Source organism: Ruegeria sp. CDSB113 (genome assembly GCF_059611045.1).
On record NZ_JBXWOU010000019.1, the window covers coordinates 1 to 56,108 of the forward strand.

The following is a 56,108-nucleotide window of genomic DNA, read 5'->3' on the forward strand; positions in this document are numbered from 1 at the left end:
CGAACCCTGGTACTGAGGAGCGCCCGAATGGCTCGGGCGTGGGTTCAGTGATGCGTGGTTCACAGCAACAGTCCAGCGCTTTCTGGGGCGAGCTCTGGAGGGGTGTGTTTTGCAGGGCGATGCTGCCGTACCCCCGATTATTCGTCAACAATCTTAATCGGTTACTTTTTGTTTGGGGGTTGCGTCTCGTAGTGATGGCGCCTACATTCAACCCAATCGCCCGGACTATCAGGGCGGGAAACTGCTCCCGCAGGCAGCACTCATTGGAAACACAGGTTTCCGCAGAGAGCATTCAAAGGAGCAACGTCTCGGATCGATAGGTCCGGGGAGTTGCGATTTGTGCTCTCTCCGATTTTCCAACGCGATCCCTCCATCTCGGCGTCCATATGGCGCCAAGCAAAAGGGGGCGAATATGCCTGCCAAGAAACCACAGAGCGACGCCACGGCGTCCAATGCGCCGATCTGGATGGCGGAAAAAGTTATCCAATCCCAGATCAGCCAGATCAAGCCCTACGCCAACAACAACCGCGTGCACGCGGCCAAGAATATTGACAAGCTGAAAGCTTCGGTGGCCCAGTTTGGGTTCGTCACCCCGATCCTGTTGGATGCTAGCGGTACTATTATTGCGGGCCATGGCCGCTATGAAGCCGCCAAGGCCCTGGGGTTGATGTCCGTTCCGACTGTTGTCGCGGGTCACCTGTGAGATGCAGAAGTTCGTGCTTTGCGCATCGCGGATAACAAGCTGGCGGAACTGTCGGACTGGAACGAAGCGGCGCTGCAGATCGAATTTGCCGAGCTGACGGACCTCAGCCTTGATGGTGAACTGGACTTTGATCTGGATATCACCGGGTTCGAGGCACCGGAGATCGACATCCTCATCGATAGTACGGGCGAGGCCACGGAGACGGAAGCGGAGACTGTAGAGGCCCCGGACCCTACGGCACCCGTAATCACGCAGCCGGGCGATCTTTGGGTTCTTGGAGATCATCGCATCTTCTGCGGGGATGCCTTGCAAGCGCATAGCTACGACACATTGCTGGATGGCGAGAGCCCGCAGATGGTCTTCACCGATCCTCCTTACAACGTACCGGTCAATGGGCATGTCCGCAGTGGCGCCAGTGGCGATCACCGCGAGTTTGCCATGGCGTCCGGAGAAATGTCGGACAGCGAGTTCCGTGGCTTTCTCTCGGACGTGATCAACCGGCTGATTGTATATCTGCCGGACGGAGGTATCGTGATGATCTGTATGGACTGGCGTCACATTGAAGAGTTGATTGCGGCCGGCAAGGCAGGTGGATTGGACCTCATCAATCTCTGCGTCTGGAACAAGACGAACGGAGGCATGGGCAGTCTTTACCGATCTAAGCACGAGCTGGTTTGCATCTTTAAGAAGCCCGGTGCGCCGCATATCAACAATGTCGAACTGGGCAAACACGGGCGCAATCGAGCCAATGTTTGGGATTATGCCGGTGTGAACAGCTTTGGGGCAGGGCGCGAGGCGGATCTCGCGGATCATCCCACGGTGAAGCCGACAGCTTTGGTGGCAGATGCCATCATGGATGTGAGCCATCGCGGCGCTGTCGTGTTGGACGCCTTTGGCGGGTCCGGCGCGACCTTGCTGGCAGCTGAGAAAATCGGGCGCCGGGCGCGGCTCATTGAGCTCGACCCGGCCTATGTCGATGTCGCCATCCGCCGCTGGCAGGAGATGACTGGTGAGAACGCCGTGCACGCGGTGACCGGCCAGACGTTCGATGCGCATTCTGCGGCAACCAATGCCACCTCAGAGCTGGAGGCGGATCATGTCTGACGATACGAAAGAGTTTGAGGTGGGCTACGGCAAGCCGCCCAAAGCGACCCAATTCAAGAAAGGCCAATCCGGCAATCCGAAAGGACGACCGAAAGCCTCGAAGAATGTTGGGTCGATGCTTGAGGAAGTCTTCTTTCGGAAAATCCCGATCACCGAGAATGGATCACGCCGCGAGGTCACTATGCTGGAAGCAATCCTGCGCCAGCTGGTGAATGGGGCAGTTAAGGGCGAGATGCGTTCGATTGACCGGGTTCTCAAACTGTTGCCTGCGGTTCAGGAGGCACGTGCTGCAGAGTTGGCGGGTGGCGAAGGTGCATCAGCGGCCGACTCCGGTTCAGATCTGGCCGCCCTGGAAGTGCTGGCGGATATGTTTGGCAGCGATCCGGATCAGCTTTTTGCAAGCATCCAGGGAGGCATCGACGATGAATGCCCTGAATTCTGATGATCGCAAAAGACTGGCAGAGGCTGCGATGCGTGAAAACCTCTACGCATTCCTTGCGGGCAGTTTTGGTATCTTGTGTCCGGGTGAGAGGCTTGCCCGAGCCCCTTACCTGGAGGCCATGTGTTACGCCCTTCAGCGTGTGGCCTCTGGTGAGTGCCAACGGTTGATGATCTCGATAGCCCCTCGGCATCTGAAATCGATCTGTGGATCTGTTTTGTTGCCAGCCTTTGAGCTTGGACGCGATCCGGCAAAGAAAGTGGTTGTTGTCAGTTACGGCAAAGATCTGGCGCGCGAACATGCCGAACAGTTTCGACGGCTGGTAACCAGTCGGTTCTATCAGCGCCTGTTTCCAAAGATGAAGGTCGATCCCAAACACAACCGGTTCGAACATATGAAAACCACTAAAGGAGGCGGGCGCAAATCGGTCTCTCTTGGCGGAGGTATCACTGGCTTCGGTGCAAACCTCATTATCATCGACGATCTGGGTAAACCCTCCGAAATGCGCCACGATACGTACCGGCAGGAGTTGCGTGACTTCTTCGACCAGACCCTATTCTCACGGCTGAACGACAAGCGCACGGACCGTATTGTCTCGATCCAGCAGCGATTGCACCCGGATGACTTCTCCGCCTACCTTTTGGAAAAGGACACGTTTGACCATCTATGTTTGCCGTCGATCGCGGAGATCCCTGAAGAGATCTCGCTCTACAACAATAGTGTGCTGAAGCGTCGGCCAGGGGACTTGTTGAACCCAGAGCGGGAACCGCAGGAGGTTCTTGATCGGATCAAGGCCGACATAGGCAATTTTGCTTTCCAGGCGCAGTATCAACAGAACCCCACAGACGGTGAAAACGAATTTCTCTCAATGTCCGATTTGCATCTGGTGGAAACCTTGCCGGACGAAAGCGTGTTTGTCCGGCGGGTCCAGAGCTGGGATACAGCGGCGAAGGATAGTCCGCGTTCGGACTTTACGGTGGGGCTGACCTTTGGTTGGCATGCGTATGAAGAAAGATGGTACTTACTCGACGTCTTTCGGGCTCGAACGAACTATACGGAGGTGCGGAACGCTGTTCTTCGATTGCGCAAGCAATGGCGCGCTGACAGAGTCCTGATCGAGTCCTCGGCGATGGGCATCCACTTGCTTGATGAGTTGAAACGCACCGCAGCAGGCGTCTTCATGCCCGTCAATGTGGTCAGCAGCAAGCTGGATCGCTTCATCCCACAGACCGACTGGATTAGATCCGGCAAGTTGGTCATCCCCACGGACAAGCCCTGGTTTGATGAGTTCCGCAGGGAACTGCTGGCGTTTCCGGATGCTCTCAAAGATGATCAGGTGGATGCTCTGACCCAGTTCGCCGAATACATGCGTCGAAGCCAAGGCACATACCTCGATACTGATCCTTACACCGGTCGCCGCCAAGGCAACTATCGACCCGAACGACCAAGAAGGGAAGACCGCATGCGGTTCTGACGCCACGCGAGAGCGCTTTCCAGCGACCTGGGGTTGGGTATCACGGCTTCGAACTCATACGTCAGCGATGAAGCGCAAGGCTGACGTTGGTGCTAATTGCAGCGAAGGTCTGCTCTGAGCCCAATTTGTGATTTCGGTTTTATCGCTGCGCGCGCTCGCAGCGTCGAGAATGCCGCGTGTGCGAGAAATCCGGTACCGCTGCGCAGCGGAAGGACCGGTCATTCATACGGGCCGCAGCGAGTATCAGGCTTCGAATTCATGGGTCGCACAACAAAGTGAGCTCTTGTCTCCAGGATCCCAATGGCAGCGTAGTGCAGGGAGCGAGATTGCAGTGGACCTCATCAGGTGCAACCAACTGACTTCCCAGTTGAAGCCGTTGTAACTTTATCTTTCCTCAACGTGATCTGAAATGCCTTGCCATATGATCTATCAACGCGCGAACCCGTGCGGTCAGATGACGGTTAGGTGGGTAGAGCGCGTAGAGACCAAAATTTTCTGTTTCGTATTCCGCAAAGAGTTGTTCTAGCGATCCGTTTTCCAAACATGACGCCACAGCGTAGTGAGGGCAACGTGCAATGCCGAGGCCCGCAATCGCCATATTAGCGATCGCTGCCGGCGCATTGGCATGGAAGGCGCCAGCGACTTTCACAACAAAATCTCGGGTGCCAGTTCGGAACCTCCATGCCGTTGCGTTGACCGGGTTGTCATCTACCAGGCATTTGTGGGTGGCGAGCGCCATGGGGTCACCCGGCCGTCCTCGCGCGCTCAGATAATCCGGAGATGCGCAAACGATGAGTGGCATATCCGCAAGTTTTTTCGCAATGAGGGTCGAATCCCTTAACACACCCACTCTGGCGGCAAGGTCGAACCCTTCCTCAACCAAAGCCACTCTGGAATCCGACAGCTTGAGCTCGATATCAACATTGGGATGTGCCTGCATGAACGGGGCCAGGGCTTGCGTCAGGTTGGTGCTCCCGAACCCAGTTGGTGCAGTAATGCGGATCGGACCCGACAATGCGGACTGCCTTTCCTGCACCAAATCATCCAACTCATCGATTTGTTCGACAATTGGTTGGCATCGCTTAAGGTAGGCAACCCCAACGTCAGTGAGAGAAACACTTCTCGTTGTTCGGTTGAAAAGCTGGGTCGAAAGTCGACTTTCCAACTGCGCCACATATTTGCTGACAAGCCTGGTCGAGAATCCGAGACGCTTCCCTGCCGCCGTGAACGAGCCTTCTTGAGCCACTGCCAGGAAAGCACGCATCGTGTCAACTGTGTCCATTGTAACGCTCCTTTGGTGCTTCGAAGATGTTAATTATGCTCAATACGTTCATAGTTATGGAATGAAATGTGTGATTATCACCAATAGAGTACCATGCCATGTTTTGTCCAGTGATCGCTGGTGAACCCCTCAGCTTTCAATCAGGAAAACTCCTCCGAAAGGAAAAAACATGCCCAACGCCATCCGCATTCATCGCCATCCGCTATCCGGCCACGCCCATCGGATCGAACTTTTTGCCAAGCTTGGCGGCATCAATCATGAACTGGTTGATGTCGATCTTTTAGCCGGCGAGCACAAAAAAGAGCCCTTTTTGTCACTCAATCCGGCCGGTCAGGTGCCGGTCGTCGAGGACGGAGATACCGTCGTTTCAGACTCCAATGCCATTCTGGTGTACCTCGCACGTAAATATGCGCCGGACTGGCTGCCGACCGATCCTGTCCGAGAAGCCGAAGTTCAGAAGTTCTTGTCATTGGCCGCCGGGGATATTGCCCACGGGCCAGCAACCGCTCGGCTTGTCACCGTCTTTGGCGCCCAACTGGATGCCGAGCGGCCCAAGGCAGTGGCCAGATCTGCATTCGAACGTCTCGAATCTCATCTGGATGGGCGAAACTGGTTGGTTGGTTCCACCCCGACAATCGCCGACGTCGCTATTTACAGCTACACGGCGCATGCGCCCGAGGGGAACGTCTCACTTGACGATTTCCCCAATATCCGGGGCCTGCTGGGTCGTGTCGAGGCACTACCGGGCTTTGTGCCTATGCAAAGCACCAAGGTTGGCCTGGCCGCCTGATGAAACTTGGCGCCCAGGGCAGATGCCCGGGCGCCATTTTGCCAAGGAGAAATCCCATGTCCAGCACTGAACTTCGTGATCGGGACGCCTCCCCGTTTCACCGCGGCGAACACTTGGCGCAAGCGCGGCTGGGCGTCCGCGACATCGAAGAGTGGGCACGGCAAGTTGTCCGCGACTACTTACCGGAACAGCACCGCGACTTTCATACCGCCCTTCCATTCCTGGTGGTCGCAGCCCGGGACGGACAGAACAGGCCTTGGGTTACACTGTTGGAAGGGACCGAAGGTGCTGTTACCTCGCCTGACAACAAAACGCTCTCTATCGACGCGTTGCCCGGTCAAGGTGACGCATTGCACAATGCCATCCAGCCAGAAAGCGATATCGGCATTCTCGGCATCGAACTGGCAACCCGACGCCGTAACCGCGTCAATGGCCGTGCGGCCAATGTCACATCCGCAGGGTTTAACTTTCGCGTCGAGCAGACCTTTGGCAATTGTCCGCAATATATTCGGGAAAGAAAATGGCATCGGTTGAATGGCTCCGATCCTGGCCTTTCAACCAGAGGCCAGCGCCTCACCAAAGGGCAGATACAGTGGATTTCCTCCGCAGACACCTTCTTTATCGCAAGTGGTTATCGCGGAGAGGGTGCGAGCCCGACATACGGGATGGATGCGTCGCATCGTGGCGGCGACCGTGGCTTCGTCAAAGTTCTGGATGACGGGCGGTTGCTGTTCCCGGATTACGCCGGCAACAATCACTTCAACACAATTGGCAACATTCTCCTCGATCCGAGGGCGGGCTTGCTATTTGTTGATTTCGAAAGCGGCAGCTTTCTTCAGTTAACCGGCAAAGCCTCCATCGATTGGGACAGCGACGAGATTGCAAAGTTTCCCGGCGCTCGGCGGCTGATTACGTTGGAGATTGATGAAGTTGTTGAGACGCGCTCCGCGGTCAGCCTCAGATGGAGTTCGGATGCGGACTCGGTTCGCTCGCTCCGTCTTGTCGAGAAAACGCCCGAAAGCGCTGATGTCACCTCATTCGTCTTTGAAGCACGTGACGGAGGGGCCCTGGCTGGTTTTGAACCTGGCCAGCATCTTCCGATCGAGCTAGACATTCAGGGGAAAAGCGAGCCTGTCAGTCGGACATACTCACTCTCCAATGAGCCCAATGAGCATCGCTATCGAATTTCCGTGAAACGTGAACCGAAAGGCATCGCTTCGCAGTTTCTTCATGATCACCTCGAACCCGGTGCAATTATTAACAGCCGTCGGCCATCCGGGGATTTCGTAATGACCTGCAACAAGTGCCCATTGGTGCTGGTCAGCGCCGGTATCGGTGTCACACCGATGATGAGCATTCTGCAAGCAATCGCTGAAGAACCCGGCAACCGCCCGGTCTGGTTTGTTCACGGTGCGAGAGACGGGAAACACCATCCATTGGCTCAAGAGGTTCTGGAATTTGCGTCCGCACGGTCAGGTATCCGCGTGCATGTCGCCTATAGTCAACCCACTGGGGATGACCAGTTGGCCAATGCGTTTGACAGCCTTGGCCGCGTAGACGGCGCGTTGCTGGCGCAACTGGTTGATAACATCGACGCCCATTACTTCATCTGCGGGCCGGTGAAATTCATGGGTGATCTTCAGGCCGATCTGGAAGGCCGGGGCATATCCCAGGAGCACATTCATACCGAAACCTTCGGTCCCGCCGGGTAGTCTATGCCGACCCGCCTCGACACAGACCATGGTTCCAATTCTAGGAGTGAAGACATGCGTGATTCATATGATGTTGTAATTATTGGTGGCGGCAATGCCGGGTTTGGCGTGTCAGCCATTGCTCACGAAGCCGGAAAATCAATTGCATTTGTAGAAGCGCGTGAGTTTGGTGGGACCTGTCCCAACCGTGGCTGCACGCCCAAGAAAGTGTTGGTCGCAGCAGCTCACACGATGCATGAAATTGAGCAAGCTTCGGTGCACGGGATCGAAGTGAGCAAGCCGAAGCTCGATTGGGCCAAACTGATCGAACGGGAAAAAGACCTTATCAGCTTTATACCAGATGCCATGCTCGGTCTGGCGGAAAAGCGGGGCGACGTCTTTCGTGGCCATGCAACTTTCGTGGGGCCCAACAGTGTTGAAGTTAATGGTCAGGTCGTCCACGGCAAAAACATCGTCATTGCAACCGGATCAAGGCCAAGACCACTGCCTATTCCCGGCGCCGAGCACATGATCACGTCGGACGATGTCTTGTCGGACCCGGCATTGCCGAAAGAGGTTGTGTTCATCGGTGGCGGTGTCATCGCGATGGAGTTCAGTCACGTCTATGCACGGGCAGGTGTCCGGGTAACAATACTAGAAGCGCTGCCGCAGCTTCTGCCACGCCTTGACGGGGATGCGGTCAGCGCGCTGCGAGCGGAAACCGAACGTCTTGGCGTGGTCGTCAAAACCGGGGTTTCGGTAACAAACATCGAGAAATCAGGCAAGAAACTCAGGGTGCGGTTCGCGCATGAAGGCCGCGACCTAAGCGTCGTGGCCGAACGTGTTGTCAACGGAGCCGGCCGCATCGCCAATATCGAAGGCCTTAACCTTGCGACCGCCGGTATCGAGCATGACGGGCGAAGTATTTTGGTCGACGACACGTTGCGCTCCACCTCCAACCCGTCGGTGTGGGTCGCCGGCGACGCGTTGGAGCAATCCGCCCAATTGTCCCCGATAGCAACCTACGAAGGTCAGATTGTAGGCCAAAACATTGTGAACGGGTCAACCGAACAGCCAGACTACAGTGTTATCCCCAGTGCCGTTTACACTGTCCCCGCTCTCAGCTCAGTCGGTCTGAGCGAGGCCGAGGCAAAGAAGCAGGGCTTCGACGTCTCTGTCATCATCTCGGACATGTCTGGTTGGATTTCTACCAAAACTTATGCCGAAACTGCAGCCTGGTCGAAGGTTCTGGTCGACAAGAACAGCGACGAGATCGTGGGGGCCCATATCCTGGGTCATCACGGCGACGAGATAATTCATCTCTTCGCCATGGCCATGCGTCACGGCATTTCCGCCAGTGACCTGAAGACCTCGCTCTATGCCTTCCCGACCTTTGCAGCTGACATCAAGTCCTTGATTTAGCAGCGTCGTCGTCGAAACAACCATTGAAGAAGGAGTATACCCATGGGCCACAAAGTCTGTCTGATCACAGGTGTCGGCGATGGCACCGGTTCATCGGTCGCCCGCCGGTTTGAACGGGATGGATATCGCGTCGCCTTGTTGGCCCGCAACCGTGAGCGTTTGGCGGAACTTGAAAAGGAACTCCCGGGTTCGAGGGCTTTCGCATTCGATTTGGAGGACATTGAGCATCTGATCGATGTTTGCCGTCAGGTGAGGGAAGAAATGGGAGCGCCGGAAGTGATTGTTCACAACGCCGTTCGGGCCACTTTCAAACCTTTTATGGAGGCAGATCCGGACGAACTGGAGCGCAATTTTCGCGTCAACACCACTAGCTTGTTATACATGGCGCGCGAACTGACACCGGCAATGGTCGAGCGGGGCAGCGGTGCAATCATCGTCACGGGCAACACAGCAGCACTCCGTGGTGTTCCCAATTACGCGCTCTTTGCCCCTACAAAGGCCGCGCAACGGATTTTTGCGCAGTCCCTTGCCCGCGAATTGGGGCCAAAGGGCATCCATGTGGCTTATGTCGTGATAGATGCGGCGATCGACACTCCATGGACCCGCGTGCCTTTCAATCCAGATATGCCCGAAGAGTTTTTCAGCAAGCCCAACGCCATCGCTGACGAAGTTTTCCATATCGCCCATCAAGACAGGTCTACCTGGTCGTTTGACGTAGAACTGCGACCCTATGGAGAAAAATGGTGAGCATTCTTTGGAATGTCGGATGACCTGTGAAGCCACAGGAGTTGACTAATTCGCTTTTGGAAGACGCCTCCGTGGTCTCGAGTACGCGCGCCATCGTAAAAATACCTAATCAACAGAGGCACAGTATGACTTGCGAAAAATTACAGCCTTACTTGACGGATGCCAATCTTCTCTTGGAAGCGTGTCGTCGCGCCAACCGGTACCTAACTGAAATCGCTGACATGGATGCCTTTCCGAAAGACTCGGCGCGCAATTCACTGTCTCGTTTTGAGGAAAACCTGCCAGAAAACGGGTTTGATGCTTTGGAAACTCTAAGACTTCTGGATGACGTGGGATCACCAGGCACTGTGGCATCCAATGGTCCGCATTATTTTGGATTCGTTATTGGGGCGACTATCCCGGTCGCTGCAGCTGCTCAGCGAATGATGCTCGCATGGGATCAATGCGCCTCGACTTATACCAATTCCCCATCGGCGGATGTTATCGAAAAAGTTGCCGCACGCTGGATACTGGACATTCTTGACCTCCCTCGCGACAGCGGAGTTGCCTTTGGCACATCCGCAACTTCCTCAACCCTTGTTTGTCTGGCGACTGCGCGTCGGGAGTTACTGTTGCGGAAGAACTGGAACCAGGACGTTCTCGGCCTTTGTGGAGCACCCGAAATTCGCGCCGTCATATCGGAAAAGATGCATGTGACAGTGCGCAAAGCGTTGCGTATTCTCGGCTTTGGCGAACAAAATATACTTGTGGCGCCGGTTGATGAAAAAGGAAGCATCATTCCATCAAAGCTTCCCAAATTGGATGAAACGACCATCCTGTGCTTGCAGGCTGGAGAAGTGAATACCGGCAGTTTTGATCCATTTCTGCCATTGGTGGCGGCGGCAAAAGCCGCCAAAGCCTGGGTACATATCGATGGTGCCTTCGGTCTTTGGGCGCGTGCTGCTCCGACAAAACACTATCTGACGGACGGGGTGGAAATGGCCGATAGCTGGACAACCGATGGACACAAATGGTTGAACACACCGTATGATGGAGCTGTGGGTATTTGTCGTGACCGTCATGCAATGGCCGCCGCCATGAATAGCGATGCAGACTATTCTTTGGCATCCGCAGATAGCCAGAAGAATCTCGGCATTGAATTCTCTAGAAGCGCCCGTGGCATTCCTTTTTGGGCCGTTTTGCGATCTCTGGGACGCACAGGGGTTGCGGCTATGATTGAACGGCACTGCGCATTGGCAGAATATGTAGCGGATGCGTTGGTTAAGGCCGGATATAATGTCTTAGTACCGCCCGTGCTAAACCAAGTTTTGTTCACCTTCGGAACTGGTGCAGAAACCGCGCAAATACAGTCTCTTGTCGCGGCCAATGCTAAGGTTTGGTTTGGTATGACTGTCTGGAACCAGGCACCAGCAATGCGGATAAGTATATCGTCCTGGCAAACTGATACTCACAATGTTGATCTGCTGATTTCTGAACTCACGGCTGCGGCAAAGATCGTCCAATCAGCGACCAATGATAAACCGCAAAAATGTGCGGATTAAGAACGACGATGTCTGCGGATAGCGCCACTGACGTGGCGCAGCCAATTTTTCGCATCATATTTCAGAAAGCCCAAGGGGAGACATATGTTTAAAACCAATAGTCATGTGTGGCCTCGAGCAACATATTCATTCATGCCGAAGCCTCTTTCATCTGGGCGTTGAAAAAAACTGTGACGCCGAGACAGCTGACAAAAAACACCAGCCCGACCAGCATGATCAGCGTCCCTGCCGGGCCGGACAGGCCAAATGCACCCTAACCTGTTGATAACACCATGGCTGTTGCGTCATCGCGATGTCGCAGAATCTTGTTCGATGGTGACCGCCGCAGCAATGGGCTCCCCGCCAAACACCAGATCCGAGTGATCGTTGGTGTTTAAACCGACTGATATTTCGTGCCGCCCGGGCGACAAGTCCGCCAGATGGTAGGCCGTTCCGTAGAGCCGGGTCACTTTTTCGCCGTCCACGTACAGATGTGCGTGCCCTTTATTGGGTGTATTGGGCTGATTAACGCTTTCTGCTGAGAACGCGAAATTTTCAATCGCCACAAAGACATTCCACCCGGCAATCGCGTCCTTCGCGACGCGGATTGAAACCTCTGGCACATTCTCGGGATCAACTTCGAATGTGCCATGCGCTTCTATGTGGTCATGGGTCAGATGGGTTGAATGATCTTCCGGTGTTGGCGACGCCACGAGCGGCGCCAACAGAATTCCCAGAAAGATACATATGATTGTCCAGTAGAGCCCATAGATCGGCCTGACTTGAATTGTGTCGAGAAACTTCATCGTAGTCGCCCTTCAAGTATCGAGCATTTTCAGACGTGCAAATGACCGGTCACGCCATCTTCGTTGCCGCAGATCTCTAACGCCCTACCTTCAATCGCTGCCCGTATCCCAACAGAAGCAAGACAAGAGCCGTTGCGATGATCGGCAGGTGACCGATCAGCTCGGCCAATGCCTCGTCCTGCTTGTTCTGGATCAGGAAAACGATGTTGGACGTCAGCATCAAACCCGCCAGGGCAAGTGTGGCCAATCGCGTCACAACGCCGAGCACCAGGATGAGTCCGAAGACCACTTCCATGACTCCGGCAGACAGGACGAACAAGCGATCCTCGAACCAATCAAAACCGAGTTTGGGCATGAAGTTCCACTGATAATCCGCAATGAAGGCTTGACCGAGCGCCGCGCCATAGAGCTTTTCCGAGATACCAAGCGTAATCAAAGAAAGGCCGGTGAAGATCCGAAGCATATCCACTGAATAGGGCTTCAGTCGCGTCCGCGCACCCTCGGACGGGAAGTAGTTGAACAACAGGAATAGCGCGATTCCGACGACGTTCGCATACTCGAATGATCGGATCAGACCGAATTGGATCAGCATGCCGGCATACAAGATCAGCATCAGAATCGCGGCGTGGTGAAGGAAATGATTGCTGAGCAGCAGCACTCCGATCCCGGCCTGAAGAAACAGCAGAACCGTGCCGAGCCCGCCATAAGCCTGCAGGTGCGGCGCGACAAGCGCACCGTCATAGGCCGTCAGCAGAAAGGACATGCCCGTCAGAACGCGCATCAACTCCATTACATCGTGCCTGATCTTGGTACTTGCGATTGGCAGGTCTGGCAGTTTCCTGTCCAGAACGATCGCAATTCCCACCATGGCGGCCGCAATGGCTATCCATATCAGAACAGCCGGTTCTGACAGGGAATAGGGTTGGTACGTGGTGGCCCCGGGACTGTCGGCGGTCACGAACCAGTGCACATGAGCCTGCACCAAAGCTGGTGAAATCAAGACGATGCCAAGCAAGCCCCAAAAGAGAAGAGGCTTGGCCGTGACGCCGCTCTTTAGCAGGGATCCCTTCGCGTCTTGTTCTCTATTCAGTGCGGCGTAGGCATCAGTAAGTCGGTTGGCTTCAATCTTGGACATTTCTCTACCCCTTGATTGATCACGTTGCCCGTTGGTCATCCGGTTCCCGCAAACTTAGGCCGTTGGGGCTACATGTTTCTGGGGGCGGCGACGCGCAGACTTCAAATTGGATTGTAGAACGATGGTGGCGGTCACAACCAGAACGACCCCGGGCCACGTGGCAATAGGCGGCAGTGGTGCCCCGAACAGCACCCCAAGCAGTAGGACCAAAGCCGGGTTCAGAAATGTATAAGATACAACCCGTGTCGGCCCGATCTTTGTGGTGCTCCACTGGAAGATGACGAACGTGACGATCGTCGTGAAGACAGCAAGATAGGCGATGCCAAAAAAAACCTGTAGCGGTACGTCGCTCCAATCCACCTTGTCTAGACTGGGAAACGACAACAGAAACAGCCAGATCGAACCGGTCGCCATGGTCCAGAACGTCATCCTCGCCATGGGCTCGCCGCGATGAAGGACTTTGACCAAGGTGCTGTAGATGGCGAGCGAGATTGTCCCTGCCAGAAACAGAAGGTCGCCTTTTCCGATGCTTAGGGACAGCACTGCGGAAAAGTCACCGCGGAAGACCACCCAGATCGCGCCGGCAGCACCGATCGGCAGGGCGATCCGAGCCGACAGGCCAAGCGGTTCGCGCAGCAGGATGGCTGCGATGATCGACGTGACGACGGGCGTCAAAGCAAAGATCGCGGCGGTGTTCAATGGCGTTGTCTGGCGCAGGGAGGCGAACATACACCAGAAGAAGAAGACCAGAAAAACGCTAAGCACGCTGTATCGGACCATATCACCCGGGCGCGGCAGCGATATCCCAAAGCGCCAGACAACGATCGGTGCAAACAGCATTGTTGCCAGGGCAAATCTTAGAAAGGTCAGCACAATACTGTCCAGACCATCGGCAATGGCATTCACCACGGGAAAAGACGTGGCAACCAGCAGCGTAGCGGTCAGCATCAAGGCGTGAACGTAAAACTGCGATCCGCCTCGGGCTTTCTTGTCGGATAACGCGGGGATGGAATAGCGCGGCATCTCAAGTCTCCCTATTCCGCTGCAATGGTAGTGGGCGCGGCAGGAAAGCACCCCTCGAAGGCAATCTGATCAAGTGGCATCCGGCCGCTTGGCTCCTCTTCGGCCCTGAGGTCGTCAGGCAGGCCTGCAGGATCGGCCCGTCGTCCAATGCTGATTGCAATCTCCAGCTTGTACCGGTCCGGAAAGCGCAGCACATTTGGTGCTTCGTCAAACATTAATCCGGCCATTGCATGCGCGGCATAACCAAGCGCTGTCGCTTGCAATGCGATCTGCGCCCAGGCCGACCCGGCATCGAAACTGTTGTAGTGAGAAATTGCTTCCGGTCGGTCGCCATCACCTGGCATTACCGTGTCCGACAATAAAAAGATCAATGCGGATGCGTCGATTGCCCAACGGCTGTTCAAAGGGTCCAGGACCGAAAGAAATTTGGGCCAGAGATCGTCGTTGCGCCGGGCGTAGAGAAACCGCCAGGGCTGAACATTATAGGCAGAAGGCGCCCAGCGACCGGCCTCGAGAATGGTCATCAGGTCTGCATCAGGAAGGAGTGACGCATCATAAGCACGTGGCGACCAGCGTGACAGGAAAAGCGGGTCTACGGGGTGATCAGGGGTTCTTGCGAGTTGCATATCAGGTTCTCCTAGTCTTCAAATTCAGTCGGAAACCTCTTGTGAGGGACGACAGGTTCCGGAGTTTGTGTTGAGTGAATATGCATTATTACGAAATAGTTTATAACATGGTTGTTGGTGATTTAACTATTCACTGATAGTAAATAGTAATGGATCGTATGACCGCGCTGACCGTGTTCAGAAACGTCGTAGAGTTTGGCAGTTTTGCTGAGGCATCTCGCAAACTCGGCTTGTCGCCTGCCGCAGTCAGCAAAAATGTCAGTGAACTCGAGGCCCACCTCGCAACCCGTTTAATCAACCGTACGACGCGACGCATGAGCCTGACTGAGGCAGGCGCGCTCTACTTCGACCGGGTCGCCCAAATCCTTGAGGACCTCGAAGAGGCCGACGGTACGCTTCTGGCCATGCAGAGCGCGCCATCCGGCTTGTTGCGGGTCAGCGCGCCGATGACGGTCACGCTTGTCGGGCTGTCCGAGGCGATCCCCAGATTCCTCGACCGTTATCCCGAGCTTACTTTGGATCTGCGTCTTGAAGACCGCAGGGTTAACCTTGTTGAAGAAGGTTTTGATATTGCCTTGCGCGGGTCTGACAATCTTGAGGATTCTGCCCTTATCGCGCGTAAACTGACGACCATGGATCACGTGTTGTGCGCATCGCCCTCTTACTTCAAAACCTACGCCCGCCCGGAAAAGCCAGAGGAGCTGTCTCAGCATACTTGCGTACAATTCAGCCTGTCGGATCACGCCGCAGAATGGACATTTCGTAGAAACGGTCGCGCGGTGAAAGTGCCGATTCGGAGCCGCTACAAGGTGTCGTCCAGCCTGGCCGTACGCGATGCGTTGCGTGCGGGCTTTGGCCTCAGCCTCATTCCCAGAATGTACGTCGAAGACGACCTCGCGTCCGGTCGGCTTACGTCCGCCCTTGAGGACTGGACGCCGAACGAGACATTCCTCTACGCGGTTTACCCCTCCAGGCGCTATGTCGTTTCGAAAGTCCGCGTGTTCCTCGACTTCCTGATCGATGAATTCGGCCAATAGATCGGACTTGTTTTGGCGTCTCGTTGCCGCCTCCACAATGCAAGGGCCAGGGATTGACGCGCATCCAAAAAAATGCGCGTTCATTGTTCTTGAGTGTCGTGTAATTTGATCCATCACCGAGCACGCCCCGCAGCCGATCGCGTGCCGAGTGCCATGTGCACCAGGCGGATGAGCATCATCGCGTGCGTCACAATGAGGACCGGGACAACAAAGGTCGGGATGTACCAGGCAGCTTGGAAGTGCGGCACGGCCTCAACTTGCTGAAGGGCGTTGGCCAGATCGTAGACGCCGATAATATTCAATGCCCACAGCAAAGGCAGCGCCACCGCCCAACCTCGCCATAGGGCGGTCAGCGTGAGTGTCGCCGCCAGAGCGGCGGACAAATCACCGTAACCAGCCTCGGCTGCGAACCCGCCGGGCATGGTTTCAGCCACCACGCCAGGCACGAGGAACACCAGTCCCAGATGTCGAAATGCATGCGGTACGGCCAACCAGAACATGGCATCCCGCCAAGCCAGTTGGTCTAGAACTGGCGTCACGCGGATGGCGACCAGAGTGCAGACAATCACGCTGAGGCCAAGCTGCAACATAAAAATCAGATCAATAGGCATAACAATTCCTCCTTTTGTGCGGATCAGGCGGCTTGGTCGTTGTTGGTCACCCGGACATCCAGCGCTTCCAATTTGGAGACATGCGTTTCCAGATTTCGGATGCGTGTCTGGAGCAACTCAGTTGGATCAAAGTGGATTGCTTCGTCCCAGGCCTTCAAAAACGCGGTGATCCGGCCAAATCGAGTCTCGTTCTTGGGGGTGATGTCGATCATCTCTTCGTCCTTTCCGTTTCAGTTGAAGTTCGATGAGGGAAAGGATGGCCGCAGCACACCAAGATCAGGAGTTTGTAACGGTTACACACGCACGTGTTTTTTGGGTAACGCGTTGATAAAATGTACTTTTATAAGCTAACTTGCCGTAGCTGACGTGCGGTCCTTCAGGCACGCTGCTCCGACGGTTCCTTTGAGGCGGCTTTCTCCAAATTCAGTGCGTGTGACTTCGGCCATCAGGCTCCGCGATTCGTGCGGCGAGGTCAGGGACGTTGCGGTCCGTTGGACGAAGCCGGTGTTGCCGCGTAATCTTGATCAGACTGGGGAGAGAGGTGGCCGAGATCGCAGAGATAGGCCGAGCCAACAATGTGCAAATTCGAGAGCAATTGGATCGTGTTCTCGGAAGTGAGACCTTTGTTCACGGCGAACGTCAAAGCCGTTTCCTTCGCTATGTCGTCGAACAATCTCTCTCTGGTAAACAGATGAATTTGAACCAATACAGCATCGGTATTGATGTCTATGACCGTGACGAAAGCTTCGATCCTGTGATTGATTCAATTGTCCGGGTCGAGGCAGGCCGCCTGCGGTCGAAGTTGACTGAGTTCTACGCGCATGACGGACGGAATGACGCTGTTATTATCGAGCTTCCGAAAGGCGGGTACGCACCGAAGTTCACCCTACGCGCAGTGCCTGTCACCCCCCCGACACTTACTGCACCATCGAATGAACGCACAGAATTGCCCCGCCGTCTGATCGTGGTTCTGGCTGCCCTTTGCGTTTCGGCTGTCGTTCTGTGGTTTATCGTTGGCTTTGGTACAGGCAAACCAGGAGAACCGGATACGGTGCAATCGGACCAGGTTTCTATCGCTGTACTTCCGTTTGACAACATGAGCCCGGATCCGGACCAGGGATATTTCAGCGACGGTATTACGGAAGATATCATTACGGACCTGTCCGTCATCTCAGGCCTCCGAGTCATCGCCCGGCATTCGACGTTTGTTTACAAAGGCCAGCAGGTTTCCATTAAAGAGATTGGGGAAGCTCTGGACGTCGGCCATGTCCTGGAGGGAAGTGTCCGGCGCGACGGCGACAGGCTGCGGATCACGGCGCAGCTGATCGATGTCACAACTGATGCTCACATATGGGCCGAGCGTTTTGACCGTAGTGCTGCAGACATCTTTGAAGTCCAGGACGAGGTCACACGCCGGATCGTCGAAGCACTGGAAGTCGCCCTGACCGATAGGGAAGCATACCGTCTCGACCATCGCGGCACGGCTGATCCCACGGCGCATGACCTTCTGCTTCGTGGTCAGGAGCAGTTCTATAGGTTTGACCGCACCAGCGTTCTCGCGTCCACCGATCTCTTCGGCGGCGCTATTGAAGTCGATCCGAACTATGCCGATGCTTATGCTTGGCAATCGCGCGCGTTGACGTTTTCATTTTTAGCCGGTCACAATCCTTCAAAGGGCGAAACCGTTGACGCAGCCATTCAGTTGGCGCGAAAAGCTCTGACGATTGATCCGGACCTTCCGGCGGGACACGCCAATCTTGCCTGGGCGCTCCGCTGGGACAAGGATCTGGACGGGGCTCTGGCTGCGGTCAATCAGGCCATCGCTCTCGACCCAAATTTCGCCGATGCGTTCTTATGGAGGTCGCTCATCCTTTCGACAAATGTCGACGGCGATGCCGCATTGCAATCTATCAACAAAGCCTTTCGTTTGAATCCGAACTACAGCGTCACCTACGTATTTGCGCTTGGACGCGCTCAATTCTTACTTGGTGATTATGAGGCTGCCTTGAGGCAGTTTCGTCGCGCACATGATCGCAATTCCAATTTCTTGCCGGGCAGAGTGTACGAAGCGTTTACATTGTCCAAACTCGATCGTGAGCAAGAAGCCAACCGGGCTTGGGCGGAACTCGCGAAAACACACCCAAACTATCCGCAAAGTCCCAGCTATCAGTCCATTCTTTTGGAGTGGGGAGCGTCGGAGTGACCTTTGCAGGGTTCGTGCCCGAAATAGGTCGAATTTTTAATGCGTCCAAAGGCTTAATCAGCTCACCAAACTCCAATAACACCCATCCGAATGTTGATGAGCGTTGTAAGGTACGATCTGGAAGTCGACGTTGGCGCAGGCTCGATGCGGGACCGTTTTGTCTACTCCTTACTCGCCTGCCCGACGTACGGCGAAGGGTTGGTTCGGAATTTCTAGTTTTCGGCGCGCTTGAATGACTGCAAACGGGAAACGCGCCGTGTTGCAGAACTCTTGATGCTGCATGTGCACGGTGATGCTGCGCCAGCGAAGGTATAAAATCCAAGGTCGGGAAAGTCCGCGTCACAGCCATCCACGAACCAGACAGGAAATGTCCGGTTTGCGCGGATCGCGACCTGCTGCATGAGCGAAAGGCTGAAGTGTGATCAATGGCGGCTCAGGGCTCATACCTCCGGTCGGGGCACGTCGCAGAGAATGGCGGCAGAGAGCCCGGACCGGACGTTCCCATTCGCCTGAGATGCTGCGAGCGCATTTGGCAGATCGCAGCCCTAAGCCGACCTTCAAAGAGATATTGTAAACTTCGAATTGCGAGCAAATCAGGCGTTCTGCTAGGTTCACGTTTTCAGAAAAATGAAGTCGCAATTCTTTTCTGTGCATTGGATCGGGCGATTGAAAGTTACAGCGTAAATACTTCTGTGAGGGTAAACCGATAGGAAGAACTGCTGAAGACAATGTATTCAGTCAAAAAGCCAAATTGCTTAAGTGAGGGACCCTGTGACTTCTGAAAACGCCCTAATTTACCTGTCTGACGACGACCTCGGAAGTTTAGGTATCCAACCTTCTGAAGTTGCCGATGCCATCGAGTCCGCCCTAATAGCCAAGGTAGACGGAAAGCTTCACACTTCTCCCAAGACAGTCATCTTGCCCGGCGACGGGCGCTACGCAATGTCTACATTGGCAATGGGAGATGATGGATTCATCGTGACCAAGCAGGTTACAGTGTGTCCGGAAAATCCGGCGAGGGGTCTTCCCGCGATAAACGGTGCCATCATGGTTATGGATGCGCAAACCGGACTACTTCGTGCAGTCTTGGGAGCGAATTGGATTACGGCAGTCAGAACTGCGGCGCTGTCAGTGGTGGCAGCGCGTCGGCTTGCTGACCCTCATGCTGAAACGGTGGCTTTTGTGGGCGCGGGCGTGCAGGCTCATTCCCATCTAGCGGCGTTTTCAGAACTGTTTCCCCTGAAACGAATCCGCGTGTTCGGGCGTGGCAAAGATAATGCCGACAAGCTTTGTCGATACGCTCGGGGCATGGGTCTCGAAGCTGAAACATGCGCCAATGCTAGGGACGCTTTGAGTGACGCCGAACTGATAGTGACATCGATAACGTTGGACTACTCTATTGAACCCTTCTTGGATGCCCGATGGCTGAAGCCAGCGGCCTTCGCCACCATAACTGATGCCTGTATCCCATGGGTGCCGGCGCGCATGACTGCTTTCGAAACGGTAATTGTCGACGACCGTTTGCAGGAGTTGGAAAGCGACAAGCCGATGTTGCCATACGAGCAAATTGCTGGAGACTTGACGGAATTGGTCGCTGGCAAGGTCGACGCCCGAGCACGCAATAAACCGGCGGCTTTTGCTTTCAGAGGAATTTCATTGGGGGATTACGCTGCTTCGGTCCTAGCGGTTCGCCGGTTCACCGAAATACCCGTGAAGTGAGGCCGAAGACATGAACATCCACTTTGTAAATAGATACCGAAATGGTCGCTTGGAGCCCAAACTGTGAATTCAAATTTCTTGATGCGCGCGCTCGCAGCGGGATTGACGCTGCGGTCGCATCACCCTTCGCGCTGCCATGCGGCGCAAAGAGCGGTCATTCCGGCCTCCCAGCGAACGGTTTCGTAAGTGGAAAACGAGATACGGAACTTTGCCACCGTTTGTTTGATGTGTTCTGCGTGCCAAAGGACACAATCGACCACCTCCACCCGCGGTGGTCTTAGGCTCTTACCGATATTCTATGCCAAGGCCGGTCAGTTGGTACTCAAGTCACACTGAAGCACCAAGATACATTCCCCTACGTCGTCTTTTTTCATTGATATGGTACTGGCTTCGACAGATAGAGAGGTGGGCGGTGGCTGTCTTCCTTCGCAAGTGGCGCATGTCAAAGCGCTGCCGGAGGATATCCGGTGGCCTTTATTCACGGCTTACGCACCTGCCACAGGCCCTATCAGAGGATGTCATGCCCCTTTCACCTGTCGGTCAAGACCGCGCTACTCGCGCCATTGACCCATTGCCAATACGCCTTATCAAGCGCGCTATACTGGTTCTTATCGGCCTGTTTTATTTCCTCTTCGTGGCCTTTGCCCCTCTTCTTTGCGTTCGGCGCAGAGGGTTTCGGGGTTGGTATTGGCGCCTGGTGAAACGGTCATGTTCACGCTTGCTGTGGCTCCTCAGCATCCGCGTCGAGATGCGTCCTGAGGAAAAGAATGCCCTTGCCTCCGACAATAACAGCATCATCGTAGTCAACCACCGTAGCCATCTGGATGGTTTCTGTCTCATGCACGTGGTGCCCGACACCAAATGGTTCACTTTCGCGGCGAAATCAGAGTTCTGGAACAGCAAACTCCTGCGCACTGGTTTTGATGGAGCGGGTCTTGTCCCTATCGACCGGGTCTCCGGCTCAACGGCCATAGATACGCTGATAAAGGCCGTCCGGGAAATGCCTGCCCGCTGTTCCATTGTGCTATTCCCAGAAGGCACCCGAGCCAAAACAGAATCGCTAGGGGATTTTAAAGCGGGTGCTGTCTTAGTCGCCCGAGAAACCGGCCGTACGATCACCCCTATTGTCATCCACGACAGCGATAGTATACTTCCACGCGGCAAACATTTACCGCGCAGCGGGACGATCCGTGTGGAGGCATTGCCAGCATTCGCGTGCGATCCTGCCGCTAGCGTGGATGAGGATCTGACGCGATTGCGGAGGCAGATGATGGCTGTGTTTGAGCGGTGAAGTCTGTTTGACAGAGGTACGCAGAAACCGAGTTTGTTGAGTTTCGGCTGCGCGTAGCGGCAGATAGCAGATTAGTGGAGCAGCTGTACTTGTCGGTGGGACTTTCTCCAACGGGTATCGATATGCGACGACCTAGATAAGACCCGTATTTCAGTATGCTTTTAGCCAATCATATCTATGGTTGGACTGCTTGGTATTGTCTCTGAACCCTCAGAGGAGATTGGACATTTGAGTGCCCTGTTCTCGCTATTCTTGCCGGAGGCAGAAACAGCAGGGGAGACACGAACTTGCCAGATGCTGTACGACATATGAGTGACCAAAAGCTAACACTAAGCTGCCATCAGACCATCAGCTTCGCCTGCGATATCGACTATGCAGTCATCGCCGGTCTGAATGCGAATTGCCGGGCTTTCCCCTCCGAGTTCCAATTTGGGTGAGGTTAACCAGAACGCGCATTGCCACGGGGTCATTTCACGTGGCAGGGCTTTCAACACTTTTTCCATCAAAGGAAGCGGTGTTCCATCCTCAGCAAACTGGAAAGATGGATAGGCGTTGGCCCCATTGTAAGGCAACGAAAATACCTTCCCGGTTCGTGTCCAGATGTCGGCTATCCGCGTGATCTGCCAGGAGCCCTTTTGCCATTGTGCGTGCACGCCGGCATCGTCTAGCAACGGATACTCACGCGCAAAATCATCCATCCGGATGTCATTGACCGCGCAACAATGACCCTCGAAACTATGCAAATACATCTATTTACTCACTAAACTCACTAACAACTCATGAAACGATACTGCCAAAAAATTGTTCTAGCCAAAGTTAAGAAGTTCACATTGGGCAAACTTAACTTCAGCTAACCTCGCTATTTTAACCTAGCGCGCTGAAATTATTATTGGTTTGCTTACAATGGCCCGCCGTACTGATGCTCGTAAAACCAGTTCTGAATTCGTGGCTTTGTTACTCATTGGAGTAGTAATCCTCACAAGCTGAGGGCATTGGCCATGGATCTACCGAACCAATCTCTGGTTTGTGAGTGATCAACATCAACGCATTGGACAAAGCCGCCAGTCACTCTGTCCAGTGTTGGAAACTAGTACCGAGCGCGGGTTCTCTTTTCTACGATCACGATCCTCTTCGTCTGACACTCCCGCAAAAAGACAAAAGGTCCCGATCCTAAGACTGGCGTGACACCAAGCGGGATGGGGAGGTTTTGTATTTCTACCGACCTAAATTCCTTTCTCTGGCCACAATACGGACTGAACATTCCAAAAATTTCCTACCGCCACCTTGAATTTCTGGACCAATCATTCCAAATCATGCGCATGAGCAAAAAAACTCTCCCAAATGGCGACATCAAATCATCCGCAGGTCCAGGTAGACCTCGTGCCTTTGACGAAGCTGAGGCATTGGAAAAAGCCTTGTGCGTATTCTGGCACAAGGGCTACGAGACCGCGTCCGTGGACGATCTGACCAAGGCCATGGGTTTGAGTCGGTCTAGCTTTTATGGAGCATTTGGCAACAAGCAGGCTTTGTTTCACAAAGCCCTCAGCCACTATTCAAGGCGTGGTTTAAAAAATCTGCGTGACGTTGCAGATGCGGGCGGAAATGACCCCGTTGGTGCGATAATGGAAGCTTTGGCGAACCCGCAAGGTGGTCGTGACGGCTGCATGCTGATCAATTGCCTTACGGAGCTTGCTCCTCATGATGATGAAGTGGCGGCTCTCGGGCGACAGCATTTGGAGAGTATTGACGAGATTATTGCAAGAGCGCTTGAGCCTTCGGATCCGGGACAGGTACTCGACAAGGCACGCGCCTTTGCGTCCCTTGCAATCGGCACACTAGCCTTGCGTAAGGCGGGCGTTCCCGATGAGCAGATATCGCAAACCCTGAAACAAGCCCGGTTGGTGATTTCGCCATAAGGCCGCCCGCCACCAAAAGGAAATGAAACCTAACACAAACTCAAACAAGAGACAGTGACCCTAATATTGGACTGATTGGTCCAATAATATCTGATCGAAGTTTACCAAAGAAGGAAGCAGCAATGGCTGATGAAAAACTGTTCTCCGGCATCAAAGCTGGTGCAATCGAGCTGAAAAACCGCATTGTTATGGCGCCACTGACCCGCAACCGGGCCAGAGCCGAGGATGACAGCGTCCATGAATTGCAGGCCAAGTACTACGCCCAGCGGGCGGGTGCTGGATTGATCATCACGGAAGCTTCGCAAATCTCGCCCCAAGGCAAGGGCTATGCCTGGACGCCCGGCATTTATTCCGAAGCGCAGATCAACGGCTGGAAGAAAGTGACTGAGGCCGTCCATGCCAAGGACGGGAAGATCGTAATCCAGCTTTGGCATGTGGGCCGGATTTCGCATTACAGCTTGCAGCAGGATGGTGGCGCCCCTGTTGCACCATCCGCAATTGGAGCTAAGGCCAAGACGTTTGATGGTGAGCAGTTTGTTGAAACATCTGAGCCGCGGGCTCTGGGTATCGAAGAAATTGCTGGCATTGTCGCCGACTACCGGCGGGCCGCGGAAAACGCCCGGAAAGCCGGTTTCGACGGTGTCGAGGTCCATGCAGCCAATGGATATCTTATCGATCAGTTCCTGCGGGACGAGTCCAACAAGCGTGAAGACGCATACGGCGGCCCTGTAGAGAACAGAGCGCGGTTCCTGAAAGAGGTCATGGACGCAGTTGTCGATGTCTGGGGCGCCGACCGTGTTGGTGTCCGCCTCAGCCCGTTTTCAGACGCCAACAACATCTCCGACAGTGACCCGCAGGCGACATTCACCCATGCGGTCAAATTGCTGAATGGCTATGGGCTGGCCTATCTCCATTTCGTGGAGGGACAGACCGGCGGCCCGCGCGATATTCCGGAAGGTGGCGATCTGAAGGCGCTCTATGAATTGTTTGACGGTGCGAAAATGGGCAACAACGCTTATGACCGAGACATGGCGATTGAAGCGGTTGATACCGGCGCCGTCGATCTGGTGGCCTTTGGTCGGCCATTCATTTCCAACCCGGATCTTGTCAACCGGCTGGAGAAAGACGCCGCACTGAATGAGCTCGATCCAACCACTCTCTACGGCGGCAATGAAAAAGGGTACACCGATTACCCGGCACTGGCAGAGGAAGCGGTTGCCGCAGAGTAATATATCGCTCTTAACTCCGTCGTGATAGGCAATACCAAGCAAAGTGAGCGCGCCGGTTTGGACGCGCTCACCTAGCGGTTACGGCAATATCCATTCTTGAAGCGGGGATCTAACACAAGCCTGCGAATGAACTGCCTCCCTATGATCAGGGTTAAATATTTCCAGTCAGAATGCACTCTTGATTGAGAGGCGTCCAGTTTTAGTTGAAGAAGATGTGCCGTGACTACCATCAATTGAACGCGTTTCTCGAACAGCGCAATGTTATGGACAAATCGTGCAAACTTATGCGCAAATGGCGCGCAATATTATGGGCGAAAGTCTTCAATTTTTGTGAGTAAAATCAATGGCGGGGATGCAGCGTTATGAGCACACCTACACACCATGTCATTCGCTGCATTCCGTCTGAACGTCCGCTTTCGCCGCAACTGATGAAAGATGCTCGGAGCGCAGCTCAGGCTAAACAACAAATTCGCAAAGCGTCTAGGATCGCGGTGTGCATATTGCGGCCTGCGATCGCGTCACCAATTCGGGCCAGATAGAACTGGCCATCCGGCTCTTTGTCCCTGAACGGGAATGAACCATTGATCAGGGCGTTGTGATCGACCTGCCCAAGGTTTCGCGAATCTGGCTTTAGATCGTGATAGAGCTCGTCCATCGGGGTCAGACCATGCTCGACGGCAACGTGGTCGACAAGACGTTTGGTGATATCACCTGTCAAGATATGGCGCAGGCTGGCGCACACCCGGTTTCCCTCTTGGCTTACAGCACGGAGTTCGTGGAGGCAGGTAAAGGTCACCCCGTTTGCTGCCAGATCGCGCAAAGCAACGGCAGAGGTCGTTGGGCCAAGGTCGTGCAGAAGCATACGGTCGGGGGTCACAAGTTCGACACTGTGGCCGGCGCCTGCCAACGTGTCGGCCGTGACTGCCGCGGGATGGTCTCCGATCTCGTCGAACAATAGAACTTCGCCCGAGACACGTGCTTCTCCGGACAGAACCTCCCAGCTGGAGAGCGCCAGACCGTCGCCCGGAATGGATAATGGCTCGGGCCATCCGCCGGTAGTAACTATGACCAACTCCGGGGCTTCTCTAAGCACGTTACTGGCCTCGACATAGGTATTCATGCGGAGATCAACATCGAGGGCGGTCACCTCGGAATTTAACCAATCGGCAACACACCCCATACCTGCCTACGTGTCCTCCCCTTGGCTGGCAGAACAAGCTGCCCCCCCAGCCGATCTGATGCCTCGAACAAAACCACATCGTGACCGCGCATTGCACTGACCCGCGCCGCTTCCAGCCCGCCAGGCCCGCCACCGACGACAACCACCTTCCTTCGGGTGCGGCTGGCAGGAATGACATGGGGTAAAGTTTGCTCCCGCCCCGTGGCAGCATTGTGTCCGCACACGGCGGGTTTGCCCTGATTGACCCGGTCTACGCAATACCCGAGGCCGACACAGGGGCGGATGCGATCCTCTTCCCCGCGTTCAAGTTTTGCGACCAAATAAGGATCAGCCATTTGGGCGCGCGTCATGCCCACCAGATCGACATGGCCGCCGGTAACCGCGTGGCGGGCTGTTGCAATGTCCGGAGGCTGTGTGAAAACTCTGGCCGTCCCGCGAAATAGGCTCAAAACACCCTTTGTGTGCGCTCTCTCGCGCTACTGAGAGAGCTTTTGCACAGGTGTTGAAAGCGAGCGCGACGAGAGAGATCCTGGTCCGGAGTTTTCACACTCTCTCTCCGCGATGCCGCCTGCATGCAGGATCGGCAGGTAGACGGCATCGCGGATGCGCCCGGCCACAGCAATATGCGGGGCGGCTGGCAGACCCATAGGGGGCACCCGTTCAGCAAGACCAAGGTCATCGTAGGGTGCCCCGACCAGGATGTTGAGCAGGTCGACATGGCCACTGTCTTCCAGCATCCGGGCGGCGGCAACGCAGTCCTCGGCGCTCAGCCCGCCCTCAATCAACTCATCGCCGATAAAGCCAAAGGCCATTGAGGACGGCCAGGAAGCTTGCCAAGCCGATGGAAAAGGCCGGGAAGATGATGTGGAACGACACAGTAAAGGCAAACTGGATGCGTGCCAGGGTCTCTGCGTCAAAGTTTGCTATTAGGTTCATTGCCGTTTCCTTTGGCGTCGGATTGCAAAGAGCGGCAGTCACCTGGGTTGCCTCGGTTGCCAGCTCGTCGATGTCATTCAGATGAGCAGGATTTGGGGCGGAGGCCGTTTCAGTTCGTTTGGGTTCTGGGCGGTTGTTTTTGGATTTTGGACAAACCCAAGTCGAGAAGGGCAAGAATGGAAGCGGAATTTGAAACGCGAAGTCAGGGCACGGCCGGTGTACAAGTGTCCTAAACGAAGTTGCCACCCGGCTCGTTTGTGAGCCGGGTGGCAACCTATCAGAAACTGTGCGAGTTCTGTTCGGGGTGGTCAGTCACGCTGCGTCTGGATGCTAACAGCGCAGAGCCCATGGACCTTATGCTGACCGGTCAGTTCTGTTCGGCTGTGTTTCCTCCTTTTTTCGTTGCGTTTGGGATGGCGTTTCAGTCCTCGTTCCAGTCCTTATGGTCATCTTTGAAATCGTCGCGGCGTTCTTGTGCTTCGTCCTGCGCGTCTTCGAAATTGTCCTTCTGGATCGCACCGCCTACGGCACCAACCGCAGCGCCGGCGGCCGCGCCGCCTACGATGCTTTCGCCGGCAATGCCCGCGACAGTAGCGCCGACAACTGCGCCTTTGATGGCTTTATCGGTGACATAATCAGCATGAGCTGTGGCAGCCATGGTGATCAGAAGTGCGCCGGAGATCGGGGCGATAAAGAATTTCTTCGAGGTTTTCATAGGTTCATCCTTGTTCTGGGTCAGCAACCACCGCGGCTGCTGTGTGCCATTGAACTAGGTGACCCCATGGCCTGCTTTCTTTTGGGGACAGGACAAGGTTTTGTGGATCTTGGACATCTTTCGGCCCCGCGCGCTGCACAGGTCAGGAGACTTAGCGGCCAGCTTTACGAAACCTGGCTGGCGTTTCACCTGTCCATCGCTTGAACGCCACTGAAAAAGCCGCCTGATCCGCAAATCCAAGCATGAAGGCAACGCGGGCAACACCCTCCCCACTACGAAGCATCCGTTTGGACAGGTCGCACAACACCCCCTCTAAAAGTGCTCTAAAGCTTGTTCCCTCGGCTGACAGGTGCCGGGTCATTGTGCGTCGCGTCAATCCAAGCTCTCCGGCTATTTGATCGCCGTTTGGTATTGGACCGGGAAGACGTTCCCCGAGCATCTCTATAATGCGATCAGACAGACTTCGGACCGCATCAGGTTGAGCCTTTAGCTGCTCTTCCCCATGCCGGCGCAAATGCCCCAACAAAGTAGGGTCTGCAGTCGGGATCCGAAAACTCATACCGTTTGGGGGCAGAGCCAACGCATATCCGGACTTGAACCCTTCTACGGCGCACCCGGCCAACTCGGCCAGCAGCTTACAATGCTCGACGTCGTCCGTTTCCAACTCGATTGAGATAGGGGCAAATCCGCCCGAGGTGATCTGTTGAACGCGCTTATAGAGACCGAAAACCAGCATTTCGCGATGGCGAGGATATTGATGCGCCGGGATCACGCTACTTTCCAGCGTGATCTTGGGTTCATCAGGCGCCCCTACAACATCCAGATGCAGGTCAGGGTCTTGCATTGCATAAAAGCGCTGTGTCAATGCCAGTGCGTCTTCGACCGTTTCTGCTGCCCGCACAATGTAAGCCAAAAGCGTTCCGGGACCTTGCGCAGAAAGCCCCACCCGCGCGGCAAAGGTCTTGTCTTCTAAAACACGACACACAGTTTCAACGGCGCCCGCTTCATGAAGCAGTTCGACAGTGGCGTCTGGGCTGTTGCCGATATCCGAGGGTGCCCCTGCCATTTCCAGAATTTCAGGAAACGGAATGCGCGCACCGGGCTCTTGCGAATAACGCAACCCGACACTTTGCAGTCTGTATGCACTGATCTGCGGCACTTTCGCTTCCTCCCCTGATGGGCACACACCGCCCTGTAATTCCTGCAATTGTCCAAAAGCCAACAACAAATGTCCAGAACCCTAAGGATCGCGGGGGCGATGACGGTTAGGTCCCGATCATCAGAAAGGACAAGGCAATGATCTACTTCGCAAGGTACTACCGCGTTTTTAAGGCAATCAACGACTCTGCCAGACAGGAATTGTCCGGAGGCAACATTTACGGCCTGCACGCTTCGTTGCTTGGCGAGAAAACACCGAACGGGCGTCGCTGGGATCCCCCCTACGCCCCGCCGGAACAACCCTCAGAACCATCACAACAACCGACCGAGAACTGACGTTCTTCAAGACACCGAAATCTTCACGCACCGCGTGACTGCGTAAATCAAGGACCTGCAACATGAAACCACCCGCGTTCCTGATGGCGCCTGTACTCGGCATCATCTCAACTCCTGCCTTCGCCGCTGGCGGCGATCCCAGATGGTGGGTCGCGCCTAACCAGACTGACACCTATGCTTGGGTCGGCCTGATTGTCCTCTTCCTTGCGATCCTACTGGTCGTACATCTCTATGCGCGCTTTGAACGTTATACAGAGCGCAAATCAACCGGCACTCCGCTGCGCACAACCGTTCCGATGATGCTTACCATAGCCCTGGCGTACGAACTGATGCCCGCACTCAGCCACTTCAGCATTCTACTGCCAGCCGCCCTGATCCTGACCGCAATCGCCCGCGACTTCATGTTGTGGTGGCGTCCTTCGAAAGAGGAGTTGGTAAAATGATCGAATTGCTCGTCACTTCTTTTCCGTTTGTCCTGCGCGTGATCTACCTTAAATGGCGCGGGCTGCCTGTCACCCTCTACAACGTTCACCGGGCTCTTTTCATGTGGTTCGTTCTGGCCCTGGTCGTGTTCTTTGCTGTGTTCTATTACTACCCCAAATCCTACACGGGTCTTGTGCCCTTCAGAACTGTTCCAGTCGTCGCCGAGAACGGCGGAACAGTGACAGATATCTATGTAAAGGGCGGTGATCGGGTAGAACCGGGCGATCCGCTGTTTTCGGTCGAGAATGCGTCTGAACAAGCCGCTGTGGAGTTCGCGACTCGTAAAGTAGAGGAAATTGAAAGCGCGAAACTGGCAGCTGAGCTGCAAGTCCAAACCGCGCAGGCTGTGCTGGATGCTGCGATTACCGTTAGAGAGCAGGCCGAGTTGGTGTTGATGGATCACGAAGCACTGCGAGCGAAGGACTCTGCAGCATTTCAAGTGAGCCAGCTGGAACGAGCCCAGGCAACCTTGAGTACTCGGGAAGCAGAGGTGGAAGCTGCTGAAACCCAACTTGGCGTGGCCCAAGTCCAAGCTAGTGCTGTTCTGCCTGCCCAACTTGCATCGGCGCGCGCGTCGTTGAAGCAGGCTCAAGTGGAACTGTCAAAGACGTTGACGCTCAGCTCTGTCGACGGTGTCGTTGAACAGGTCACCCTAAATGTCGGATCGCGCGCAGCGCAAGCTGCAATGAGCCCCGCCATGCTAATCGTACCCGATCGGAAAGATGCCGAGCGAGGACGTATCGTTGCTGGTTTCTCGCAGGTTTCACGCACGGAATTGTACGAGGGAATGGCGGCAGAAGTGGCATGCGAAAGCAACTTCAACATCTCGATGCGCAATACCGTTCTTCCCGCAAGGATCGTACGAATTCAAGAGTCGATTTCTTCCGGTCAGCTTGCGCCCAGCGGTCGCCTGATCGAGCCGAGTGAAAAGGCAAAACGAGGTCAGATCGTTGTGCATCTTGACCTGATACACCCAGAGCACCGCGATCTTTTGGTTCCAGGCAGTGGTTGCATCGTCCAATCTTACACCACCAATTTTGAAGGTGACATGGAAGGCACAATTGTCGCTCACGGAATCCAGGCCATGGGTATCATCAAGGCCGTCGGTTTGCGGATCAAAGTTTGGTTCGGTCTGACTTCGGGTATCGGCTTGATCGGCGGTAGGCACGCCTGATTTTCCAAAGACCCTCATTTTCAATAACGCGGCTTCCGACAAAAGTTGGGAGCCGTTTCGATAACTTGCAGCCAGAGAATACGCCAAACAAAATGAGAGCTTTGTCGCAATTTCCCGCTTCACGGCAAAAGGACCGGTCGGTCCGCTCAAGCAGTTTTTCGCAAGAGTATGACGAACACATGCAGTAGTCCTGAACGTCAGCTTTGTCCGCGTTGCTGACCTTTAAACCGATTGAACCGTCTCAATGACCTACTGAAACTGTCAGATGACCGGTCTGAGCCCATTTTACCGATTGCTGTAATGTGCACGAATGACCGCTGAACAGGTGCCGGCAAGGGCCCTGCATTTGCTTGTCAGCTCAATCCAATGCTTGATGGATTAATACTGTGTCCCCGAAAGCCAAATGCTTGGCGAAAATAATCAAACTAGCGGCTGATTAAACATAGCTCCGAATCCCACTTGAAATAGATTTAACCTAACATCGGAGGCGCAATCATGACTGATTCAGATACAATTTTCTTTGGCTATCATGCTGATCCATCGCGCTCCAGCTCATTGCAGGCTGCTGCCTACACCGAGCGCAAGTGGTTTGACGCAGACCTTTGCGCCATCCTCTCAAAAACTTGGCAATGGGTATGTCATGTCGAGAAAACACGTGAGCCGGGATCTTATGTAACAGTGGATATTGCCGGCCAACCCATTGCAGTTGTGCGTGATAAAGAGGGTAAGCTTCGAGCCTTTTATAATGTATGCAAACATCGTGCGCATGAATTGCTGTCGGGCGAAGGCAATACAACGCGGATCATGTGCCCCTATCATGCTTGGGTCTATAAACTTGACGGGCAATTGGCCCGTGCGCCACATACCGAAAACCTCGAAGATTTCAGGAAAGACGAGATTTGTCTCGATGCAGTGCAGGTCGAGGAATTTTGCGGCTTTGTTTTCGTTAATTTGGATCCGATGGCAACTTCTTTGTCAGAACAATCCGGCAACTTGGAAACCGAAGTGCGCCATTGGGCACCGGATGTGGATCAACTCACTTTTGGCCATCGTCTGACCTATGACATCAAATCCAACTGGAAGAACGTCGTGGACAACTTCCTAGAGTGCTATCACTGTCCTACAGCGCACAAGGATTTTTGTGACCTCGTGGATATGGACACCTACAAGGTTACGACCTACGGCATTTACTCCAGCCATATGGCTGACGCGGGAACAAGTCCGAATTCCGCTTATGACGTGTCGAATGCCACCGTGAAAACCCATGCGGTTTGGTGGCTCTATCCGACGACCTGCCTGATGCGGTATCCGGGGCGGTCAAGCATGATCGTGTTGAACATCATCCCTGTTGGGCCAGATCGGACGCTTGAAACTTACGACTTCTTCCTGGAGACTCCGGAACCTGACGCGATGGAGCTGGATGCAATTCGCTATCTGGACGAAGTTCTTCAGGTCGAAGATATCAGCCTTGTCGAAAGTGTGCAGCGCGGGATGAACACACCTGCGTTCACCCAAGGTCGGATCGTCAATGACCCGGATGGTTCCGGCAAATCCGAGCACGCCGTACATCACTTCCATGGCCTAGTCCTCGATGCTTACGCAAAAGGTGCTGCGTGACGCGGCCAAACATCCTTGTGATCATGGCGGACCAATTGGCACCGCACTTCACTGGGGCATACGGGCACAAGGTTGCCAAGACACCCCACCTTGATGCGTTGGCCGCGCGCGGCATGCGCTTTGATGCGGCTTATTGCAATTCTCCACTCTGCGCACCTTCACGGTTTGCTTTTATGTCGGGCCAGCACATCAGCCGCATTGCAGCTTATGACAATGCATCCGAGTTCAGAGCCTCGGTGCCAACATTTGCGCATTACCTTAAATCGCTAGGCTACCGGACCTGCCTTTCCGGCAAGATGCATTTCGTTGGCCCAGATCAGATGCATGGGTTCGAAGACAGGGTAACAACCGATATCTACCCCGCAGATTTCGCATGGACCCCGGATTGGGAAGCGCCTGATGAGCGGATCGATAAGTGGTATCATAACATGCAAACCGTCAAGGAAAGCGGTTTGGCCCATGCGACCTTCCAGATCGACTATGACAATGAAGTTGGCTTTGCCGCCAATCGCTGGCTCTTCGATGTTGCCCGAGACAAAGCACGTGGGAACGATGCGCCTTTTGCGATGGTGGTAAGCTTCATTCACCCGCATGATCCTTACGTTGCGAGGCCCGAATGGTGGAATCTCTATTTGGACGATGAGATCGACATGCCATCCTTTACACCCGCGACAGAGGATCAGGACCCGTTCTCGCGTCGATTGATGGATGGGATCGAAGCATCATATGTGCCGCTCAGCGACGAAGAAATCCGTCGCGCGCGTCATGCTTACCTGGCCAATGTCAGCTACTTCGACAGCAAGATCGGGGAGCTGATTCAGACCCTCGAAGAGACGGGCGAGTTGGACAACACCATAGTGTTTGTAACTGCGGATCACGGTGACATGCTGGGCGAACGTGGGCTGTGGTATAAAATGAATTTCTTTGAACACTCTGCGCGCGTTCCACTGGTCATGGTCGGGCCAGGTATTGTAGTGGGGACAACGCAGAATGCAGTGTCGCTGGTCGATTTGCTGCCGACATTTATCGATATTGGCGGCGGTAATGAGACGATGATCGGAGAACCGATCGACGGCCGCAGTCTAATGCCTTTGGCCCGTGGCGAATACGACCCAGTTGATGAAGCCATCGGTGAGTATTGTGCCGAGATGACGGGCTATCCCGTAATCATGATCCGGCGCGGCCCTTTAAAATACATTCATTGCGACAGCGACCCGCCGCAGCTCTACGACCTAAACGCTGACCCGCTGGAAACAAAAAATGTTGCCACAGACCCTGACTATGCTGACCCGGCAGCCCGCTTTGCAGCCGAAGTCGCGGAACGGTGGGACGGTAGTGAATTGCGAAAGAAGATTATTGCCACGCAGAAATCACGCCGCGCGTTACATGCCGCGATGGAGGCAGGTGCCAGCGCGCCATGGGATTACAACCCACCGTCTGATGCAAGTCAGCAGTATGTCCGCAACAACTTGGATTGGACGGTTGCCGCGAGTTGCTACCGCTATCCGCCTTTGAAGGATGAAAACCAATGATGTTGAACGGAAAAATTGCCCTTGTGACCGGCGCGCGCGGTGGTATCGGGCGTGCAATTGTCGCGCGGTTCCTAAAAGAAGGGGCAACAGTATTTGCAGCTGACCTTACACCGGAAGGATCGTTAGACCAGCACGACGAAGATGGCAGTCATTTTGTTAAGCTGGATGTGACTCAAGAGGCAGACTCAGTCGCGGCGATGGATCATGTGCGCGCCACACACGGAAAGTTGGACATCCTAGTAAACGCGGCCGGGATCGAGATCGAAAAAACCGTTGAAGAGACTACGCTGGAGGAATGGAACCAAAGCTTTGCGGTTAATTCCACGGGTACGTTCCTGACCTCGAAATACGCCATCCCATTGATGCGCGAAGCGGCGAAGACAGGGAATAGCGCAAGCCTCATCAATTTTGGCTCCTACGATGGGTTCATCGCTGATCCGGGCCTTGCAGCCTATTGCGCAACCAAAGGTGCAGTACACGCTTTGACCCGCGCAATGGCTTGCGATCATGGCCCCGAAGGTATCCGCGTAAACGCCATCTGCCCCGGCTATATCGATACCCCGATGCTGCAGAGCTTCTTCAACGGAGATGGATCTGGTGGCGGCGGCGGCAATATTGAAACGCTGCAACAGGCCGTGCGCGATGTTCATCCGACGCGCACCTACGGGACGCCACAGGACATTGCAAACCTGGTTAACTGGCTTGCTTCCGACGAAGCACGGTATGCCTCTGGCCAGTTGTGGGTTCTGGACGGGGGGCTGTCTGCACAAGTGCAGCAGATGAAGCTCTGATGCCCAAATCCGTCATCATCACCTGCGCACCCACAGGGGGCATCCATACGCCGTCGATGTCACCACATCTGCCGATTACGCCCGCCGAGATCGCGACCGCAAGTATTGAAGCGGCCCAAGCCGGCGCGTCGATCATTCACTTGCACGCACGGCATCCAGAGACCGGCAAACCCGACCCCCGACCCGAGCTATTTCAGCAGTTCCTGCCTGTGATCAAACAGTCCACTGATGTGGTGATGAATGTCTCTACCGGCGGCGGTTTGGGTATGTCGATGGATGAGCGCCTACTGGCGGCGACCTCAACAAGCCCAGAGATGGCATCTCTCAACATGGGTTCCATGAACTTTGGCATTTTTCCGATGCTGCAGAAATACACTGAGTTTCAGCACGATTGGGAACAGCCATTCCTGGAGATGACAGAGGACTTCATCTTTCCCAACACCTTCAAAACAATTCGTTACGCCATTGAAAAACTTGGTGGTGATCATGGCACCAAGTTCGAGTTCGAATGCTATGATCTCGGCCATCTCTACAACGTCAAATGGTTCGTGGATCAAGGCCTGATCAAACCGCCTTTTTTCATTCAGATGGTGTTCGGCATCTTGGGTGGCGTTGGCGCGGATGCAGACCATCTAACCCACATGCACAACACAGCGGACAAGCTGTTCGGGGCGGAGAATTACGAATGGTCAGTCCTTGCCGCTGGCCGTCACCAAATGCCTTTTGCAACCCAAAGTGCATTGCGCGGCGGAAACCTTCGGGTTGGTCTCGAAGACAGCCTGTTCATTAGCAAAGGTGAGTTGGCCAAATCCAACGCGGAGCAGGTCACGCGCATCCGATCAATCGTAGAAAACCTTGGCCTTACGGTCGCGACGCCAGCAGAAGCGCGCATGCGGCTCGCACTAAAAGGCGGCGATCAGGTTGGGTTTTGAGGAGACGCTTATGCAGACGAAAATGTTGATCAATGGCGAATTGGGCGGCAAGGCGCCGGTCATTGTCTTTGGTGATGCTGATCTTGACGCCGTGGCCGAGACGATCCGTTATGGCAGTTACTTCAATGCCGATCAGGACTGCGCACAGCCTTGCCGCGTGATGGTTGCAGACAGTGTTTACGACAGGCTTGTGGCAGCCCTTGCTGATCAGGTCGGTCAGATCCAGATTGGTGCGCCGAAAGCCGAGGGAACAGAAATGGGACCGCTTGTTTCTGCCTCTCAGCAGGATCGAGTTGCAGGTTTTGTAGACCGCGCGCGAGACAATTCAGAAGTCGTTACCGGGGGGACGTTTGGCGAAGAAAACGGGTTTTTCTACCAGCCGACAGTCATCGCCGACGTAGACAATACTGCGGAGATAGCCTGCAATGAGGTGTTTGGGCCTGTTGTAACAGTGTCGCGTTTTTCTGACGCAGAAGAGGCGTTGAAAATCGCCAACAAAGGGCCTTACGGGTTGGCCTCATCGGTCTGGACACGAGATGTTGGGCGCGCGATGCAAATGACATCCAAGCTGCGCTATGGGTTTACGTGGGTAAACACGCATGGGGTCGCGACCCCCGAGATGCCATGGGCCGCGATGAAAGGCTCGGGCACGGGCAGTGATATGTCGGTTTATGCATTGGACGCTTATACTGCGATCCGTCACGTCATGGTGGCACACTGATGCGGTTGGCTGGAAAACGCGCCTTTGTTACAGGCAGCAAGCAGGGCATTGGGCGGGGCATTGTTGAGGCGTTCATGGCTGAAGGGGCCGCTGTCACTGCCTGCGGGCGCGGCCCTCAACCCGATGATCTGCCGGAAAACGTAATTTGGTACACACTGGATGTGTCTGACGCCGAAGCGGTTGCAGAGATCGTCAGTATAGTCGGTGGAACTGATATCCTTGTAAACAACGCCGGCGTTCAGGTCGAAAAAACTGTTACCGAAAGCTCGGACGCGGATTGGGACTTGGTGATGGGCGTAAATGCGCGAGGCGTTTTTAACTGTTGTCGCGCCTTCATTCCAGAAATGTCGCAAGGTGGCTCGATCATCAACATCGGTTCGATCTCGGGCAATGCCGCGGACCCATCGATGGCGCTCTACAATGCGTCAAAAGCGTTTGTGCATGGGCTCACACGCTCTATCGCAGTGGACCACGGACCAGCGGTGCGCTGCAATGCGATCTGCCCGGGATGGATTGAAACAGGCATGCTGGACGCAGCGTTCGACCTCGCGCATGACCCGGAAAAGGCCAAATCCGACGCGTTGGCTCGCCACGCGGTCAAACGCTTTGGCAAACCTGCCGATATTGCAGCGATGGCTGTGTGGCTGGCTTCTGACGACTCGTCTTTTGCAACCGGCCAGTTGTTCACGGTGGACGGTGGCTTGACAGCGGCCTCCCCCCTTAATCCGGGACTGTTATGATGTCAGAAATTGAAAGAACCGCCATTCTTGGAGCCGGTGTGATAGGGGCAAGCTGGGCAGCGTTGTTTCTCGCCTCGGGCCGTAGCGTGACGGTCTTTGACCCCGATCCGAATACCGAAGCATCCGTTCGCTCTTATATCGAAAAAGCCTGGCCGGCACTGGACGAGTTGAACCTCACAGATAGGGCCACACCCGACGCTATCACTTTCGTTTCAACCGCCGAAACGGCTGTCCAGGGCGCGCAATTTGTTCAGGAGAACGTGCCAGAAAGACTGCCAATCAAGCATTCGACCTATGCCGGGATTGAGCCAGAGTTGAACCCTAACGCAATAGTTTCCAGCTCAACTTCCGGCCTGACGCTTGAAGCTTTGCAAGAGGGATGGCGCGATCCCAGCAAATTGATCCTAGGTCATCCATTTAACCCACCGCATCTCATCCCATTGGTCGAATTGACCGTCAACGATTCCACCGGTTCAGATGTCTTGGACCGCACAGAAGCTTTCTACAAAGACATTGGTAAGATCACGATCCGGATCAAGAAAGGCATGCCAGGACATGTCGCGAACCGTTTGCAAGCCGCAGTTTGGCGCGAGGCCGTTCATATGGCGGTCGAAGGTGTTGCCAGTGTCGAAGACATCGATAAAGCGATGTGGGCTGGCCCGGGGCTGCGATGGGCGGCGATGGGTCCGACAACCCTTTTTCACTTAGGCGCAGGCGATGGTGGCCTGCAGGCTTTCTGTGACCATTTCAAAGACACATTCAATGGCTGGTGGGACGACCTGGGCGACCCTCGTCTTGATGAGGATGTCATCAATAAACTGGTCGATGGCATTAACGATCAAACTCAGGGGCAAAGTACCGAAGAGTTATCAGCGCAACGCGACAAGATGCTTACGGCGATGCAAAAAGCTACCCAACACCTTCGGACTTGATGTCAGGCTTGAACATTGGCCAAGCGCGAAACTCGAACGGGGTGCGGCCTTCAATGCGATCCGCACTGGGTGTCAATCCAAATCGTTTGCGGTATGCCCGGCTGAAATGAACCTGTCCATTAAACCCTGATGCCTCCGCAATCTCGCTGAACTTAAGCTCAGTTTGCGTCACTAATCCGCGCGCGCGATCAAGGCGTATGTCGCGGTAATACTCGACCGGCGACTTATGGACATATTGCTGAAACAATCGGCTAAGTTGTCGTTGCGAAATCTTCAACTTCGCTGATATTTCAGGGATCGGCAAAGTGGCCTCCAAATGCGCCTCCATCAAGTCGATCGCGTCCCTTACCACCCCAGAGGTGACATACCCCAGCGGCTCCACGTCTTTGGGGTTCTGTGATTGGCCTTCACCGCGCACGTTGTGATGAATAAGGTATCGAGCAGATGCATTGGCGATACTCTCACCAGCGACAGAATGTACAAACCGCAGTCCCAGATCTGTTGCAGCAGAACCCCCGCAACAAGTGAAAATCTTTCCATCCATAATAATCATGTTCTCCGACACGGTGGTGTCATGGGCCGTTTCGGCAAAGGCGTCGATGTGTTCATAGTGAACCGTTGCGGTCTTTCCTTTGAGTAGTCCAGCCGTCGCAAGAACAATCGCGCCGGTATCCAAACCACCAACGATTGCTCCACCCGATTCCCATTTCTGCAGGGCTACCTTGAACTGAGGAGTCCCGTGACGCTCAGGTGTCCAACTTGTACTCACCAGAACCATCCAAGGCTTGCGCGCCACCACCTCCGCCAATGGGGCAGTGTCAACGACCAAGCCGCTGCTGGATTCAATTGGACCACCGGGGTCTGAGACATAGGTCCAAGAAAAACGAGCCGAACCTGTCAGGTAATTTGCTACTCTGAATGGATCCACGAAAGACGTTGTCGCCGAAACATTAAAATGCGAACTCACCAAAACAACTATGTCTAGCTTGCGATCTATTGGCTGCGTCATGGCCGATTTTGTATAACAGCGTCCAAAATTGTCAATTGTGTTTCGGAAATACGCAAAAGGCACCAAAGTACTGAGGCAAGCATTGCCTAAGAGCGAAGGTTAGGCCGAGGGGATTAGATCTCAATCAGTTTCTGAAGCTACAAAGCCGACATTCGCTCCACCGCAGCGAAGGTTCACTTTGTCCCGCAAGGCGGACGTTGGCGCTTTGCAACGTTGGGTCTGCTATCCGTCCAAAAGCCGACATCTGACCAAATCAATCAGCTGACCGCGTTGAGTCCAGGGGTTATGATTCAGCCGTTTTACTTAGCAAGGTCACCAACGATGCCAACGGCGTCGACGACAGTCGAAAGATCATCAGAAACTTCCAAAATTTCATCGTTGACGCGTATGTAACGATTTCCTTTTCCTGGAGGTTTCAATTTCCAGTTGGAAAGGTCGCCGATGTCCGAGTAATCCAAGTCGGCAGGAAGTTTGGCTCCTCTTGTATAGCGCTTTATTTGCCCTGGCGGCACAGCTTTCTGACCCTTATCCGGCTTGCCATCCAACTGAACTTTCTTGTCTTTTGACTTCCCGCCTTTTTCTTTGGCGGAAGCCACATCGATGACGCCAACCATCAAGGTCAGGGCCAGCATCCAAACGAATACAGAATAGATCTTCACGCGGTGTTCCTTCAATTTCACTGAACTCATACTGTTGTTGCATTTGTTACATTTTCTTTGGAGACTTCATTTAATGAACCAACGAACAATCATGCCCTAGCCTGTGTTCACGTCGGTCTGAATTTGAAGACCTCTGGAGCAGTCTGGTCATGAATTGTGTTTTTAGCGGTCAGACTTTGTGGCAATTGAAGCGAATGCCCGCTTTAAGACCAGTAGTTGTTGCAACATCTTTAAGCAAAGAACCTGGCATCTCGGTCGAAGCTAAATTGTTTCACATGAGGATCGATGCGTAGCTCGCGGCAGAAGCCTTATGAAGGCTATAGGCAAGCAAAACTGCAAGAACGCATATTGGGCCGGCTATTTCCAAAAACGCTTTGAAAGATGATTGGGAGCTATTCCCAAGGGAGAAAGGTCTTGTCAGAAGAACTTTGCTTGAGCGGGGCAGGGCAGTTGCGTAGCTTTTGCCCATGACCAGACCTGCCACCTTCAAGTACTTCAAAACCAGTCCTGAGATCATCCGCCTGGCGGTGATGCTGTATATTCGGTTTCCACTCTCGCTTCGGAATGTCGAAGATCTGCTGCATGAGCGAGGCATCGACGTGAGCCACGAAACTGTCCGATATTGGTGGAACAGGTTTGGCCCAATGTTTGCTGCCGAGATCAGACGAAAGCGTGTTCAGCAACTCCGAGCCTTTTCAAAATGGAAGTGGCACGTGGACGAGGTCTTTGTGAAGGTGAATGGCAAACGCCACTATCTCTGGCGTGCCGTCGATCACGAAGGTGAAGTGCTGGAAGTGGTTGTTACCAAACGCCGAAACAAAGCTGCAGCGTTGAAATTTCTTAAGAAATTAGTGAAACGCCACGGCAAAGCTGAAGAAGTAGTCACAGATCGCTTCGCATCCTACAAGGCTGCGCTCAGAGAGCTGGGCGCGCTCGAAAAACAACAGACGGGAAGGTGGCTTAACAACCGGGTTGAGAATTCGCACCTGCCGTTTCGACGACGCGAACGCGCTATGCAACGTTTCAGGCGCATGCGAAGTTTACAGAAATTCGCTTCCGTCCATTCCTCCGTATACAACCACTTCAACCAGGAAAGATCGCTAGCCAGCCGAGACACCTTCAAGCTGACCCGCGCCGCCGCACTTAGCGAGTGGCGTCAACTCTGTTCCGGATAGGTTCGCGGTTTCCGCAGCAAACTGAGACTGGTTAGAATTCGTCTGACAGCACCTTCCAGAGATGTTGCCAAAACACTTCAAACACTGGCTGCCCGACTTCAGTGTTCGTTTTTGCGGAGTGTAGCAAGCGCCAACTTGAGTATTTCTAAGCTCGCGGCGCGTTCTTCTGATGTCATTGAGCTCGGGTCTAACATCATTCGAAAATTCGGGTTTTCGTATACAACTTTTTCTACGCGCGGTCTCGAATTCTTTTGACCTAAGACACGGTAGGTCATGACAGGTTGAGCCACACCCTTTACCTGGATGGCGCCGACTTTTTCTGTTTCTACTTCGTGGTTTACGTGCGCCCAAGTTTCGTACGAGATATAAATCGCACCCTCGTCGGCTTGATGCTCCAACCTAGAAGCTACGTTTACAGCCCCACCAATAATGGTGTAGTCCATACGGTCGTCACTCCCAAAGTTTCCGACAGTACAAAAGCCGGTATTGATACCAATACGGCATTGTAACTGTTGTCTAATTCCTTGACGCCTCCATTTTGCCTGCAACTCTGCCAACTTGTCTCGCATTGCAATTGCCATTCTCACGCATGCCAAAGCATCTTCCCGCACACCTTTAGTCTCCGGGTCTCCAAAGAAGACAAGGATTGCGTCGCCGATAAACTTATCTATCGTCGCACCGTGGTTCAGAGCGACTTCCGCCATTTCGGTCAGGTAGCTGTTCAGGAGTTCTGTTAAGTCTTCCGACTCCATCTGATCCGTAAGCTCTGTGAAGCCGGCGACGTCCGAGAAAAACACTGTCAGCTTTTTTCGCTTACTCGCGAGTTTAACTTCTTGGCGACCGGAAAAGATCGAGTTGTAGACTTGAGGCGATAAGTATTTGGCAAGCTTTCCTGACAATGCCTCAAGCTCTTGGTTTTTTTGGGTAACCTCTTCGGCGGCGATGCGCTGTTTTTCGGCTAATGCATTCAATTCCCGCTCGTTGCGATCACTCAATCGCATCATGCGCCGCGTGGTTCTGAGCAGCTTTCTGTATTCTCCGACAAGGTTTTCAATTGACTTGCGCGTTTCATCATTCGGAAATTGTCCACTGTTTAAAGCTGCTTCCGCGACTTCCAAAGCCTCATTCTCGCGAACAAAGAGATCGTCGATTGTCATCGATCCAACAACTTTTCCAGTGTGAATTTGGCATGTTTCAGGTCCTCCCCAAACTCCTCCCCAAGTTCTTCCATGGTCTCGTCTTCGGGGTCGTGAAACCAATAGACGTCAACGCTTTTCCCCGCCTCAGCAGCGGAATCCAAAAGCTCCATGATCATCATGATGGCCTTGGCGCTGGACGAATTGAAATAGATGAGTTCAAATTCAAATCGACATTTGGATATTGAGCCATCCGACAACCAACTTTTCAAAGCATCAAACAACGGGTTGTAGAAGGTCGTAACATCCTCAGGGTAGGACTCCCCAATCAGTTTGAGGTGGCCAACGTCAAAATCGAACGCGACGGCCGGAGTGCGGTTTGTTGCCGGGATATCAATATTTTGCATCCGTACCCTCTTAAACCGTCGCTTTGAGTGCGAAGAATGCGTGCTGATCGTCAATCCGCATAAAATCAAATTCGATTGGCTTTGACGCTCGACGCGCAATTTCAATTAACCCGATGCCTGCACTATTGCCGACAGCGTCAGTTTCTGACCGGAGTTGGTCTTTGTATGCGGCCCTAAGTTCCTCACGATTCATGGCGCGTAGTTCTGAAAGCCGTCTTCGCATGTTGTCTACGTCACTTAAAAGGATCAGATTGCCCGCATGAACGACATAGCCGCCGGCCTCGTTTCCGATGGTCACAATGCCGTAACTTATGTCCAGCACCTCAGTCTCACCGTCGGTCGGTAGTCGTTCAACAGAATATCTGATGATGTTCTGCATTTGCTCGACAAAAACAGCGAAAACACTTCGGAGAGTTTTGGTGTCAGCGTCTTCAGACACTAATTTCTGCTTTAACGCATCGCCAACACCGCTGAGGATACCTTCAGTTACATAACCACTGTATGCAAAGACAACGCCTTGTCGGCGCAGGTTCGCGCGCAGTTCGTAGACTTCGCTTGCAAGCATTTGTTCCCCTTGGTCATGCTTGGGTGGAACCAAGTTCAATTCAGGCCTTAATATCATAAGATACACATTTATGCATTTTTAGTGTATCAATTGTGCAGTGTTATTAGTGGGGAGGTTAGCATGATTAGGCTATTGTGTATGGTCGCCGTAGTAATATCGTCCAACCCGGCAGCAGCGGCCGACATTCCAACTGAAGTCAAGGCAAAGCTCCAATCCGCCATGATTTCACATGTTGATGGAGTGATGGTCGACGGTTCTTACACTTATCTGGACACGACCACCAACGCGTTTGAAACCGTTTATCCTGCAAATGTTCATCCAATGGTTATTCTTGCGGGAAGTGACTATTTCGTCTGCTCTGAAATGATAACCGAAGGTGGCGACACCGTGACCGCAGACTTTCTAGTTCGGGAAGTTTCCGGGGACTACAAAGTTGTACAGATGATCGTCAATAATCGTGACGCTCTTCAGGCCGCGATGAAGAACATCGGGAACTAAATGCCGGACACTATAGAGGCATTTAGTGCATAAACTCTGGACATTCTTGAAGCGCCGAATATTCCTGAAGCATATTCTGGCGACCCTCCTGCTCGGAGGTGTGCTAAACGCCATTGTGCTTCTCTTTTACTATGAATTCAAAAGGCAAGCTCAAACAGATCAGGTTGCGGCGGAAGTTGCAACGATTTCCAATCGTATCGCGCGCCCGTTGGCTGAATTGGTTGAAGCAGGAAATCTTGCGCAAGCAACGAGCCTGCTGGCGGTCTATTCGGGTTTTCCTTACGTTATCTGCGCTGAACAGAGTTTAGAACAAAGCTCAGAAACTCTGGTTTCCTGGCCTGCTATAGGATGCGACAAAATAAAAAAACCTGGCTTAGACATCGTCGTTACTGTTCCCACGGCAGCAGGGCCGACCACGATGTTGGCCCGAATTGATCAGGAGATCTTGAACAATGAGCTAAGGACAGAAGTAGGCGTTGTGGTCCTTCTTGGAATTCTCGGCGGATTTGCACTGATCTTAGCAGGCGCTGCTGCATTTTTATGGCTCATCAACAGACCTCTCGGCCAAATGTTGAAGGCCATCGAAAGATTTGAGCGATACGATGACCCTCAGATTGTCCCATACGAGTCGGAAGATGAGATTGGCAAAGTAGTTCAAAGCTATAATTCAATGCTGGATCGAGAGGTTGAACGAGTCAACGAAATCCGAGAGGCGCACCATAAGATCGTCGCAAGCGTAAATTATGCCACGCGAATTCAACAGGGTTTGTTACCCACGACAAGTCAGTGTGATGCCGCATTTGCCGATTTTGCTGTTAAATGGGAACCTCGCGATTTGGTTGGCGGAGATATCTACTGGATTAAGTCGGATGGCCCAATTTCGACGCTCGCCGTAATTGATTGTACAGGTCATGGCGTTCCTGGGGGTTTCATGACTATGTTAGCAATCGCTTCTCTTGAGCGGCTCTACTTCGAAAATGAAATGCTTAGCCCGTCGCTGGCACTGTCCAAGTTGAGCGATTTGACGCGTGCACTTCTAAATCAGGATACTGCAAACGGGGCTTCCAACGACGGCATGGACGCTGCGATATGCCAGATCGATTCAGCAAAAGGGATAGCGACGTTTGCAGGTGCGCATATGTCTCTTTTGGTCAAATCCAATACCGGCATTGACCGAATCCGAGGTGACAAGCTGAGCATTGGGTATGTGGATACTCCAATTGGCCCAAAATTTTTCGAACACGAAGTTCAATTGGATCAAATCACAGATTTTTTTGTTTCAACTGACGGCTTGATTGACCAATTAGGTGGAGAAAAACGTTTAGCTTTTGGTTTTCAGAGAGTTGTATCTGTATTTGAACAGGAAGAGTGGTCGTGTTCGGAAGAGCTATTGTCGGCTATTCACAGCGCTTTTCAAGACTATAGTACGAAGGAAGAACGCTTGGATGACTTGACAATGATTGCTTTTCGCACTGCCTGAAATGCAGATTGAGGTGTGTTTAAGAGGTGCGACGCCCTCTGCTAATCCCAAAACGTTGAAATCTACTCCAGTACGGTCTTGTCAGAAGAACTTTGCTTGAGAGCGGTAGGGCGGTTGCGTAGCTTTTGTTCATGACCAGACCTGCCTCATTCAAATACTTCAAAACCAGCCCTGAGATTATCCGCCTTGCGGTGATGCTGTATATTCGGTTTCCACTCTCGCTTCGGAATGTCGAAGATTTACTGCACGAGCGAGGCATCGACGTGAGCCACGAAACTGTCCGATACTGGTGGAATAGGTTCGGCCCGATGTTTGCTGCTGAGATCAGGCGGAAGCGGGTGCAGCAGCTGTGCGCGTTCTCGAAATGGAAGTGGCACGTGGACGAAGTCTTTGTGAAGGTGAATGGCAAACGCCGCTATCTCTGGCGTGCAGTTGATCACGAGGGCGAGGTGCTGGAAGCCGTTGTCACCAAACGCCGAAACAAGCAGGCTGCACTGAAATTCCTCAGGAAATTGATGAAGCGGCACGGAAAAGCGGAAAACGTCGTCACGGATCGCTTCGCCTCATACAGAGCCGCGCTCAGAGAGCTTGGCGCTACCGAAAAACAAAGGACGGGCAGGTGGCTCAACAACCGCGACGAGAACTCGCACCTGCCGTTTCGGCGAAGAGAACGGGCCATGCTGCGTTTCAGGCGTATGCGAAGCTTGCAGAAATTCGCCTCCGTCCATTCCTCCGTTTACAACCACTTCAACCAGGAAAGATCGCTAGCCAGTCGAGACACCTTCAAGCTGACCCGCGCCGCCGCTCTTAGCGAGTGGCGTCAACTTTGTTCGGGATAAAGGACAGCGTCACTGGCCTAGCTGAGACTGGTTCGAATTAGTCTGACAGCACCCTCCGGGCTCTGTGACGGACCGGCAGCGCCCGGATTGACGTCAAACTTCTAACTGTTGTCTTCCTCGCTTTTACCCAAACATGTTGATCCATCGGATCACCATCGGTGAAAGGCAGATCAGCAGAAGAACGGGCATCATACACATGGCCATAACAGCTGACATCTGCACTGGCAGTTTGTTGGCCTTTTCCTGTGCCCGAAGTTCGCGATCCACACGCATGTCGGTGGCAAACCTCCGTAGAGAAGCAGAAATGCTGGTACCGTATTGGTTGGATTGCAGGAAGGCGTTCGCGAAGGAGTTTACCTCATCAATGCCGACGCGTTCCGCCATGTCCATAAAGGCGGCTTGGCGCTCTTTGCCAGCTTGCAGTTCCAGTTGGAGTATCGTGAATTCTTGCGAAAGTTCCGGTGCTGCGTGCGCCATTTCATGCGACACACGCACCATCGCGGCGTCAAATCCTAATCCTGCCTCTATCGCTACTTGCAACAGGTCCAGCGCATTTGGAAGACTGTGTTCAATGGCCTGACGGCGCTTTCTAATACGGTACCGCAGCCACAGAGCAGGGCCGTAGAATCCGACTACCATCAGCGCGGTGACAATCTGCAATGCATTTACCCAGGAGATGCTCTGCAAAAGACTAGCAATACCAAGCTGAACCTGAATTTCTAACGGCAATGCCAACGCCGTAACGAAAGCGGCCGGTAGCACGAACCCCATAACCACACGAAACAAATAGAAAGTGCGGATGGCGTGTTTGCGCTGAATACCAGCCTGCTTAAGCATTCTGCCAATTCTGGAACGCTCACGTTTCGACGAGGGCACAAAAGCCTTTAGAAGACCATGCGGGTCGCTGTTATCCCCCTGGATGAGGTCGAAATCTGCGCCATGCCCCCGAGAAATTGATCCGACCCGCATCCGGCGTGCAGCCGTGTCATCAGTTGCGGTCATGCCGGAAATCCCGAGGACTACAAAGAATACGCTTACGGCGATCCCGCCCAGCACGAGATACTGAAGGGGAAGATCTTGGCTGTTCAGAAAACCTTGAATAAATTCCATTTTTCCGCTCCCTCTCAGAATTTGAACTTTACGAGCCGTTTCAGAATAAGCCCTTGAGCAATTGTCAGGCCGATGATCGCACACGCGAAATAGGGAAATAGCGGATCGTTTCGCACATCGCCGTAGAACGTAGGTGTGGACATCTCGATTGAGAAGTAGATGAACACCGGCAAGACCGTAAGAATAAGGCTGCTAAGACGGCCCTCGGCAGAGATTGCCTTGATCTTTTTTTGCATGGTTTGCCGGTCGCGGATGACTTGAGACAAAATGCTTAGGACACGTGCAAGGTTGCCGCCGGTTCCGTGCTGAATACCGATGCTGACCGCAAGATAGTTTGCGTCCTCTGTTCCGACACGTTTCGAGAAATCCTGAAACGCCGTTGCGACGTCGTCGCCGTAGTTAATTTGGTCTTGAATAATGCCAAACTCGGAACCTATCGGATCCGGAAGATCTGATGCCACATTCCCGACCGTTACAGCCACCGGGTGTCCGACCTTCAGGCCACGGGCCATAAGGTCCAATGCATCCGGCAACTGTTTTGTCAGTTTCCTGGATCGGGCATCCTTCATGGCGATCAGTACCAGCACCGGGAGAATAACGGTCAGAAAGCCGCTAAGAACTGCGGCAATTTCCGGGGCTAGGAGCCGGGATATTGCAACGAAAGCCGCTAGGGCTACACAAGTGGCTGCAAGGACTATCCAGATCGGATTGATCGTCAGCCCGGCTTGGACAAGCAGACGTCGAAAGCGCGCGATCAAACTGGGTTTTTCGCCAGGAGCCATCATTGCAGGGTCGCGTAACAATTGCAGAACCTGATCGGTCGAGGCGCCCCCCTGGATCAGCTTCATGCGCCGGTTTCTGGCCTCGCTGAGGGATTCCTTGCGCAGGAAAAGCTGCTGTAATCCTTCGTATGCAAGAAGAATTCCAAGGAAAATCGAAATGTAGAACAGAATGTTCAGGGTGTTCGGTTGCAGGTCAATCATAACGACATAGCCCCACGAATAAACATGTTGGTATCTACGTTGACCCCTGCGGCAACCAACTGATCGAAGCATTTTGGCCGAATACCCGTAGGCAGGAATTCCCCAAGAATCTGCCCGTCCTCCGACTTGCCGCGACGTTTGAAAACAAAAATGTCCTGCATGGTGATTGTGTCATCTTCCATGCCGGTAATTTCCGAAATGCTGACGACTCTGCGGGAGCCGTCACTAAGGCGGCTGAGCTGGAGTACAATCTGTATCGCCGAAGCAATCTGTGATCGGATGGTTTTCATCGGCAAGTCAGTGCCAAGCATTGTTACCATCTGCTCAACCCGGCTTAGTGAATCACGCGCCGAGTTTGCGTGAACGGTAGTCATAGACCCGTCATGGCCCGTATTCATGGCTTGAAGCATGTCAAAACACTCTGACCCACGAACTTCTCCTACGATGATGCGGTCAGGCCGCATCCTCAGGGCATTGCGAACTAGGTCACGTTGGGTGATTACACCTTGCCCTTCAGCATTCGGAGGGCGGGTTTCAAGACGAACAACGTGGCTTTGCTGAAGCTGAAGTTCGGCAGCGTCTTCGATAGTAACAATACGCTGATTGCCATCGATAAACGACGATACAGCGTTCAGCATGGTTGTTTTACCCGTGCCAGTGCCGCCTGAAATGAGAATATTCAACCTTGCTTCGACAAGGGCCGCAAGGAGTTTGGCTGCCTGATCATTCATGCTGTTCTGATCAACAAGCTTTTTTATTGTTAAAGGGTTGCGGGAGAATTTGCGAATTGACAAAGCTGGTCCATCGACGGAACACGGCCGAATAATTGCGTTAACGCGGCTGCCGTCTTCCAAGCGCGCATCAACCCAGGGCTGAGACTCATCGATACGCCGACCAACTTTGCTGACGATCTTGTCGATAATCCGCAGCAAGTGACGTTCATCGCGGAAGCGAACAGTAGAAAGCTCCAGAAGACCAAAGCGTTCGACGTAAACCTGATCAAAAGAGTTTACGAGAATATCGTTGATAGTCGGGTCTTCCAGCAACGGCTCCAATGGCCCCAGACCCATAACTTCGTGAATAAGCTCATCAACCAGCGCAGTGAAAGCCTCAGAGCGCATGTGCAGGTTTTCAGCCTCAATCAGACCGGTTACCAAAGATGCGATCTGGCGCTTCAATTCCGATCGTTCAACCTTATCGATAACTGAAAGATTGAGCCGGTCCAGAAGCTCACCATGCAAGCGGCTTTTGAGTTCCAGATGCGCCTGCAGATCGACATCTACTGGATCAGGAGTCGCCTTGGATTTGGTGGGCATGTCAATGGGTCGATCCAGTGTCAGCACATTCGACTTGGAAGCAACCTTGCGTGATCTAAATTCGTTGAACACGTTGATCTCCTTTTACGCTTTCTTCGTTGCCACGGGCTGAGTTTCAGCCGAGACCGCAGCGGCCAGTTTTGCCAAGGCTTTTCCAAGATCCGTTTGCCGCTTCAAGTCCACAATCGGCCGTCCAAGATCTACGGAGTTTCTGGCAACTTTCGAATTCTCGGGCAGCCAGTGTTTCAGGCTTGTCTTCAATACCTTCTCGGCCTCGCGGACATGCGAAGGCTTGATCAATGTGTTCCGCTCTCTGTTGACCACGAACTCCACCGGAAGGCCGACGTTTGCCTCGCGGTAGAAATCAATCAACCGCCGCGCCTGGCGCACGCAGGGGACAGTAGTATCGGTAACCAAAGCCAATTTGGTGGCCCGTTTGAAAATAGGTTCAACCCATTCAACGACGGCGCAGGGAAGGTCGATTATAATATAATCATAGCGCTGTTGCAGAAGGTCCAGCATCCCTTCGATCAGATCAGGCCGCATCGATTGTAGGGGCACCATCGGGGTAGGCGCGCACAGAACGTCGACGCCAAGCCCATGCTCTTGCAGGATCGAAGACAGAAAATGATCGTCAGGAATCTTAGAGTTTTCGATAAGTTGAAGGAACCCGCCGTTGTCCTCGAGATCTAGAAAAACATTTGAGTTTCCGAACTGAAGGTCAAAATCCAAAAGGGCTACTCGGTTTTGTGCGGACTTCCTGAAGAAAGATCCTCGCCCGCCGACAAGCGAGCAAGCGAGGTTGACAGCAACTGTTGTAGCTCCGATTCCACCGCGCGCCTTTGCGACTGGTATGACCTTGCCCAACGCCGAAGAACCGTCTGAAATAGTGGTTCGCGAAACCGCGCGCGCATTTAGTTTCTCACTGACTGCGGCTTTCAAACCTTCGCCATCAATCGACAGCGGCAAAACCTCATCAATACCGATCTTGTACAATTCACGCGCCTTGGTGATCGACAGATCATTCTGAGTGAGTGCAACAAACAAGGTGTTATCGTCGCGGTGCGTCAGGACAGCCTCGATAGCGCGGAGCTCCCCTGTGTCATCAGGGTCGATTTCAAAGATCACCAGATCGTGCTTGAATGCAAGATCGAGGGCAGTTCCATTCAACATCTGAAACGATGCCCCGTTCCTGGTGACTTTATTTTCCTCATTTACGGGAAAGACATCCGCAACCAGCTGCGCGATCTCTTCGTTTTCCGAAACAAGCATAATTGCCTGCGATTTCGGTGTAAGAACATTCTGATCTCTCATCCTGACTCTCCTAATGCAAGGTCTTCAGCAGGCAGCGAGACGCTGAAGTTTGAGTAACCGACTGTCGAAGATATTGTGCTGTTAGTTGCGCCCGCGGCATTTGCCAGCGCGGCCAACGGTGAAACGAATTGAAAATCGTTAAGGTTCAATTCGACTGAGACCATGGGAGTATACGGGCCACCCAAGAAACCCAGATTGGGGTTGAAGTCATAATGAAACTGTAAGTTGTCTATTGTGGCATCCGGAGGCAAAAGCGGGCTAATCCGCGCCCAGACTTCCGAGGCCGTAGCATTGATTGCGACACCCGAACACGAAGGGGTTTGAGGATCCGCACAAACCCCGGCCGAGGCACTGCAGGACGTGCCAAACCGTGGTGACGAAGTAGAGGTGCCCCGCTGATGCGTCGTGGGTACTCCGGGGCACGCAGGCGGTCGAACGATTGCAATGCGCGCTGCCAGTTGCGAGGCTTTCTGAGCATTTGCAATGCTATAGGACATGCGACCGAAATCCAGTAGCGCCATGAAGAGGAACAGAAACAGGGAAACGACAATGGCGAACTCGACAAGAACGCCGCCGCTTTGATCCCAAAGAACTTTCTGCCCTCTGCGAAGCATGTGCGTGTGGATATGAAGCAGACCTTTCATTGCCCAAAAATCCGTGAAGTGTCCGAAACGTCAGTCGTCACCGAAGACAGCCCGTTGCCAAAGAGAGACACGATTCCGCCCAAAGGAAATTGAATGGTAATGTTCGCGCTGACCGTACCGACAGGCGCCGGGTTGACCCGATAGGTTCCTGATACACAGGACAGACTGGGTGTCACCGAATTGACCGTTATGCTGGGCGGGAACAGGCTGTTGGCATTTTTGTCGTCCTCGACGATGCCCTTCAAAGTAGTAGTAAGTCCCGCAACATTGCCTCCAGAGGTGCAGATATCTGCGGGTGTCACCCTGGACAGATAGCGACTGGCGTCGCGAACGCCTGCTATGACCGATTGGTAGGACCACATCATGCGTGCGGATTCCAGCGTGACGGCCAGTAGCAGCAGCATGATTGGCATGACGAGGCCAAATTCCACGAGGATCGCGCCATCATCCTTTTTTGCAAAGCGTTTGAGGGGGTCTGTGAGGCGGGTTTTCATGATCCTGCGTCCCATCACCGATACAGTTGCACGAGGTCGCGAAAGATGCCGCCGAACCCATTGCCGCCGCTGCCGACACCTGAAACGTCAGGGAAGCCGACAACTTCGCCATGGATGTCAAAGCTGGGTGGCGAGCCGCCATCATCCCCAACTGGTTCAGTCAGGAAGACAGCGACAAACTTTGTAACCGGAACGCCCGTGGTCGAGCCGGAAACCGGATTTTGGGTACAATCGATGCCTGCCGCTGTTACGACACGACGGGCCGGGTCAGTCGACATTTGGTTCGAGCACATCGGACGGCCGGTTTCCGCAAGCGAAGGGTCCAGGATCGAATTTGCGTTCGGTGGTGAATGTGGGTTGCTATTGCCGTGCGCGATTTCCCGCAGATACATTCCGTATCTTGTGCCAGCAAACACGCTATCCGTTACGCTAAGAGCCGGAAGGTGAGCATCGCTGCCAATTCCGTCTGCGATACCGTCTGCAAGGTCATGGTTCCGGTTAAGATACCCGTCGCGATCCCAGACGCCGTCTCCGAACCGGTTGCTGCCACCGCATGTGCCTGCCGCCATACAAGTGTCTCGACCAAGAGCGACCGTGTCAGGCGTAACCTCTTCGTTACCCTGAATGCAGGAACCACCCCCCTTTTTCTGTATCCCTTTGATGACGTTCGGAGCCGGTGCAAAGTCCGGGTTGTTTTTCTCACCATTAAGCACGGAGCGGAAAATATCAAAGCGGACATTGAACGCCGCATTGGTGATTCCGACCTTCTGACCCGGTTCGGTATCCAGACCATTAGTCAACACGCATTGCGTAATCTGGCTTTGCGCTGCGATGAGGCAGGCAAGTTTGTTCCCGCCTTCGTCCGCACATACGCCAGAGGCATCTTCAAACGTCGCCAGATCGATAAACCCAAAATTACCCGGTCCCCAGGCGGTTCCGTTGCCACCGCTGCGCAGCAAGATTTGATCGCCGACGGTCAGGGTATTTTCCCAATCCGGTGGCAGGCAGAACATCAAAGGTGAGATATCGCAAGCCGCTTTTGAGTAACCGGCGACGGCCTCGGCCGAAACACTGGCGGATATGCCGCTTCCACCAAGCATTCTGTCCAAAGCCGAAGCAAGGTTCATGCTAAGGGATTTGGGTGTTAACACGACCTGCGCAAATTTGGCTTCTCGTGGGTTGGTGGTGACATCTGCGCCCAACGGCGTGAGGTCCGAAACCGGCAGCGCGGAGTGAAACAAAAGCGTATAATCCGACGAGCCCGAAAGCGTGGAAGGACCGTTGGCAAATGTCTGGCTGTCACTGATCAAGTTGGTTGCTGCATTGGTTGCGCGGGTGATAGCGTCGGGTTGTCCGTCCAACTCACCAGCGGCTGCCAAGGCTACGTGGTCCGCGAAGGACTGAAACTCTGCGTGGGTCGAGTTCAATCGGCCAACATCCAGCGTGATCGCAAAGAAACCGAGAAATGCAACAAATGCTGTGCCCCAAAGGATCGCGACCGTGCCGCGTTCGTCCCTGACAAAGAATGATATGTTGGCTTTAAAATGCATGGCGCAGACTTACTGTGCAGAGTTCTGGCTGACTTCGATCGAGCGGGCTTTTGGCTTGATCTCTGGGCTGACAGTTATCGGGGTGGACGAGGCATCCGTCTGATTGCTGGATGTCGTCTGGGGGGTCGTCTCCGCCTCCGTCGCTTCTTCGGCTCCGCGGGAGTTCCTCTGGATGATGACAACTTCGGATTCCGTGCCGCGATTCAACCTAACCGTCGGTTGAGTTTCGACTTTTTCAGCTGGACCTTCTTCTTGCAAAAGATCGCGCAGGCGAACCATTTCCATTGGCTCATCCTCGACACCGTCCAGCGTTCTTAGAGTGAGGCTCAGGGTCCCGGCTTTTTGAGCCAAAGCCAGGCGCTGTCCTTGCTGAGGTGTCACTTCCACCGTAATCGTGCGCGCGACCCCGGGTTGATCACTCAGTTCTTCGGACTGTTGATCCACACCGATCACCCGGATCTTCTGCAAAATGGTTACAGCGCTCAGTTCGGAGCTCGCACCCTGAGTTAGAACGATGTCGACCCAGTCACCGGGCGTGACAAATCCGCCAACCGCAGTGACCGCGTCGACCTTGATTGCCATTGCGCGCGTGTTCTCGCCAAGCTTCTGAACCAAGGTGACCTTTTCACCATAGTTCGAAACCTTGGACTGAAGCATGACCTCGCCGGGATAGAACCGCCCCTTAGCGCGGCGTAGTTGTCGGTGATTATCCGGAACAAGTACTCCAAGCTCGGTAAATACACCGGCGGGCAGCGCCTCGCGGGGCCAAAGGTGAGTGGTGACGTGATGATTTTCTATGGTTTGACCAAATGCAATTTCAGAACGCGCGACGTAGATCTCAACAAGATCGGTGTTCGTCGTAGCACTGGGTTCAGTCGTTTTAAATTGAATGTGATCTTTCGCCAGGAACACAGAGCCCGAAGCAATTGCGATTCCGAATAATGTGGTAATAACTGGTCTGATACGCATCTCTGTCTCCAAAAGTTACGCTCAAAAAATTCGAAACAACGGAATATCTTGTTGTCGAAAATCCCGGCGGTGTTTTCTGCGCCGCGAGGGCGTCGTTGCGGCGCAGAAAACTGTTATTTTTTGCAATCCCAGAATCGGTTCCCACCTAGACGGCGGGTGCGCAGTCATTGTTAGTTAGTAGGCGCACAGTCATTTTGTGCGTTTAGCGCATTACAAGCTGCGGCAACGTTGTTGGCCGTTTCACTTCCCAAAAACGAGAACGCACCAACCGCAATTGACGCGACAACCAAAAGGGCAAGGCCATATTCAACAATTGCCGCGCCGCTTTCTTCTTTGACAAACTTCTTCATAAATTTGGTCATGTTTCCCTCGAAAGGTTAAATTGAAATCCACGTTGCGTTTGTCGCAACGCAAGCCAGACATTTTGCATTGGCTCTGAAATAACGGTAGCCGTGATAAAAATTCCCGCCTTCCGCGAAGAATAGGAAAAATACACCTTTAAAGTGTGTTTTTAATTTCACTAGTTACCTGAAGGTGACAAAAATAAACCTTGCATTAACAAGGTCTTAACATTCATTCGAATCAGCATGTTTGGAAACAATTTAGTGATTCGAGGGGTAACTGTAGTCTAAAATCTCGTTCTTTGGATCGATCGGATGTCGACGTTTAATTTTCACGAAATTGAATTTTTAGTAATAAATTCAGATAATTAATATTTAGTTCGGCGCCATGCTTTATTGTACATCTTCATTTGAGGCTTCAAAAACCAGTTGCTGAGCTGATGAGACCTGAACAAGTTTGTAACTGCGGCGGGGGCTGCGAAAGAAATTTTGACCAGCAAAGTTTGCTGATTTGGTTGGTAGAGTAATGAGTGTCAGTTTTCCCAGAAGCGCCCAGGCGCAAAACAGCTTCAGATTCGTTATGGAATGGACACACGCTTTAGCGGGTAATAATTCCATTCCACAAGCTTTAAGAAAATTAATAGAGTTGGTTAATGCAGACGCTGCATTAATTGCGCGAACATTTAAGCTGGACCGAAAAGTAAAATACGTTGCTCGGTGTTGCAAAGAAGAAGGTAAAGTCTGGCCCTCTCAATCTCAAACTCAGGCAGAGCTGGTTTTGGGTGATAATTTTGCGACGGCAAAGGCTGGTTCAATTTGGACATTGTCGGATGCATTGATTGCAGACAAAGCAGCAATACCACGACATCTTGAGGGCGATTTAAAGGATTTGGGTGAGGTGATCATCGTTCCGCTTGATACGAGTGGCGGGCATGTGGATCACATCGAGCTGCATTTCCGGCATAAGCCTGCCCAATTTGATTTGGACTTACTGGCCATAATGGCGTCGACACTAGCGTCCGGTTGGAGCAATCGAACGCCTGGTTCAGCTTCCGCGATTTTTGAGAAGGGCCGAAATCACCATCTTAAGGAGGTTTCGGGAAACAAACGTGTTCCGATACTGGGTCCTCAAAATCCAGCAGGCCTGAGCCGGTGTGAATTTCGGGTTTGTGCCATGTTGAAGGAAGGATTTACGGTCAAAAAGGTTTCCGAAGCCCTGACTGTCTGCCCAACGACTGTTCGGTCGCATCTGAGTTCAGTTTTTTCAAAGACGGGCGCTTCTAATCAAGTTGAACTGCTGCATTTGTTAAATCGAAGAAATGATGCAGACCGCGGCTCCAACAATGCTGAAACAGCACGTATCGGCTGACGGCTAGTGAATGCGATAGCTGTAAAGCACCAAGTTAGCCGCACAGGTTGGCAAAACGTTCCTTTGTCTGTTCAACTACACAGCGATGGTGCAAGGCCAAATACGACAATTGCTGCTCATCTACTATCAAGGGTTACTTAAACCATCAGTGGGGATTTGAGCAGCGAAGAGCAACTTAGACTATTGTTGACGTATCGGCTACAACTTTAACCAAAGATGAACAATGTGTTCTCGC

Annotated in this window: 56 protein-coding genes and 1 pseudogene; 29 read left to right on the forward strand and 28 right to left on the reverse strand. The window is 53.5% G+C overall.

From position 1 onward, the window contains the following. The first annotated feature begins 412 nt into the window (after positions 1 to 412). Genes AC2FIS_RS21720 through terL form a run of 4 tightly spaced genes read left to right on the forward strand, consistent with a single transcriptional unit; the run spans position 413 to position 3,720 of the window. Positions 413 to 703 carry a ParB/Srx family N-terminal domain-containing protein gene (locus AC2FIS_RS21720; protein WP_496775347.1) on the forward strand — a complete coding sequence of 97 codons (291 nt, stop codon included), beginning with the start codon at positions 413 to 415 and terminating at the stop codon, positions 701 to 703. Positions 704 to 721: 18 nt separating this feature from the next. Next, positions 722 to 1,807 carry a DNA-methyltransferase gene (locus AC2FIS_RS21725; protein WP_496775349.1) on the forward strand — a complete coding sequence of 362 codons (1,086 nt, stop codon included), beginning with the start codon at positions 722 to 724 and terminating at the stop codon, positions 1,805 to 1,807. Next, a complete protein-coding gene (locus AC2FIS_RS21730; RefSeq protein WP_496695663.1) occupies positions 1,800 to 2,249 on the forward strand; it encodes a DUF5681 domain-containing protein in 450 nt (149 codons plus the stop codon). The genes AC2FIS_RS21725 and AC2FIS_RS21730 overlap by 8 nt, the downstream gene beginning before the upstream one ends. After that, positions 2,230 to 3,720, forward strand: a complete 1,491-nt coding sequence (gene terL / locus AC2FIS_RS21735) for a phage terminase large subunit (protein WP_496695661.1) — start codon at positions 2,230 to 2,232, stop codon at positions 3,718 to 3,720. The genes AC2FIS_RS21730 and terL overlap by 20 nt, the downstream gene beginning before the upstream one ends. 394 nt (positions 3,721 to 4,114) lie before the next feature. Here terL and AC2FIS_RS21740 read toward each other — a convergent pair whose 3' ends face one another. Next, positions 4,115 to 5,002 (reverse strand): LysR family transcriptional regulator, encoded by an 888-nt coding sequence (locus AC2FIS_RS21740; RefSeq protein ID WP_496775350.1) that lies wholly within the window; start codon positions 5,000 to 5,002, stop codon positions 4,115 to 4,117. A 169-nt stretch (positions 5,003 to 5,171) separates the two neighbouring features. Here AC2FIS_RS21740 and AC2FIS_RS21745 point away from each other — a divergent pair, with 169 nt between their 5' ends. The 5 genes from AC2FIS_RS21745 to AC2FIS_RS21765 all read left to right on the forward strand — a co-directional run bounded on the left by AC2FIS_RS21745 (position 5,172) and on the right by AC2FIS_RS21765 (position 11,193). After that, the gene (locus AC2FIS_RS21745; protein WP_496775351.1) at positions 5,172 to 5,792 is read left to right on the forward strand and encodes a glutathione S-transferase family protein; all 621 of its coding nucleotides are present in this window, start codon (positions 5,172 to 5,174) and stop codon (positions 5,790 to 5,792) included. Between the two features lie 56 nt (positions 5,793 to 5,848). Beyond that, the gene (locus AC2FIS_RS21750; protein ID WP_496775353.1) at positions 5,849 to 7,504 is read left to right on the forward strand and encodes an FAD-binding oxidoreductase; all 1,656 of its coding nucleotides are present in this window, start codon (positions 5,849 to 5,851) and stop codon (positions 7,502 to 7,504) included. Between the two features lie 54 nt (positions 7,505 to 7,558). Further along, positions 7,559 to 8,905 (forward strand): dihydrolipoyl dehydrogenase family protein, encoded by a 1,347-nt coding sequence (locus AC2FIS_RS21755; protein WP_496775356.1) that lies wholly within the window; start codon positions 7,559 to 7,561, stop codon positions 8,903 to 8,905. 42 nt (positions 8,906 to 8,947) lie between these two features. Further along, positions 8,948 to 9,652, forward strand: coding sequence for an SDR family NAD(P)-dependent oxidoreductase (locus tag AC2FIS_RS21760; RefSeq protein WP_496775358.1), 705 nt, complete (start codon positions 8,948 to 8,950; stop codon positions 9,650 to 9,652). Positions 9,653 to 9,804: 152 nt separating this feature from the next. After that, a complete protein-coding gene (locus AC2FIS_RS21765) occupies positions 9,805 to 11,193 on the forward strand; it encodes a pyridoxal phosphate-dependent decarboxylase family protein (protein ID WP_496775360.1) in 1,389 nt (462 codons plus the stop codon). Between the two features lie 284 nt (positions 11,194 to 11,477). Here the strand turns inward: AC2FIS_RS21765 and AC2FIS_RS21770 are convergent, their stop codons facing one another. The 4 genes from AC2FIS_RS21770 to AC2FIS_RS21785 form a co-directional block, all read right to left on the reverse strand. Beyond that, on the reverse strand, positions 11,478 to 11,978 hold the full coding sequence (locus tag AC2FIS_RS21770; protein ID WP_496775361.1) for a hypothetical protein: 501 nt from the start codon (positions 11,976 to 11,978) through the stop codon (positions 11,478 to 11,480). 76 nt (positions 11,979 to 12,054) lie between these two features. Further along, complete coding sequence (locus AC2FIS_RS21775) at positions 12,055 to 13,113, reverse strand: DoxX family membrane protein (RefSeq protein WP_496775362.1); 1,059 nt, start codon at positions 13,111 to 13,113, stop codon at positions 12,055 to 12,057. A gap of 54 nt (positions 13,114 to 13,167) precedes the next feature. Next, a complete protein-coding gene (locus AC2FIS_RS21780) occupies positions 13,168 to 14,136 on the reverse strand; it encodes a DMT family transporter (protein ID WP_496775364.1) in 969 nt (322 codons plus the stop codon). An 11-nt stretch (positions 14,137 to 14,147) separates the two neighbouring features. Continuing rightward, positions 14,148 to 14,762, reverse strand: coding sequence for a nitroreductase family protein (locus AC2FIS_RS21785; protein ID WP_496724976.1), 615 nt, complete (start codon positions 14,760 to 14,762; stop codon positions 14,148 to 14,150). Positions 14,763 to 14,911: 149 nt separating this feature from the next. On the opposite strand from AC2FIS_RS21785, the gene AC2FIS_RS21790 reads away from it, so the two are divergent. Beyond that, on the forward strand, positions 14,912 to 15,799 hold the full coding sequence (locus AC2FIS_RS21790) for a LysR family transcriptional regulator (protein WP_496724974.1): 888 nt from the start codon (positions 14,912 to 14,914) through the stop codon (positions 15,797 to 15,799). A 113-nt stretch (positions 15,800 to 15,912) separates the two neighbouring features. On the opposite strand, the gene AC2FIS_RS21795 is transcribed toward AC2FIS_RS21790, so the two are convergent. After that, positions 15,913 to 16,410, reverse strand: a complete 498-nt coding sequence (locus AC2FIS_RS21795; RefSeq protein WP_496775365.1) for a DUF8737 domain-containing protein — start codon at positions 16,408 to 16,410, stop codon at positions 15,913 to 15,915. A 23-nt stretch (positions 16,411 to 16,433) separates the two neighbouring features. Next, on the reverse strand, positions 16,434 to 16,622 hold the full coding sequence (locus tag AC2FIS_RS21800) for a hypothetical protein (RefSeq protein WP_496775367.1): 189 nt from the start codon (positions 16,620 to 16,622) through the stop codon (positions 16,434 to 16,436). 329 nt (positions 16,623 to 16,951) lie between these two features. On the opposite strand from AC2FIS_RS21800, the gene AC2FIS_RS21805 reads away from it, so the two are divergent. From AC2FIS_RS21805 to AC2FIS_RS21815, 3 genes are all read left to right on the forward strand, one after another. Continuing rightward, on the forward strand, positions 16,952 to 18,613 hold the full coding sequence (locus tag AC2FIS_RS21805) for a tetratricopeptide repeat protein (RefSeq protein WP_496775368.1): 1,662 nt from the start codon (positions 16,952 to 16,954) through the stop codon (positions 18,611 to 18,613). 771 nt (positions 18,614 to 19,384) lie between these two features. Next, complete coding sequence (locus AC2FIS_RS21810) at positions 19,385 to 20,332, forward strand: ornithine cyclodeaminase family protein (RefSeq protein ID WP_496775371.1); 948 nt, start codon at positions 19,385 to 19,387, stop codon at positions 20,330 to 20,332. Between the two features lie 520 nt (positions 20,333 to 20,852). Further along, positions 20,853 to 21,623: a lysophospholipid acyltransferase family protein gene (locus tag AC2FIS_RS21815; protein WP_496775372.1), complete on the forward strand. Its 771-nt coding sequence runs from the start codon at positions 20,853 to 20,855 to the stop codon at positions 21,621 to 21,623. 329 nt (positions 21,624 to 21,952) lie between these two features. Here AC2FIS_RS21815 and AC2FIS_RS21820 read toward each other — a convergent pair whose 3' ends face one another. Further along, a complete protein-coding gene (locus AC2FIS_RS21820) occupies positions 21,953 to 22,321 on the reverse strand; it encodes a hypothetical protein (protein ID WP_496775374.1) in 369 nt (122 codons plus the stop codon). Positions 22,322 to 22,804: 483 nt separating this feature from the next. On the opposite strand from AC2FIS_RS21820, the gene AC2FIS_RS21825 reads away from it, so the two are divergent. Both AC2FIS_RS21825 and AC2FIS_RS21830 read left to right on the forward strand, forming a co-directional pair. Beyond that, positions 22,805 to 23,539 (forward strand): TetR/AcrR family transcriptional regulator, encoded by a 735-nt coding sequence (locus AC2FIS_RS21825; protein ID WP_496775376.1) that lies wholly within the window; start codon positions 22,805 to 22,807, stop codon positions 23,537 to 23,539. 122 nt (positions 23,540 to 23,661) lie between these two features. Continuing rightward, positions 23,662 to 24,768: an alkene reductase gene (locus tag AC2FIS_RS21830; RefSeq protein WP_496775377.1), complete on the forward strand. Its 1,107-nt coding sequence runs from the start codon at positions 23,662 to 23,664 to the stop codon at positions 24,766 to 24,768. Positions 24,769 to 25,219: 451 nt separating this feature from the next. Here the strand turns inward: AC2FIS_RS21830 and AC2FIS_RS21835 are convergent, their stop codons facing one another. The 6 genes and pseudogenes from AC2FIS_RS21835 to AC2FIS_RS21860 form a co-directional block, all read right to left on the reverse strand. Further along, positions 25,220 to 25,888, reverse strand: a complete 669-nt coding sequence (locus AC2FIS_RS21835) for an NAD(P)/FAD-dependent oxidoreductase (RefSeq protein ID WP_496775379.1) — start codon at positions 25,886 to 25,888, stop codon at positions 25,220 to 25,222. 35 nt (positions 25,889 to 25,923) lie between these two features. After that, positions 25,924 to 26,397 carry an FAD-dependent oxidoreductase gene (locus tag AC2FIS_RS21840; RefSeq protein WP_496775380.1) on the reverse strand — a complete coding sequence of 158 codons (474 nt, stop codon included), beginning with the start codon at positions 26,395 to 26,397 and terminating at the stop codon, positions 25,924 to 25,926. A 27-nt stretch (positions 26,398 to 26,424) separates the two neighbouring features. Then, a complete protein-coding gene (locus AC2FIS_RS21845) occupies positions 26,425 to 26,760 on the reverse strand; it encodes a hypothetical protein (protein WP_496775381.1) in 336 nt (111 codons plus the stop codon). Next, positions 26,738 to 26,884, reverse strand: a pseudogene (locus tag AC2FIS_RS21850) (cytochrome ubiquinol oxidase subunit I); the annotation flags it as partial. The gene AC2FIS_RS21845 and the pseudogene AC2FIS_RS21850, both read right to left, overlap by 23 nt. Positions 26,885 to 27,305: 421 nt before the next feature. Then, positions 27,306 to 27,599, reverse strand: a complete 294-nt coding sequence (locus tag AC2FIS_RS21855; protein WP_145975873.1) for a glycine zipper domain-containing protein — start codon at positions 27,597 to 27,599, stop codon at positions 27,306 to 27,308. A 151-nt stretch (positions 27,600 to 27,750) separates the two neighbouring features. Next, positions 27,751 to 28,758: a helix-turn-helix domain-containing protein gene (locus AC2FIS_RS21860; protein ID WP_496775383.1), complete on the reverse strand. Its 1,008-nt coding sequence runs from the start codon at positions 28,756 to 28,758 to the stop codon at positions 27,751 to 27,753. 397 nt (positions 28,759 to 29,155) lie between these two features. Between AC2FIS_RS21860 and AC2FIS_RS21865 the strand changes: the two genes are divergently transcribed. The 9 genes from AC2FIS_RS21865 to AC2FIS_RS21905 all read left to right on the forward strand — a co-directional run bounded on the left by AC2FIS_RS21865 (position 29,156) and on the right by AC2FIS_RS21905 (position 38,015). Beyond that, positions 29,156 to 29,536 (forward strand): hypothetical protein, encoded by a 381-nt coding sequence (locus AC2FIS_RS21865; protein ID WP_496775384.1) that lies wholly within the window; start codon positions 29,156 to 29,158, stop codon positions 29,534 to 29,536. Then, entirely contained in the window at positions 29,533 to 30,750 is a 1,218-nt protein-coding gene (locus AC2FIS_RS21870) for an HlyD family secretion protein (protein WP_496775385.1), read from the forward strand. The genes AC2FIS_RS21865 and AC2FIS_RS21870 overlap by 4 nt, the downstream gene beginning before the upstream one ends. Before the next feature lie 495 nt (positions 30,751 to 31,245). Continuing rightward, a complete protein-coding gene (locus AC2FIS_RS21875; RefSeq protein WP_496775386.1) occupies positions 31,246 to 32,367 on the forward strand; it encodes an aromatic ring-hydroxylating oxygenase subunit alpha in 1,122 nt (373 codons plus the stop codon). Next, the gene (betC, locus tag AC2FIS_RS21880) at positions 32,364 to 33,899 is read left to right on the forward strand and encodes a choline-sulfatase (RefSeq protein ID WP_496775387.1); all 1,536 of its coding nucleotides are present in this window, start codon (positions 32,364 to 32,366) and stop codon (positions 33,897 to 33,899) included. The genes AC2FIS_RS21875 and betC overlap by 4 nt, the downstream gene beginning before the upstream one ends. Continuing rightward, entirely contained in the window at positions 33,896 to 34,690 is a 795-nt protein-coding gene (locus tag AC2FIS_RS21885; RefSeq protein ID WP_058273719.1) for an SDR family NAD(P)-dependent oxidoreductase, read from the forward strand. The genes betC and AC2FIS_RS21885 overlap by 4 nt, the downstream gene beginning before the upstream one ends. Then, entirely contained in the window at positions 34,690 to 35,622 is a 933-nt protein-coding gene (gene kce / locus AC2FIS_RS21890) for a 3,5-dioxohexanoate:acetyl-CoA acetone transferase (protein WP_496775389.1), read from the forward strand. Before AC2FIS_RS21885 ends, kce begins: the two co-directional genes overlap by 1 nt. Positions 35,623 to 35,632: 10 nt before the next feature. Beyond that, positions 35,633 to 36,343, forward strand: coding sequence for an aldehyde dehydrogenase family protein (locus AC2FIS_RS21895; RefSeq protein WP_496775390.1), 711 nt, complete (start codon positions 35,633 to 35,635; stop codon positions 36,341 to 36,343). Then, positions 36,343 to 37,083 (forward strand): SDR family NAD(P)-dependent oxidoreductase, encoded by a 741-nt coding sequence (locus AC2FIS_RS21900; protein WP_496775392.1) that lies wholly within the window; start codon positions 36,343 to 36,345, stop codon positions 37,081 to 37,083. Before AC2FIS_RS21895 ends, AC2FIS_RS21900 begins: the two co-directional genes overlap by 1 nt. Beyond that, on the forward strand, positions 37,083 to 38,015 hold the full coding sequence (locus tag AC2FIS_RS21905) for a 3-hydroxyacyl-CoA dehydrogenase NAD-binding domain-containing protein (protein ID WP_496775393.1): 933 nt from the start codon (positions 37,083 to 37,085) through the stop codon (positions 38,013 to 38,015). Before AC2FIS_RS21900 ends, AC2FIS_RS21905 begins: the two co-directional genes overlap by 1 nt. Here the strand turns inward: AC2FIS_RS21905 and AC2FIS_RS21910 are convergent. Both AC2FIS_RS21910 and AC2FIS_RS21915 read right to left on the reverse strand, forming a co-directional pair. After that, the gene (locus AC2FIS_RS21910; RefSeq protein ID WP_496775395.1) at positions 37,993 to 39,024 is read right to left on the reverse strand and encodes a GlxA family transcriptional regulator; all 1,032 of its coding nucleotides are present in this window, start codon (positions 39,022 to 39,024) and stop codon (positions 37,993 to 37,995) included. The two genes, AC2FIS_RS21905 and AC2FIS_RS21910, sit on opposite strands and share 23 nt — an antisense overlap. Before the next feature lie 299 nt (positions 39,025 to 39,323). After that, the gene (locus AC2FIS_RS21915) at positions 39,324 to 39,683 is read right to left on the reverse strand and encodes a hypothetical protein (RefSeq protein WP_145974847.1); all 360 of its coding nucleotides are present in this window, start codon (positions 39,681 to 39,683) and stop codon (positions 39,324 to 39,326) included. Positions 39,684 to 40,150: 467 nt separating this feature from the next. Between AC2FIS_RS21915 and AC2FIS_RS21920 the strand changes: the two genes are divergently transcribed. Next, positions 40,151 to 40,858, forward strand: a complete 708-nt coding sequence (locus tag AC2FIS_RS21920; RefSeq protein WP_496699986.1) for an IS6 family transposase — start codon at positions 40,151 to 40,153, stop codon at positions 40,856 to 40,858. Positions 40,859 to 40,956: 98 nt separating this feature from the next. Here AC2FIS_RS21920 and AC2FIS_RS21925 read toward each other — a convergent pair whose 3' ends face one another. The 3 genes from AC2FIS_RS21925 to AC2FIS_RS21935 are packed head-to-tail and all read right to left on the reverse strand — an operon-like array spanning position 40,957 to position 42,966. Then, complete coding sequence (locus tag AC2FIS_RS21925; RefSeq protein ID WP_496699987.1) at positions 40,957 to 42,015, reverse strand: adenylate/guanylate cyclase domain-containing protein; 1,059 nt, start codon at positions 42,013 to 42,015, stop codon at positions 40,957 to 40,959. Then, on the reverse strand, positions 42,012 to 42,401 hold the full coding sequence (locus tag AC2FIS_RS21930) for a DUF1987 domain-containing protein (RefSeq protein ID WP_282151851.1): 390 nt from the start codon (positions 42,399 to 42,401) through the stop codon (positions 42,012 to 42,014). Before AC2FIS_RS21930 ends, AC2FIS_RS21925 begins: the two co-directional genes overlap by 4 nt. Positions 42,402 to 42,411: 10 nt before the next feature. After that, entirely contained in the window at positions 42,412 to 42,966 is a 555-nt protein-coding gene (locus AC2FIS_RS21935; protein WP_108860847.1) for a SiaB family protein kinase, read from the reverse strand. Between the two features lie 120 nt (positions 42,967 to 43,086). Between AC2FIS_RS21935 and AC2FIS_RS21940 the strand changes: the two genes are divergently transcribed. The 3 genes from AC2FIS_RS21940 to AC2FIS_RS21950 all read left to right on the forward strand — a co-directional run bounded on the left by AC2FIS_RS21940 (position 43,087) and on the right by AC2FIS_RS21950 (position 45,783). Then, complete coding sequence (locus AC2FIS_RS21940; RefSeq protein ID WP_496699989.1) at positions 43,087 to 43,464, forward strand: hypothetical protein; 378 nt, start codon at positions 43,087 to 43,089, stop codon at positions 43,462 to 43,464. 25 nt (positions 43,465 to 43,489) lie between these two features. Next, positions 43,490 to 44,944: a SpoIIE family protein phosphatase gene (locus AC2FIS_RS21945; protein WP_496699991.1), complete on the forward strand. Its 1,455-nt coding sequence runs from the start codon at positions 43,490 to 43,492 to the stop codon at positions 44,942 to 44,944. A gap of 131 nt (positions 44,945 to 45,075) precedes the next feature. Further along, entirely contained in the window at positions 45,076 to 45,783 is a 708-nt protein-coding gene (locus AC2FIS_RS21950) for an IS6 family transposase (RefSeq protein ID WP_496775396.1), read from the forward strand. 123 nt (positions 45,784 to 45,906) lie between these two features. Here AC2FIS_RS21950 and AC2FIS_RS21955 read toward each other — a convergent pair whose 3' ends face one another. The 9 genes from AC2FIS_RS21955 to AC2FIS_RS21995 all read right to left on the reverse strand — a co-directional run bounded on the left by AC2FIS_RS21955 (position 45,907) and on the right by AC2FIS_RS21995 (position 54,525). Next, positions 45,907 to 46,977 (reverse strand): type II secretion system F family protein, encoded by a 1,071-nt coding sequence (locus AC2FIS_RS21955; protein WP_496775398.1) that lies wholly within the window; start codon positions 46,975 to 46,977, stop codon positions 45,907 to 45,909. Further along, complete coding sequence (locus AC2FIS_RS21960; protein ID WP_496775399.1) at positions 46,908 to 47,876, reverse strand: type II secretion system F family protein; 969 nt, start codon at positions 47,874 to 47,876, stop codon at positions 46,908 to 46,910. Before AC2FIS_RS21960 ends, AC2FIS_RS21955 begins: the two co-directional genes overlap by 70 nt. Then, entirely contained in the window at positions 47,873 to 49,264 is a 1,392-nt protein-coding gene (locus tag AC2FIS_RS21965) for a TadA family conjugal transfer-associated ATPase (protein ID WP_058278683.1), read from the reverse strand. The genes AC2FIS_RS21960 and AC2FIS_RS21965 overlap by 4 nt, the downstream gene beginning before the upstream one ends. A 12-nt stretch (positions 49,265 to 49,276) precedes the next feature. Next, positions 49,277 to 50,506 carry a CpaE/TadZ family protein gene (locus AC2FIS_RS21970; RefSeq protein ID WP_496775401.1) on the reverse strand — a complete coding sequence of 410 codons (1,230 nt, stop codon included), beginning with the start codon at positions 50,504 to 50,506 and terminating at the stop codon, positions 49,277 to 49,279. Continuing rightward, the gene (locus AC2FIS_RS21975; protein ID WP_058278681.1) at positions 50,503 to 51,150 is read right to left on the reverse strand and encodes a TadE/TadG family type IV pilus assembly protein; all 648 of its coding nucleotides are present in this window, start codon (positions 51,148 to 51,150) and stop codon (positions 50,503 to 50,505) included. Before AC2FIS_RS21975 ends, AC2FIS_RS21970 begins: the two co-directional genes overlap by 4 nt. After that, positions 51,147 to 51,644 carry a TadE/TadG family type IV pilus assembly protein gene (locus tag AC2FIS_RS21980; RefSeq protein WP_496775402.1) on the reverse strand — a complete coding sequence of 166 codons (498 nt, stop codon included), beginning with the start codon at positions 51,642 to 51,644 and terminating at the stop codon, positions 51,147 to 51,149. Before AC2FIS_RS21980 ends, AC2FIS_RS21975 begins: the two co-directional genes overlap by 4 nt. 14 nt (positions 51,645 to 51,658) lie before the next feature. Continuing rightward, on the reverse strand, positions 51,659 to 53,194 hold the full coding sequence (locus AC2FIS_RS21985) for a TadE/TadG family type IV pilus assembly protein (RefSeq protein ID WP_496775404.1): 1,536 nt from the start codon (positions 53,192 to 53,194) through the stop codon (positions 51,659 to 51,661). A gap of 9 nt (positions 53,195 to 53,203) precedes the next feature. After that, on the reverse strand, positions 53,204 to 54,163 hold the full coding sequence (gene cpaB, locus AC2FIS_RS21990) for a Flp pilus assembly protein CpaB (protein WP_496775406.1): 960 nt from the start codon (positions 54,161 to 54,163) through the stop codon (positions 53,204 to 53,206). Between the two features lie 170 nt (positions 54,164 to 54,333). After that, the gene (locus AC2FIS_RS21995) at positions 54,334 to 54,525 is read right to left on the reverse strand and encodes a Flp family type IVb pilin (protein WP_282171115.1); all 192 of its coding nucleotides are present in this window, start codon (positions 54,523 to 54,525) and stop codon (positions 54,334 to 54,336) included. 505 nt (positions 54,526 to 55,030) lie between these two features. Between AC2FIS_RS21995 and AC2FIS_RS22000 the strand changes: the two genes are divergently transcribed. Then, positions 55,031 to 55,873 carry a helix-turn-helix transcriptional regulator gene (locus AC2FIS_RS22000; RefSeq protein ID WP_282120595.1) on the forward strand — a complete coding sequence of 281 codons (843 nt, stop codon included), beginning with the start codon at positions 55,031 to 55,033 and terminating at the stop codon, positions 55,871 to 55,873. Positions 55,874 to 56,108 lie beyond the last annotated feature (235 nt).

What these genes read in the sequence shown, in the direction of transcription:
- AC2FIS_RS21935 (WP_108860847.1), bottom strand. Translation starts at nt 42,966, where the DNA reads ATGCTTGCAAGCGAAGTCTACGAACTGCGCGCGAACCTGCGCCGACAA.
- AC2FIS_RS21830 (WP_496775377.1), top strand. Translation starts at nt 23,662, where the DNA reads ATGGCTGATGAAAAACTGTTCTCCGGCATCAAAGCTGGTGCAATCGAG.
- cpaB (WP_496775406.1), bottom strand. Translation starts at nt 54,163, where the DNA reads ATGCGTATCAGACCAGTTATTACCACATTATTCGGAATCGCAATTGCT.
- AC2FIS_RS21960 (WP_496775399.1), bottom strand. Translation starts at nt 47,876, where the DNA reads ATGATTGACCTGCAACCGAACACCCTGAACATTCTGTTCTACATTTCG.
- AC2FIS_RS21940 (WP_496699989.1), top strand. Translation starts at nt 43,087, where the DNA reads ATGATTAGGCTATTGTGTATGGTCGCCGTAGTAATATCGTCCAACCCG.
- AC2FIS_RS21720 (WP_496775347.1), top strand. Translation starts at nt 413, where the DNA reads ATGCCTGCCAAGAAACCACAGAGCGACGCCACGGCGTCCAATGCGCCG.
- AC2FIS_RS21755 (WP_496775356.1), top strand. Translation starts at nt 7,559, where the DNA reads ATGCGTGATTCATATGATGTTGTAATTATTGGTGGCGGCAATGCCGGG.
- AC2FIS_RS21865 (WP_496775384.1), top strand. Translation starts at nt 29,156, where the DNA reads ATGAAACCACCCGCGTTCCTGATGGCGCCTGTACTCGGCATCATCTCA.
- AC2FIS_RS21800 (WP_496775367.1), bottom strand. Translation starts at nt 16,622, where the DNA reads ATGATCGACATCACCCCCAAGAACGAGACTCGATTTGGCCGGATCACC.
- AC2FIS_RS21995 (WP_282171115.1), bottom strand. Translation starts at nt 54,525, where the DNA reads ATGACCAAATTTATGAAGAAGTTTGTCAAAGAAGAAAGCGGCGCGGCA.
- AC2FIS_RS22000 (WP_282120595.1), top strand. Translation starts at nt 55,031, where the DNA reads ATGAGTGTCAGTTTTCCCAGAAGCGCCCAGGCGCAAAACAGCTTCAGA.
- AC2FIS_RS21870 (WP_496775385.1), top strand. Translation starts at nt 29,533, where the DNA reads ATGATCGAATTGCTCGTCACTTCTTTTCCGTTTGTCCTGCGCGTGATC.
- AC2FIS_RS21775 (WP_496775362.1), bottom strand. Translation starts at nt 13,113, where the DNA reads ATGTCCAAGATTGAAGCCAACCGACTTACTGATGCCTACGCCGCACTG.
- AC2FIS_RS21770 (WP_496775361.1), bottom strand. Translation starts at nt 11,978, where the DNA reads ATGAAGTTTCTCGACACAATTCAAGTCAGGCCGATCTATGGGCTCTAC.
- AC2FIS_RS21985 (WP_496775404.1), bottom strand. Translation starts at nt 53,194, where the DNA reads ATGCATTTTAAAGCCAACATATCATTCTTTGTCAGGGACGAACGCGGC.
- AC2FIS_RS21785 (WP_496724976.1), bottom strand. Translation starts at nt 14,762, where the DNA reads ATGCAACTCGCAAGAACCCCTGATCACCCCGTAGACCCGCTTTTCCTG.
- AC2FIS_RS21925 (WP_496699987.1), bottom strand. Translation starts at nt 42,015, where the DNA reads ATGACAATCGACGATCTCTTTGTTCGCGAGAATGAGGCTTTGGAAGTC.
- AC2FIS_RS21845 (WP_496775381.1), bottom strand. Translation starts at nt 26,760, where the DNA reads ATGGCCTTTGGCTTTATCGGCGATGAGTTGATTGAGGGCGGGCTGAGC.
- AC2FIS_RS21975 (WP_058278681.1), bottom strand. Translation starts at nt 51,150, where the DNA reads ATGAAAGGTCTGCTTCATATCCACACGCACATGCTTCGCAGAGGGCAG.
- AC2FIS_RS21790 (WP_496724974.1), top strand. Translation starts at nt 14,912, where the DNA reads ATGGATCGTATGACCGCGCTGACCGTGTTCAGAAACGTCGTAGAGTTT.
- AC2FIS_RS21875 (WP_496775386.1), top strand. Translation starts at nt 31,246, where the DNA reads ATGACTGATTCAGATACAATTTTCTTTGGCTATCATGCTGATCCATCG.
- AC2FIS_RS21895 (WP_496775390.1), top strand. Translation starts at nt 35,633, where the DNA reads ATGCAGACGAAAATGTTGATCAATGGCGAATTGGGCGGCAAGGCGCCG.
- AC2FIS_RS21760 (WP_496775358.1), top strand. Translation starts at nt 8,948, where the DNA reads ATGGGCCACAAAGTCTGTCTGATCACAGGTGTCGGCGATGGCACCGGT.
- AC2FIS_RS21885 (WP_058273719.1), top strand. Translation starts at nt 33,896, where the DNA reads ATGATGTTGAACGGAAAAATTGCCCTTGTGACCGGCGCGCGCGGTGGT.
- AC2FIS_RS21730 (WP_496695663.1), top strand. Translation starts at nt 1,800, where the DNA reads ATGTCTGACGATACGAAAGAGTTTGAGGTGGGCTACGGCAAGCCGCCC.
- AC2FIS_RS21905 (WP_496775393.1), top strand. Translation starts at nt 37,083, where the DNA reads ATGTCAGAAATTGAAAGAACCGCCATTCTTGGAGCCGGTGTGATAGGG.
- AC2FIS_RS21815 (WP_496775372.1), top strand. Translation starts at nt 20,853, where the DNA reads ATGCCCCTTTCACCTGTCGGTCAAGACCGCGCTACTCGCGCCATTGAC.
- AC2FIS_RS21795 (WP_496775365.1), bottom strand. Translation starts at nt 16,410, where the DNA reads ATGCCTATTGATCTGATTTTTATGTTGCAGCTTGGCCTCAGCGTGATT.
- AC2FIS_RS21950 (WP_496775396.1), top strand. Translation starts at nt 45,076, where the DNA reads ATGACCAGACCTGCCTCATTCAAATACTTCAAAACCAGCCCTGAGATT.
- AC2FIS_RS21820 (WP_496775374.1), bottom strand. Translation starts at nt 22,321, where the DNA reads ATGGATGATTTTGCGCGTGAGTATCCGTTGCTAGACGATGCCGGCGTG.
- terL (WP_496695661.1), top strand. Translation starts at nt 2,230, where the DNA reads ATGAATGCCCTGAATTCTGATGATCGCAAAAGACTGGCAGAGGCTGCG.
- AC2FIS_RS21920 (WP_496699986.1), top strand. Translation starts at nt 40,151, where the DNA reads ATGACCAGACCTGCCACCTTCAAGTACTTCAAAACCAGTCCTGAGATC.
- AC2FIS_RS21855 (WP_145975873.1), bottom strand. Translation starts at nt 27,599, where the DNA reads ATGAAAACCTCGAAGAAATTCTTTATCGCCCCGATCTCCGGCGCACTT.
- AC2FIS_RS21750 (WP_496775353.1), top strand. Translation starts at nt 5,849, where the DNA reads ATGTCCAGCACTGAACTTCGTGATCGGGACGCCTCCCCGTTTCACCGC.
- AC2FIS_RS21745 (WP_496775351.1), top strand. Translation starts at nt 5,172, where the DNA reads ATGCCCAACGCCATCCGCATTCATCGCCATCCGCTATCCGGCCACGCC.
- AC2FIS_RS21910 (WP_496775395.1), bottom strand. Translation starts at nt 39,024, where the DNA reads ATGACGCAGCCAATAGATCGCAAGCTAGACATAGTTGTTTTGGTGAGT.
- AC2FIS_RS21900 (WP_496775392.1), top strand. Translation starts at nt 36,343, where the DNA reads ATGCGGTTGGCTGGAAAACGCGCCTTTGTTACAGGCAGCAAGCAGGGC.
- AC2FIS_RS21980 (WP_496775402.1), bottom strand. Translation starts at nt 51,644, where the DNA reads ATGAAAACCCGCCTCACAGACCCCCTCAAACGCTTTGCAAAAAAGGAT.
- AC2FIS_RS21970 (WP_496775401.1), bottom strand. Translation starts at nt 50,506, where the DNA reads ATGAGAGATCAGAATGTTCTTACACCGAAATCGCAGGCAATTATGCTT.
- AC2FIS_RS21930 (WP_282151851.1), bottom strand. Translation starts at nt 42,401, where the DNA reads ATGCAAAATATTGATATCCCGGCAACAAACCGCACTCCGGCCGTCGCG.
- AC2FIS_RS21780 (WP_496775364.1), bottom strand. Translation starts at nt 14,136, where the DNA reads ATGCCGCGCTATTCCATCCCCGCGTTATCCGACAAGAAAGCCCGAGGC.
- AC2FIS_RS21835 (WP_496775379.1), bottom strand. Translation starts at nt 25,888, where the DNA reads ATGAATACCTATGTCGAGGCCAGTAACGTGCTTAGAGAAGCCCCGGAG.
- AC2FIS_RS21740 (WP_496775350.1), bottom strand. Translation starts at nt 5,002, where the DNA reads ATGGACACAGTTGACACGATGCGTGCTTTCCTGGCAGTGGCTCAAGAA.
- kce (WP_496775389.1), top strand. Translation starts at nt 34,690, where the DNA reads ATGCCCAAATCCGTCATCATCACCTGCGCACCCACAGGGGGCATCCAT.